A 47,419-nucleotide genomic window follows, 5' to 3' on the forward strand; every position below is an offset into this window, starting at 1 on the left:
TGGTCGCTATAATTATGTAATGGTGGGGCGGTGGCTAAAATATTTATAGGATTTATTATTTGTCCCGTCGAATTATTAAAATTATATAAAATATAATCGGCTCCAGCAATTCCATTAGTTCGATAATTAATTAAAAACTGTCCATTTGGCGATATTTTTATAGGCCCAGATTTATTAATGCCTGGGCCAGTACTTGTTACAGGATTATTTAACTGGACCCCATTTGAATCAACTTTATATGAATAGAAATTCCCATTAGCAGAAGTAATTAACCAAAAGAATGTGCCATTATTACTAACTGCGGATGTTAGGCCTAAAGTAGGATTATTTGAAATCATATTATTTTTTGAGATAACAACACCAACTCCTGAAGACATATCAACTTCTGCATACCTAAGGCCAAAATCCCGATAATTATTTCCATTATATGGACAGTCGGTATACCTTGAATTAACATTGGAAAAAACATAATAGTGACTATTACTATTTGGTTTTGGTAATATCATAACGCCTTGATATGTCATATTTCCCCCACAAATAGCTGCAGAATCATAAAATGCTTGTAAATTTGGATCATTGCTTGGGTCTCCTTGAAGATAATTCCCATTAGGCATTAAATTCCCGTTTTTGTCAAAAATTGAAATACCATTGGAATAGAATAATAATTGTCCAGTGTTTTTATCACTAATGGAGGCAGTTACATATTTGTTATAATATCCGAGTTGAGAATTTGTGAATCCGTTTGTGTTTATTATCCATTTATTTTGACCAAATACCCAAGTCTCATTTTCACGCTGTCCGTAAATTGGCGAAAATAGGAGCGCAAACGCCGTCAAAGCCAATAAGTTTTTATATATAAGAGTTCTCATAACATTATATTTTTAGATTAATGAAGAGGGGTTTATTTTTTAGATTCTAATTTACTCTCCAAAGCCTTAATTCTTTTTTCCTGCTCTATTGTATATAATGTTAGTTCTTCAATTTTTTGCAACAAAATACCCGTCATTTCACTCAACTTTAACCCATCCTTTTGAATTTCAGTTGCAGATGGAACATTTGGCAAATGATGATTCACTTTGGTAAACGCTTCAATTTCCTCTAAACCAAGCATTTTATAATTTGGGTTTAAAGTAGATTCTCCTGTAAAATATTTTTCAAAAACGTAATCTGGCGGCACGCTTAAATCAACAATAACTTCTTCAGAATGAATATTCCCTTTTACGGTTAGCTTTTGATCAGGATTTGCGGTTCCAATTCCAACATTACCATTACTGTTTTTTATTGTCATTCTTAAAGTACTATTTGTTTGCAATTTCAAATCCGAGGAAGTGTACGAAGCCACTATTCCCGAAGCAATGAAAAGTGGTTTATTAAAATAAAACTGGGATCTATCTGTAATTAAATGAGCATAAACTGAGTTTTGCGCACCAACGGTCAAAGAACCAAAATCACTTTTTATTTCTAATGAGCCTCCAACTCCATTTCCCCTAATAGCTCCATTGATATGTAATTTTTCTATTGGATTGCTAGTTCCAATACCTACTTTCTGATTAAAAATAGCATCTCCCGATACATTTAAGTTACCTACACCCAAACTCCCATCTATTAACATATTACCGAAAAACCTAGAACTCCCTTCAACCATAAGTTTATCAGAAGTATAACTCGGATTACCTATTATTACCGAATTACCGTGAAAGGACATAATGTTAGAACTCCCTAAACCATTCAAAAATTGAAAATTTAGAAGCTGTGCATTTCCTTGTAAAGCACCTTCAGATATCCTATATCCAAAATTAGTTCCAGAATTATAAAAACTAATTTGTCCAGAACTTTGAGCCGGGTTGAATAAATGGTCAAAACTTTGGGCTTTAACATTAAAGGCTAAAGCAACAATAAACGTGAGTAAAAAAATATTCTTTTTCATAATTATTAGATTTAGTGTTTATTTAAGCAAAATTAAATAAAATAATTTATTTGTCGTTAAAAGTTATCAAATACTCGATTAAATACACTCTATGCTTTTTTTATCTTAATTTTATAATAAAAAACTTTATTATTTTTAATTTAGAATTTTTAAATGTTTGTTGAACAAAATTTATTAAAAATTCCCTAAATTCCACAAAGGATGTTATATTTACGGTTCTAAATATTCATATAAATTACACTAAAAATGAAAAAAAGTACTTTTAAACCATTTCTGATTGTATGTTTATTGCTTTTAAGCTTTGGAATACAAGCTCAGAATGCGTTGTGGAACAAAGTTTCCAACACAGAAACGCAAAACAGACAGAAAACCTTCCGCAAGACAATACCGCAGGATTTTAATTTATTTTCACTCAACACTTCCGCTTTAAAAAATCAATTGGGACAAGCTCCCGCGAGATTCAGTGGTCTTTCAAACGTTATTATTGAATTGCCAACAAACAATGGCGAGTTGCAACATTTCCGTGTGTATGAGGCTTCCGTTATGGAACCTATTTTACAGGCACAATACCCAAACATCCGTTCATATGCCGCACAGGGAATTGAGGATGGTTCTGCCGTTGCACGCTTTAGTGTTTCAGACGCAGGTGTAAACGTGATGATTTCATCAGTTCACTATTCAACAATATACATTGATCCTTACACTAAGGACAAAAATTATTACATTTCATACAATGTTAATAGCCTACCCGCAGACCCTAATGGTTTTGAATGCTTGGTTGAAGAAGCCATAGGCCCAGAATTGGATATGGAACAAAGAAATGCTGATGATGGTATGTTAAGAACCTATAGATTGGCATTGGCCTGTACTGGTGAATATGCTTTTTATCACTGGTCTGTTCAGGCAGGAATTGACCCAAGTGCTCCCGATGCTGTAAAAAAAGCCGAAGTACTTTCAGCGATGAACACCAGTATGACCCGCGTAAACGGTGTGTATGAAATAGACGTTGCGTTAACTATGGTTCTTGTAGCCAACAATACTGATGTTATTTATCTGAATGCTGGTACTGATCCTTACACCAATAATAATGGATTTACAATGCTTGGCCAAAACCAATCTAATATTGATAGCGTTATTGGCTCCGCAAATTATGACATCGGCCACGTATTCAGTACTGGAGGTGGTGGAGTTGCCGGTCTTCGTGTACCTTGCGTAAATGGTCAAAAAGCCAGAGGCGTAACAGGTTTGGGTGCGCCAATTGGAGACTTTTATGATATTGACTATGTAGCACACGAAATGGGCCATCAATTTGGCGCAAACCATACATTTAATGGAACCGCTGGGGCTTGTGGTGGTGGGAATAGGAATCTTGCTACAGCCTTTGAACCTGGAAGTGGCTCCACAATCATGGCGTATGCCGGTATTTGTGGAGGTCAAAATGTTCAAGCACATAGTGATTCCTATTTTACCGCAATAAGTATTCAGGAAATGTGGAGTTTTATTAGTAATGGTCAAGGGCAATGTTCTGTAAATACACCAACTAATAATTTGCCTCCTACTGCCGACGCAGGAATTGATTATACAATTCCAAAATCTACTCCATTTATCTTACAAGGAGTTGCCACTGATCCAGATGGCGGCAATGTGCTTTCACACTGTTGGGAACAAATGGATAACCAAAATTCTCCACAGCCACCACAAAACACTTCAACCTCAGGGCCAGCATTTAGATCAATAAATCCATTGCCAGATCCAGAGAGATATATGCCAGCATTAGCGACTGTTATAAACAATCAAACACAAACTACTTGGGAGGTTGTTCCTTCAGTTGGAAGACTTTTGCGTTTCCGCTATACTGTTCGCGATAATGCTGCCGGCGGCGGATCAACAGCAAGCGACAATATGAATGTTAACGTTGAGGGAACTGCTGGACCATTCTTGGTAACTTCACAAGCAGTTCCTACTACTTGGACTATCGGAAATACCGAAAACATTACTTGGGATGTTGCCGGAACAAATGTTGCTCCCGTAAATAGCCCAAATGTAGATATATGGTTTTCAACCGATGGCGGGCAAACATATCCCGTTAGCATTGCTTTAAACGTGCCAAACACTGGTAGTGCGTCAATCAATGTACCAAACGTTAACACAACCACTGGTAGGTTAATGGTAATTTCATCAAACAATATTTTCTATGACCTTAACAATGCAGTTATTACTGTTGATGGAATTGTAGGTGTTGAAGACTTTACGTTTGATAATTTTGCGGTTTATCCAAACCCATCAAACGGAACTTTCAACCTTACATTCAAGCCTGCTTCAAATGATAATATTGAAGTTGCACTTTATGATTTAAGAGGAAGAGCCATCAGTCAATCTACTTTTGATGATGTTTCAGCATCAAGTACTTTCAGCAAACAATTGGATTACAATTATGTTCAAAGCGGAATGTACTTCCTTGTTGTGAAAAACGGCAATAAAGTAACTACCAAGAAGGTTGTTAAGAATTAAGTTTCAATAACAATTGCTTATAAAAAAGAGGCGTTCAGATTGAACGCCTCTTTTGTTTTATAGATTTAGAAAACAAGAGTTAAAGGAAACAGGACATAAGGGAAACAAGAGAATTCTCGATATATCAGGAAACCGTCTTAGTTCCAGTAGCGAAGCGGTCTTGGTTCTTGGATCTTTTTACATCTTCACCATTTCCGAAATATGCGTAACTACCTGCGAAGTTTTTTCCACTTTAAATTTAAGGTCGAAAGTAATTCCTTGGCTGCTTTTTTCAACTAAAAGTTTTCCGTTGGTTACAGGATAATAGCCGGCTTCGCCTTTACAGAAGCAGTGCTTTCCATATAGCAAATTTACATCGGTCAAAGAAGCGTCTACCTTTCGCAAGGTAGTTGTGGCAGTAGGAATTTCAAAATGAATGGTTTCAGAATAATCACCATCCACAGTACCTTCCGGCCCTTCTTTGGAATAGGTGTAAACTACAACCATATTTTCTCCAGCTGCCATTTCTGGATAGGTAGCGCCAGTGCCATCTTCCTTTATAACCAAACGCTTGTTTTTGTGGACCATCACGCTGCAAGTTCCTTCTTCGGGGCAGCCCGTAACTTTATTTTCTACTTGTTCCATTTTCGTGTTTTCTGATGAAATTACTGTTCCCGTCTGCGTTTTGCAGGCATTGACAAAAAAGAGTGGAATTAAAAAATATAATGCTTTCATAATTTATTTATTTATTTGTGTTTCACTAATTTGTTACTCATTATCCAGCTTCAAGCTTCAAGCCTCCAACATCCAGCTTCCAACATCCAGCTTCCAACATCCAGCTTCCAACATCCAGCTTCCAACATCCAGCTTCCAACATCCCTAATTTTCCAATTCAACCTCTAAATCAAGTAAATCCGGATTATTGAAATATTCTATAAAAGGTGCCTGAATACTAACCGTTTTTTTGTCTTCTGAAAAAGTAGCTTCCGGATTTGATGTTTTCTTTATTTTCTTCGGAAAGGTATAATTCAAAGTATAATTGGATCCGCCCATAAACGCTTCAGCCTGTTTCATACTGTCCACCTGCTGTTGGTGCATTTTTTTATCTTTTATATAGGCATCGCGTTTAAAAGTACCCTTTTTAAATGAATAATTTACCCCAATAATTTCTGGGGAATCTTCTTCTTTTTTAGTCTCTTGGGAATTGGAATCCATATTTGGCATCAAATTGCTTGCCTGCTCCAGTCCGTTCAAAATATCGTTCGCCTCACTTATGTTTTTGAATTTTGTTGAAATATCATAAACCATTTCGGAAGTTTCCGAGTTCATAATTATGTGAATATTAAAATTTTCAAGCTTCTTCAATTTCTCCTGTTCTATTGCAGAAAGTTTGGAAATACTATCTTTTTTTTCTTCTAAAAACTGCTTCATATAAACAATGGTATCCATTTTTACTTCCATAGAATCAGTAACGGCCGCGCCGCCAAAGGCCATCATTTCGTTCATGTTTACTTCCACAGTCATGGTTCCGCTACCATCTTCATTCATAACCATGGTTTCGGTAAATTGGCAACTTGTGGCAGTAAAAGCCAAGGCAAAAAGGAATAGTAATTTTTGTATCATTTGATTATTTTTTAGGGTTGTTCAAAATAATTAACGCGGCAATCACACCCGGAACCCAACCGCAAACGGTAAGTATAAAAACGATCAAAACGGAACCACAACCCTTACCAATTACGGCAAGTGGCGGGAAAAGAATTGCTAACAGAACTCTCCATATATTCATAGAAAACAAATTTACGATTAATATTTAAGCTATGTGTCAAGCCATTTTTCCTTTTGTTACAAGATTTTATTTTTAACCACAAAGTTTAAAGAGTTTTACACAAATGGCATAAACTTTTTCTCTGTGTGCTTCGTGCCTACTTTGTGTTCTCTGTGGTTTTTTTTACAACTAGTGCTTCATTCTCTCTTATAACTATCATTTTGAAATTTGAAATTGGTTTTTTTTTGGGATTTGGAATTTGAGATTTGGAATTTATGTTTTAGTATATAGAACTTCCTTTCCCTATCTTTGCACGTCATTTTTTAGAAAAAATCTATGCAACTTTCTGAACTGGAAATCATCCGAAGAGAAAAACTACAACAGCTACGCGATCGTGGAATCAATCCCTATCCCGCAGATTTATACCCTGTAAACAACACTTCAAAAAAGATAAAGGATAATTTTGAGGAGGGAAAAAAGGTGGTAATTGCCGGAAGGTTGATGTCCCGAAGAATTCAGGGAAAAGCTTCCTTTGCTGAACTTCAGGATGCTGACGGACGCATACAAGTGTATTTTAATCGCGACGAAATTTGTACAGGCGAAGACAAAACCCTTTACAACGAAGTATATAAAAAACTGTTGGATATTGGCGATTTCATAGGTATTGAAGGCGAATTATTCAACACTCAAGTAGGCGAAAAAACCGTAATGGTAAAAAACTTCACCCTACTCAGCAAAGCCTTAAAACCGTTGCCACAACCGCGTGTTGATGCCGACGGAAAAGTACACGACGCCTTTACAGACCCTGAACAACGTTACCGCCAACGCTATGCAGATTTGGTAGTGAACCCACACGTAAAGGAAATTTTTGTAAAGCGGACCAAGCTTTTCAACGCCATGCGAAGCTTCTTTAACGAGCGTGGCTATTTTGAAGTGGAAACTCCCGTTTTGCAACCCATTCCCGGCGGCGCGGCGGCGCGACCTTTCACAACACATCACAATTCGTTGGACATTCCACTTTATATGCGAATTGCCAATGAGTTGTACCTAAAAAGATTGATTGTCGGTGGTTTCGACGGTGTTTATGAATTCTCCAAAAACTTCCGGAATGAAGGGATGGACCGCACCCACAACCCAGAATTTACCGCTATGGAAATTTACGTTTCCTATAAAGATTACAACTGGATGATGGATTTCTGCGAGCAGTTGCTGGAATTCTGCGCGATGGAAGTAAACGGCACTACAAAAGCTACCTTCGGAAATCACGAAATAGATTTTAAAGCGCCCTATCCAAGAGTAACCATGGCCAAAGCAATCCAAAACTTTACTGGTTTTGACATTACCGGAAAAACCGAGGATGAAATACGCAAAGCTGCTTTAGACATGAAAATTCCTGTGGATGATACTATGGGCAAAGGAAAACTGATTGATGAAATTTTCGGCGAAAAGTGCGAAGGCAATTACATTCAGCCAACCTTCATTACAGATTATCCAAAAGAAATGAGTCCACTCTGCAAAGAGCACCGCGAAAACCCAGAACTAACGGAACGTTTTGAACTTATGGTTTGTGGTAAAGAAATAGCAAACGCCTACAGCGAATTGAACGACCCCATAGACCAACGCGAACGTTTTGAAGCCCAACTAAAACTTGCAGACAGAGGCGATGACGAAGCAACGGCATTTATAGATTACGATTTCCTTAGAGCACTGGAATACGGTATGCCACCAACCAGCGGTATGGGCATCGGGATGGACCGTTTGGTTATGTTTCTTACAAACAATGCCTCCATACAGGAAGTGCTTTTCTTCCCACAAATGCGCCCCGAAAAGAAAAAGGTGGAAATGACTGAGGATGAAAAAGCGGTTTACACAATTTTAAAAGCGAACTCGCCAATTGCTTTGGAAGATCTAAAAGCCCAAAGCGGCCTAAGCAACAAAAAGTGGGACAAGGCCATAAAAGGTTTGACTGCTTCAAAATTGGCAAAGGTTGAAAAGCCGGATGAAGATTTGATGGTTTCGGGTTTATAAAAAAGCAATTACGAATATTTAAAAAAGGAAATTCCCGAAATGGAGTTTCCTTTTTTTAATGGCCGTTATATTTTAAAGTTTTATCTCGATAAGCGTCAAACCAAAAAGTGCCCGATACAATGTGAATGTAAAAGTCCAATTTGTTTATTGTTTGCCTCCCCCAATATATTTCTGAAGCAAACCCAGATTCACCAATTGCAAAATGCAATTATCATGTTGAGCGTTTTAAAAGTAAAACAGAAAAATGTAAACCAACAAAAGAAAATTCAAAACAGACTACCGCCTTCCATCAACCATCAACCATCAACCATCAACCCCTTTGTCTACCGAAGCTATTTCAGCGTAGGTGGAATCAACTAAAAACTTTTTACTACTTTTAGCAACTCAATTTTACTAAAATGAAGAAATTACTTTTTCTGGTCCTTATAGGCTTAATGATTACCGCTTGCGGAAAAGATGATAGTTATGATCCTGTAGAAACAGACACCCAAGCTCCTTCAAAACCCCTAAGCTTTACCGCCTCTGAACAAACTGAGACTTCTCTCAAACTCAGCTGGGCCGCCTCAACAGACAATGTGGGCGTTACTGGCTATCGTATTTATCAGGACGGTACAGCACTTGCAAACGTAATTACAAAAACAAATACAACCATAACAGGGTTAACAGAAGGCACGGCCTATAGTTTCTATGTCACCGCGATTGACGCTAAAAACAATGAGTCGGCTCCCAGCAATATTGTAGATGCTTTTACCGTAACCCAGCCTCTATCATTTTTGCCATTACTTTCAGAAATGGGAGTGTTTACTGGCACCCTTTCAAATTTAACACCCACGCAAGGAGTGCAGCTGTACGAAATAAACAGTACGCTCTTTTCAGATTATACTTATAAGCAACGGTTAATTCGCCTTCCCGAGGGACAAAGCATGCGCTATAATAATACCGATCTGTTACCTACCTTTCCAGATAATACCCTGATTTCCAAAACATTTTATTACAACATAGATGAACGCGACCCTTCATTGGGTAAAAAAATAATTGAAACACGTATTCTTCTTAAAGTAGACGGACAATGGCTTGTTGGAGATTATATTTGGAACGCCGCCCAAACCGAAGCCACCTACCGCGAAACTGGCAGTACCGAAGCTATAAGTTATATTGATAAAAATGGCGACACCCAAAATGTAAACTATCAAATTCCGTCAAAACAGGATTGTTTTACTTGCCATAACAACAACGCAACCACCTTTCCTATCGGACCAAAATTGCGCAACTTAAATTTTGTTCCCTCCTATACAACCCAAAACCAATTGGATTATTTGGCCTCCGTTGGGCTCTTACAGGGCGTTAACCCAAGTAATGTAAGTGCTTTGCCCAATTGGGAAGATCAAACCTTATTGATTAAAGACCGCGCCCGGGCTTATGTGGATGTAAACTGCGCCCACTGCCACCAGCCCGGTGGTAGCGTTCCGTCAGGGTTCAATTTAGACCTTAGACTGGAAACCGATTTTAACAACACCGGTATCTATACAAACCGCGGCGAAATAATAGCAAGGTTTCAAAGTACGCTACCAACTTACCGTATGCCACAGTTAGGAAGAACTGTTGTCCACGGGGAAGCCTTACAAATGCTGAATGAATATATAGATTCTCTATAAAAGATTATTCTCCAAATATTTATCAAGAATTCTATTCAACCTGTCACACTGAGCGCAGTCGAAGTGTCACACTGAGCGCAGTCGAAGTGTCACACTGAGCGCAGTCGAAGTGCTGATCGAGCCTTGTCACACTGAGCGCAGTCGAAGTGCTGATCAAGCCTTGTCACACTGAGCGCAGTCGAAGTGCAGTCGTGACCTCGTTTAAAATCAGAAACCTAGAGTTGTGGACTGCGCTCGAACGGACATCAGAATTTTCTTTTTAGACAGCCTCCGTTATTTCAAAAAAGAGGTGCGATTAAACCTATTTAAAATTTCAACGTCATAGCTATGTTGAACAATAAAAATATACACTATGAAAAAAGCAATAATAATTTTTATGGCGCTTATCACTTTCGCCCTAACAGCACAGAACAAAAATTCTGACAGAAGGGAGCAGCGTAAAGAGATGAAAGAAAATTTTACCCCAGAGCAAAAGGCTGAACTCAAAACGAAAAAAATGACACTTGCGTTAAATTTGGATGAATCGCAACAGCTAAAGGTGAAACAACTGATTCTGGAAAAGCAAAGAACAAAACCAGAGCGTCGCGAAAATAGAAGCGAAATGACCGGTACCGAAAAGTTTGAAGCAAAAAGCGCAATGCTGGACCGCCGAATAGCGATGAAGAAAGAATTGAAAAAAATTCTCACCGAAGAGCAAATCACAAAATGGGAAAATAGCCACAAACGCAAAAATCCCCGTGATAAAAGAAATTTTGAAAAAAAGTAGCTATTTAAATAATTCTTAAAATTTCTTCTTTTGGCGCAGTTATTGTTTTCAATGTATTTAAATTGGTTACTTTAGTAATCCCTAAATTTTTAAAACAACTAAAATGAAAAACATAATAGCAGTATTTGCATTTGCAGTAACAATGCTTTTTGGCGTTCAAAATGTCTCTGCCCAACAATTATCGCAAGATAAAAGCAGACCAGAAGTAATTGCCAAAGCTGAATCTGCCGAACTTACAGAAGCTTTAAATTTGAGTGGCGACCAAGGTCGTGCGGTTTTTAGAGCACTTGTAGCGAAAGAAGTAGGCTACCAAAAAAATGTGGAAGGCAAAGATGCCAAAAGCACATCAGTGGTTTCTGAAAAGAAAAAATTGGACGATCAGTTAAAGGAAGTAATGAAAAAAACTTTAAATGCTGAACAATATGCCCAGTGGCTCAAAATGAATTAATTAGTAATTAGATTAATATTAAAAGTAAGACCCTTTCTGAATTCAGAAAGGGTCTTTTTTATGGATAATAGCGCGATTTACTCTGTGTTCTCTGTGGTAAACCTTTCTACTTTAAAGTCTTTGCAACTTTTCTACAAGCTGCAATAGTGGTATCAAGGTCTTCATAGCTCAAAGCATCGCAGATAAACCAAGTTTCAAAAGCACTGGGAGCAATATATATTCCCTCATTTAGCATTCCGTGAAAAAACTTCTTGAAATTTTCATTATTCGCATTGGCAGCTGAAGTAAAATCAGTTACAGGCGTTTCAGAAAAATGCACAGAAATCATTGAGCCAATCCTGTTTATAGTAAACCTAACCCCTCCTGCATTGAACGTTTCATCCATACCTTTATGCAAGTATTCCGTCTTTTTGTTTATTGAATTAAAAACATCCTTATTCGCATTCAACTCCTTCAACATAGCCAATCCAGCCGCCATTGCCAATGGATTTCCGCTCAAAGTTCCAGCTTGGTAAACAGGGCCGATAGGTGCTAAATAATCCATTATCTCAGTTCGAGCAGCAAAGGCACCCACAGGCAATCCGCCACCAATAACTTTTCCGAAGGTTACAATATCTGCTTTTACACCTAACAATTCTTGTACACCACCAGCGGCAAGCCTAAAACCGGTCATAACCTCATCAAAAATTAAAAGGATATTATTTTCATCACAAAGCTTTCGTAAGCCTTGTAGAAAACCTTCTGCAGGTGCAATACAGCCCATATTTCCTGCTACGGGCTCTAAAATGATACAGGCTATTTCGTCCTTATTTGCGGTGATAACTTCTGCAACATTATCCAAATCATTATAGATGGCAAGCAGTGTATCTTTTGCGGTTCCTTCAGTAACACCAGGACTATTCGGCGTTCCGAAGGTAACTGCACCACTCCCCGCCTGAATGAGAAAAGAATCACTATGCCCGTGATAACAACCTGCAAACTTTATAATCTTATCTTTCCCAGCAAAGCCTCGTGCCAAACGCACTGCGCTCATACAAGCCTCGGTACCACTATTTACAAAACGGATTTTATCAACATTTGGTACCATTGATACTGCAAGTGCTGCAATTTCGGTTTCAATTGCCGTAGGCATCCCAAAAGATGTCCCTTTTTTGGCCTTTTCAATAACCGCATTTACTACAGGCTCATATGCGTGACCAAGAATCATTGGCCCCCAAGAATTTATATAGTCAATTAGTTTGTTGCCATCAACATCATATAGGTAAGCGCCTTTTGCCTTTTCAACAAAAATTGGATCACCGCCAACGGCTTTAAATGCACGAACGGGTGAATTTACACCACCCGGAATAACTTTTTGCGCCTCTACAAAAAGGGCGCTACTTCTTTGGTAATTCATATTAATATATCAGGGATTTTATTATTATTCTGAAGAAATAAACAAATTTTCATCGTTAAAATATTTTCTCCTAATTCTCTTTATTCTCTCCTCTTTCCTCTTTATTCTTTTCTCCTTCATCCGTCATCCGTCGCTCGTCGTTCATAGCTCATAACTCGTCGCTCTCCAAACTTATTGATTCTTCACAGGATGCAAATACAACACCTGCCCAATAGACAAATTATTACCTCTCAAACCATTGTACTCTTTTAATGTTTCCACAGTAAGATTAAATTTTCTGGAAATACTGTAAAGTGTATCACCTGCCCGTACAGCATAGGTTCCAATCTTCGAATCATCGGGATCAATACTACTCACTTTTCTACCCAAAACGTCATCATCATAAGCGGTAAGATTATACCTTTCAATAATACCGATAAGTTTGTCAGGATATTTAGGGTCTGTGGCGTAACCTGCCTTTCGCAAACCTTTGGCCCAGCCTTTATAATCGTCTTTTCGTAATTTAAACAAATCCTGATAACGGCTTCGCTGCGTTAGAAATAAAGAGTGATCTCTATAGGAATATTTAGGATCTTTATACTTTCTGAAACATTCCCCGCGTTCATCATCATCGTGATAAACACTATCGCCTTCCCATCCAGTGTGGCACTTTATTCCGAAATGGTTATTGGCCTTCATTGTAAGTTCTCCCGCACCAGCACCGCTTTCCAGAATACCCTGGGCAAGGGTAATGCTGGCGGGAATTCCATATTGCAACATTTCTTCTTTTGCTATTTCAGCATAGGTATTTATATAATTGGCAACGCGCTCACTGTAGGAAACATTAACAGGAACCTCCACAACTGCTGGTTCTTCTGCCTTGGTATCTTTCTCCTTTACAGTTTGGTTTACGCGAACTACCCGTTCGGTAGTATGCTTCTTTTTATACTTTGAAGCTGTTTTTTTGGATTTACAACTGCCAAAACAAATAATACATACAAGAAGAAGGAAAGTTAATCTGCCAATCATTTTATTCAATTATAGGAAGTTTTTTCTTTTTCAATTTTTGGTTCATTCCGGCTATGCCCTGCAAGCCACCCGTATGAATGGCAAAAATACGGCTATTTTCTTTGAAATACCCATTTTTTAGAAGATCCATAATGCCATACATCATTTTTCCGGTATAGATAGGATCTAATGGAATATCCGTTTTTTCTTTAAACTCATTTATAAAACGCACCAAATCTCTATCTATTTTGCCGTAACCTCCAAAACAGTAAGAATCGGTAATCTCAAAATTGGTTTTGGAAGTATATTTGGCGATTTCTGAAGTTTGAAATGTTCCTTTTAATGCTGAAAAACCCAGAACATTTTGGTTTTCATTTGAACCCTTCACCAATCCCGCCATAGTACCACCAGTACCCACGGGAACGCATATATAGTTTGCTGAAAATCCATTTTCATCCAAAATTTCTTCACATCCTTTTACTGCTAATGCATTGGTGCCTCCTTCCGGCAACAAATAAAAATCGCCAAATTGGTTTTTCAGATTAGTTATGAATTCGGCTTTGTCCTTACCTCTATAATCTTCCCGTGAAATAAAATAAAGCTGCATACCACAGCTTTTGGCAAAAGAAAGGGTTGCATTTTCTGAAATCTCTTCTTTCAGTTCCGCGCCCCGAATCACTCCTATGGTTTCAAAACCCAATTCTTTACCCGCAGCGGCCACCGCTGCAATATGATTAGAGAAAGCTCCACCAAATGTAAGTAGCACTTTGTATCGCTGTTCTTTGGCGGCTATCAGATTGTATTTGAGTTTTCTGAATTTATTCCCGGAAACAAAAGGATGTAATAAATCTTCTCTTTTTATAAATAATTTATAGCCTTCAATACCGAAAAGCGAAAGATCTATTTCCGCAATAGGTACCGCATTGGCCATCAATAGGTCTTCCATAATGGCAAAGATAAGTATTGAACCTAGAAATGGAAATCCATAATCTGATGCTCCTACAAAAAATCTTACAAATTCATAATTAAAAGTTAATTAATGTAGGAAATGACTGATAATTAATGACTTATTTTTTAATTCCTTTAACTTTTATCCCAAAAAGCTTGCACTTTATCGAATTTATATCATATTATTGTACCATATTTTCAACATAACCCCAAATTATGAAAATAAAATTACCTACGCTGTGGTCAGCTTTTGCGACCGCTCTTTTCTTATCTGCAAATATATCCTATGCTCAAGTAGGGATAAATACAACTACCCCTAACGGAATTTTAGAAATAAGCAGCCCCAACCAAGGCGTTGTGCTCCCTAGATTGGCACTTACCGCCACTAACGTTATGGCGCCTGCTACCAATCCGCAAACTGGTACAATCCCAACTGGAACTGTTGTTTATAATACAAATACAAATAATGTAATCACTGGCGGCATCAATTATTCTGTTACCCCTGGAATGTATGTTTGGATTACTAATAGATGGATACCGCAATTTGATCGTAAACAAAGTATGCTGTATAAATCTAATTTGGATTTAAGACCAGTATCATCTGGCGGGTATGTTAACATATCTGGACTAGCAAACAAAAGTTTTAACCCAACTTATACTGGTACATACCGCTTAAGTATTTCTGTTAACTATGGAGGAGGTAATGCGAAGGCTCCAAACCCAGGTCCGAATCCTGATCAATCAGATGGTAATCTCAATATAGCGAAAGCTTCTGGAAAATTTCGTCTCAACTTTGGAGGAACTAATTATGATATTCCAGTTCATGCCTACTCAACTTCCTATACTGCAGGCACAGGAACAAATTATTTTGCAATCTGGCAAGAATATTACACTACTAATTACATAACACTCACCGCTAATAGCCCAGTAAATTTCTCATTAACCTTCGATCAGGATGATTTAACTGAATTTTATGACAATGGAAATACCACTGTATACAGTGACCAGTTCGATGGTCGAGGCCGAATTTCGTTTGATTTACCGTGCACTGTTGAACTAACCTTCGTTGGAGATTAAAATTAAAAAACATGAAAAATAATTACTATATATCAAGATTTTTCAAAATAGGATTTCTTTTGATATTCCTTTTATTTAGTGCAACATCGTGGTGTCAAGTAGGAATTCAATCTACTTCTCCCAAGGGCGCATTAGATATTGGTTCATTGAATACTGGACTAGTTTACCCTACAGTATCTTTATCAGATATTAACACTCAAACAGTAAGCAATCCCAACGCTCCCAATTTAATTGCAGGAACAATTGTATATAATACTAACACTTCAGGCTCGGGCGACGGCAGCGTATACCCAGGCCTTTATTTTTGGGATGGAGCAAAATGGGTACCTCAATTCAGTAAAAGGGATAATAAGCTTTATTTCCAAAGTACAAGTCTCCGAACCCGATCTGATGCTGGTAGCGGTGGTAATCAAACCGTAGTTTTCAACAGCAATTCATTTACTCCAAAATTTAATGGCAAATATAGAGTGCTCGTAACAGTTCATTATGGTGGTGGTGAAGTTGATTCTCCTATCACCCCTCAATTTGCAAATTTTGTTTCAGAGGAAGGTGTATTTCGCTTTACATTCAGAGGAACTACAACACCATTTACATTAAAATCCTTTTCTGGAAAAAATAATGACAGACTATTTAAAGGCGGAACGGGAGGTGCTCAAAAGGTTTACAGCAATCAGTACAATCAAGGCTCCTATATTATTGAAGAAACTTTGGTTGCAAATACAGCTTATACTTTTGGCTTAACATTTAATCAAGAAACTGCTCCAGGTTTTGTAAACGACGGTAACGGAACCTCACCTTCAAATGGTCGTGGCTATATCAATCTCAATGACAACTTAAAATGTACTGTTGAGCTAAACTATATAGGCGAATAAAACAGCTATCTAAAACAAAGACCATGAAAATAGTAGATATAAAATATATTGGAAGCGCCTTCTTTGTATGTTTCGTTTTTATACAAACAACACTAGCCCAAGTAGGTGTGGGGACAACAAAACCTGAAGGAGCTTTACATTTAAAATCAACTTCCCAAGGGTTGGTAATTCCGCGCATTGCCCTTACTGCTAAAAATTCTGAAAACCCTGTAATAAATCCAAATGGCAGTAATTTGGTGGAAGGCACGGTAGTTTATAATACAAGTAAAACAAAGCTAGGAGCTAACGATGTTTATCCAGGTATCTATGCGTGGAGTGGTAGTGAGTGGAATCCTCAATTTATAATGGAAGAATACAAAAAATATACCCAAACTGGAAGTTATCAGCTCACTACTATTAGAGATGGTTATAGAACTCCTAGACCAGATGACGCAGATAATGTGGCTGGTCTAACAAATCAAGTGTTTAAACCTAAATATTCAGGCACCTATAGAATAGAAGTAAAAACAAACTTTTCTGCAGGTAAAATTAATGATTTCACAAGTTTGGACAAAATATCACTTGCAACCATGGAAGGAGCATTTTTCTTTAAAATTAATGGAGCCGGAGTTAACATTGATCCTTCCTCAGGGACTTATGATTATGAATTAGGATGGATGTACACACATTCCTACTCGGCGCAGAGTGAAATTGAATCTCCTACAATCCATGAAAGTTATTTAGTGCCACATTTTGAATCTGTAGTTCACTATGTATATTTTTTAGCAGACGAAAATTATACATTCAACCTTTCTAATTGTATGATAACTGGACATGAATATTTTGTAGGCAATGGAGACACTGGCGATGGTCAAGGCCGTATAGGTAACGATGTTCCCTGTACAGTTGAATTCACATTTATTGGAGATTAAATAATTATTCACTTAACAAATAACAAAAAAGAGAAAAGTACATTTAGTTATGAAGAAAAACCTACTCCTAATTTTTGCATTCTGCACATTTATTGCAACTGCCCAAACACCTTGTGTCAATGGTTTTGCTACGGTGGGTGGCAAAAGCTACCCCTGTAACGGTCTTACATTACAGAGCTATATTTCATCCGCCACAATGGGAGCGGCAGAAGCGCAAGATTCTTGGGGGTGGACAGATCCACAAAGTGGAAAGGAATATGCCATAGTAGCTTTGGACAATGGTACAGCTTTCGTTGATATCACAGATCCAATAGACCCAAAATATCTTGCAAGATTAGATAGTCAAGTGACCTCTAGCTTATGGCGTGATGTAAAAGTCTATAAAAATTTTGCTTTTATTGTAAGTGACGCTAATGGAAGACACGGAATGCAGGTTTTTGATCTTAAAAGGTTGAGAACCCTTACAGGGAACCCAGCAGTAACTTATACAAAAACACAGACTAACGGGAATTTATATTGGCATTCAAGCGCAGGCAGTGCACACAACATTGTTATTAACGAAGTCTCTGGCTATGCCTACATTTTAGGTTCGCAAGGATTCAATAGTGGAGGCCCAATTGTAATTAAACTTGATAATAACAATAACGGAATCCCCAATGATCCTGTTATAGTAAAACTATATTCAACACTTGGATATTGCCACGATGCCGAAGTAGTAACCTATGACGGCCCAGACCCAGATTATCAGGGAAGGGAAATAATGTTAGGGGCGTTTAGTGGCAACAATAAAGTAAATATTATAGATTTTACTAACAAGGCAAATCCAACAGTTATTTCATCAGTAACATATGGAGACAAATATTATACACATCAAGGCTGGTTTACGGAAGACAAAAAATTTTTTATAGCTGGTGATGAAGTTGACGAAGAAAACAAAGGATTCAATACCCGTACGCTGGTTTTTAATGTTGAAGATTTAGATAATCCTTCTCTAGTATATACACATTATGGAGCAACTCCGGCTATCGACCACAATGGATATGTAAGAGGAAATAGATATTATTTAGCCAACTACGCCGCAGGTGTTCGTATAATGAAAGTTGACGGTCTTAACAATCCATCACCAAGTATGACAGAAGTTAACTATTTCGATTGTTTTCCTCAAAACAACAATGCTGCGTTTAACGGTACCTGGAATGTTTACCCATACTTCGCAAGTGGTAATTTAATAGCCACTGGATTCGGTGATGGAAGTATTAATGGAGACGGAGGTCTATTTGTAATTAAAGATCCGCTTTATGATAACACCCCACCAAATGCCATCTGCCAAAACTACACCGCAACCCTAGACAAAAACACAGGCAGCATAACAATTACGGCAGCCGATCTAGACAACGGCTCAACAGACAATTTCGGCATAACCAAAAGAACACTTACCGGGCAAACCACATTTACTTGTAATGATATTGGGCAATCATTTAATGTAACCCTTACCGTGGAAGATGACTACGCGAACAAATCAACCTGCACGGCCACTGTTACCGTAGCAGCCGCCACAACAACCTACACAGGAAGTACATGGAACAACGGCGCTCCAGGTCCAGGCTCTAATGCTAAAATCAGCAATGATTACAATACTGCCTCAAAAGGAAGCATCGATGCTTGTACTTGTGAGATAGATGCAAGCAGAACGCTCACAATTGCAGCGGAAGATTACCTAAACGTTACTAAAGATATTACTGTAAATGGAAACCTTATAGTTGAGCATCAAGCTAGCGTTGTACAGCTTGATGACAATGCCATAGTTACAAATAATGGCACTGTAAACGTAAAGTACACAACCCCGTTTATGGTTCCAAAGGTATTTGTGGTAATGGGAAGCCCCATGACACTAGAAACCCGCGACGGAGCTTTTGCCGATTCGTATCAGTTTCTAAACCACTTAACCGAAAACTTTGTACCCAACCCAGAGGTAACCGCGCAATTTCCCGATGCTGAAAACTTTGCGGATGATAACGCAAACAACTGGGTAAATTATACTGGCGCAATAAACCCGGGTGAAGGCTATATATCACGCCCCCAGCTAGACGGCAACGACGGAAACAAAACCTATAACATGACGTTTGAGCAGGGCACACTCAACACAGGCCATATAGACTTCACCGTAAAATATAATGGCAATAAAAATAGTAGTCCAAATGTGCTTGCCAATCCATATCCATCGGCTATAAGCGCTGTAGATTTCATCAATACCAATTCCATGGTTAATGAAGTATATTTCTGGAATCCAAATACTCCCCCAAGTGCTGTATTGCCTGGGGCATATTCTATTAATTTTAGCATGCAGGACATCTCTATGTATAACTTAGCTGGCGGAACTTCTGCTCCTTCAGACCCTACCCAAACACCACCCAGCGGATACATCTCCACAGGGCAAGGTTTTGGCATAAAAGCTACCTCGGCCGGTATTGCTTCTTTCAGCAATTCTATGCGTGTAACCGGCAACAATAATACGGCGCCAAGGCCATCACAGGATGGCATAAACCGTATTTGGGTAAAGGTAAATAACGACCTATACCAAATGGGCAATAACACCCTTATAGCATTTTCTCCATTTGCTACTAGCGGAATAGATCAAGGCTATGACAGTAGAAGGCTCGCCACAATAGTTTCACTCTATACGCATCTTGAAAGTGGATCGAAAGAGTTCGGTATCCAAAGCAGGGAACCCTTTGAAGATGGGGTAAAAGTACTTATGGGCTTTTCTACCCTTTTGGATGAAAGTTTGGATTACACAATTTCAATTAAAGACATTGAAGGCATGGGCTTAGAAAATGCCACAGTGTTTCTTATAGATAATGAATTAAATATACTGACCAATTTATCTCAGGAATCCTATACTTTCAAGGCTGAAAAAGGAACTTACAACAGTCGTTTCACACTACAATTTAGAAGTAACGAGGTTCTAAGTGATACTCGTACAGGTCTTGAAAAAGTATCGGTATATCCCAATCCCACTTCCAGTATGTTAAACATTGTATCTCCAGAGGCAAAGGTTACCACCGTAGAAATATTCGACATAAGCGGAAGAAGGCTTCAAAGCATAGATTTTACTAACAACACCCGCTACGAACTTGATCTTAGCACCCTACAAAGCGCTGTGTATTTCGTAAAAATTAATACAGATCTGGGATCAGCTACAAAACAAATTATCAAACAATAAATCCCCACAATTAATTATTTGCTTAACCTGAAAAAAGGCTGTTTTAAAACAGTCTTTTTTTTATTTATAGTGATAACGTCCAATAAAAATCTTCCACTTTGTAAGTGTTAAAAGTAATTTTAACTATTTTAAAAAAGATACCATTTTACGGTATCCCGTAAAATAAGTTCATCCATCCTCCATAATTTAGTCCGGCTTTAACCCTAACATTATTCTGGGGAGAATACAAGGGTTAAACGCCATCCCTTACGAGATTCCGTAAGGGATGATTTTTTACCACTTTAAAGATCAATTATGAAATATAAAGTAATTCCTTTCAGCACCTATATAGACCATAGGGCAGGTTTTTCCAAACTTGTGGCGCTACAATTAGAACAGCTAATAAACAAATATTCAGAACAAGGCTGGACCTATTTAAGGATGGAAACCGTGAGCAATCATGTAAGCGGAAATAAAGGTTTTTTTCGCTTTCAGGTAAAACCAGACACTGTTATGGTCAGCAATATGTTAGTATTTATAAAGAAGTAGGAAGCTATAGTTCTCCGTAAAAAGAAATTGGATATAGAAGTCTTGTTTTAAAACGTAAAACCAAAAACTCCAGTAACCCCAAACTTACGAGCACCGGGATTGTCGAGATAATTTCCGCGGAAGTTGAAGTCTAATCTGAAAACACGGAAGATATTGCCCACCCCAACACTCCATTCCCAATAGATATCTTCAGGGGCTTGATAAACTATATTAGAAGCATTTACATCTTTGTTCTCTTGCGAAATTGTACCATATACAGCTCTAAAACCAACAACTTCACGCAGATCAAGCTTTCTGAGAAGCGGTATTCTAGAGAAAATTCTACCCCCAAAATTATGCTGCAAATGAAGCGAACCATAAGTATCGCTCACAAATTCATAATAATCCAATTGGGTAAAAGTATTGTATAGGCTAAAATAAGTCTGGTTTCCCGGTATCGGATTCAGTAAACTGAGCGGGACAGCGCCAATGGTAGTACCAACCTCAACGGTTGATAACAAGCGACCAATGCCTCCTATATTCCAAGGTTGCGTGTAAAGTGCCTGTATCTTTTTATACTCAAAATCACCACCCATTACGTCTTTCAACCCATAACTATAGCCAGCATAGAAAGACGGAAAGTCACCATCATTTATAATCGTTCGTTCCACGCCATAGCCTGAAGTTTTTCGGCCTGGAGCATATAAAAAACCTAATTGTATCTCAGCTTGCTTTAATTCGCTCTTTACTTCACCCGTAAATACGCCATCTTCCATTACCTTATAATCAATGCTGAAAGTTTCAGTCGCAGATTTCAATGTTCGGTAGGATCCTGTAAGGCGTAATACTAAATTCTTCCACGGTTCAATGTCAAATCCTAAGGTACTTAAGTTTATTCTTGAAAGCCTGTCATTGGCTCCAACTGATAATAATGATGAAGATGCAAGACTTCGCCCCAAAACGTCATTACTATTGGTCAAGCTTGCACCAGTTTGTTCTACATCGCGGCGATTACCACCAAAAATAGTAAGTCTGGATTTTCTGTCTAAAAGCAACTTGCCCGAAATACCATATTTGAAACGGTCATCTTTAAAACCATAGGCTCCAAAACCTTCCAATCTCCAAGGATCATTCTGACCAAAATAGGTTCTTCCTCCCAAACGGATGCGCAATCCTTCAGCTTCATTGAAGCCGAAAATTGAAAAAACTGGACCAACATCAAAATTGTTTACTTCGTAATAGCCGCTCGCTAAAGTTGCGCCTACGTTGTAAAGCGCCTTAAAACGTCGTACCGTTTTAAGTGTGTCCAGCATTTTATAAACGCCCGTTTCGTCCTTACTTAATTTTTCCATTCGGTTAGTATCCCAAAACTCATCGGGACGGTTATAAACCTCATAATTATATGGATCTACTTGCTGGGCATAAAACTGTTTGTCTTTTGGAATATCAAAAACATAATTATCATATAAGGTGGTACGCTTACCATAAACACCCCTAGCTTCTTCTTTCTTTTTAAAACTGAAATCGCTCATAAAATAATCCCGAGTAATTAGAAAGGTAGAATCGTTCAACACTTCAAACTCCTGTTCAATATAAACATCGCGAACCCAGTTTAGGTTTGCGCTTTTGGAAGCTTGCAGATTAATCTCTTTTATGGCCCAAGTAGTATCGTTCACCCAAAAATCGCCTTTAAAAGTCAATTCGTTTTTTCGGCGGGGGTAATACACAATATTATAACACCATTTGTTGTCGCGGTAAGCACTGTCGCGCAATACATAATTATATACATCTACTCCTGTTCGGGATAATGGACTTGTAAAAGCTTTATCGAAAAACTTCAGATAGTTGTCATAAACGTCATACTCACTGTAAAGATCTTTTACGAAAGCGATGAGCGTTTGGTTATTTTGAAAACCTGAATTCTTATTTCCCTGCAGGACTTCCTTTTCTTCAGAAAATGAATTATCGCCATATACTTTGGAAGCAGCCTCGTTTATGAAAATAGGCAAATACGTATTCCCAGTTACGTTTGAAGTATCGGTCTGGTCGAAAATGAATTCCATCCCCTTGAAAACTCTACTTTTAATAAGCGAACTGTCAATAGTGTTTAAGTCAAATTCAAGCTTTTCGTATTTATCGTACTGATACTGATTGAATTTTTTAACACCGTTCTCTCTCCTATTTTCCCATATCTTCCGAAGAATATCTAAGGCAGGATTGTTCTTTTTTGAAGTTTTTCCGCTGTAAACAACCACCTCATCCAAGGCTGAAGCGCTTTCTTCCACAACAACTTCCATGTTATAGGTGGTCCGAGAAGTGAGTTCCACCTCTGTTGTAGTATAGCCTATAAAAGAAAAAATAACGGTTTCGTACGTTTTATCGCTTTCTAAGTAAAAACGGCCATTCTCATCAGAGATAGTTCCCTCCTGCGAATCCTTAAAAATTACATTGGCAAAGGCTACTGGATAATCTGTAGCATCTTTTATAACACCGCTGACTTTGGTTTGAGAATATACCGAAGCACTTAAAGTCAAGAATAAAAAAAAGAATAGGTACTTCATATGGGGTACTTCGTAAGGGGTAAAAATTAAGGGCAAAGTTGAGATAACAAAAAATAAATTTCAAATAAACAACAAACTTTAAAAGTAAAATAACAAATCTCAAAAAAACAAATTTCAAATAAAGAGACAAAAATTAAAAAACAAAACCCAAATAAATTAGAAACTTCAAAAAACGAAAAAATTTTTATGCTTTTTCTATAATTGCTGAAAGAATTTTTTTGAGTTCTGTTGCTTCCTGAATCAAATTTTTTGCTTCCTTTTCATTTGGCAAATCATTAGTTTCTGTAATTAATCTAAGCCAATAAATGCTTTCTTTTGCTTCCTTTCTACTAATCTTAATACGAAACGCAAAATCTTTTTTACTCAATGCCTCATTTGCTTCAATATAATTTGCGCCAATAGAGCCGGAAGATCTTACCAATTGTTTGGTGTCCTCAACATTAGCAATTGACATTTTTAAAGTCTTAATGAAAATGCGGACATCTTTTGCAAATAAAAATGTGCGCTCTTCTAAATCATATGGTTTATTCTTCGAAGAGTGAGACATTATTATTTTTTAAAATTTGGATAATTGTCTTTTGAGTTTTATTTGGAAGTTGGAAGTTGTAAATTGGGATTTATTTGATATTTGGAATTCTATTTATAAAGCACCTTCCTAACCGCTTTAACAACATCTTCACTATTTGGCAACCACTCTTTAAATAGTTCAGGCGAATAAGGCGCAGGAGTATCGGCAGTATTTATTTTTACGATTGGCGCATCCAAGTAATCAAAAACTTCATTTTGTACTTGATAGGTTATTTCGGTAGCAACATTTCCAAAAGGCCAAGCTTCTTCAAGAATAACCAAACGATTTGTTTTCTTTACAGATTCATAAATCATCTCATAATCCATTGGGCGTACGGTTCTCAAATCGATAATTTCACATTCAATGCCTTCCTCAGCAAGAGTTTCAGCAGCTTTATAGGCTTCCTTTATAATTTTTCCGAAGGAAACGATTGTTACGTCCTTCCCTTTTCTTTTAATATCAGCAACCCCAATTGGGATTAAATATTCGCCTTCCGGCACTTCGCCTTTATCGCCATACATCTGCTCACTTTCCATAAAAATTACAGGATCGTTATCGCGAATAGCGCTTTTCAAAAGACCTTTTGCATCGGCAGGATTGCTAGGCACTACTACTTTTAACCCCGGACAGTTGGCAAACCAGCTTTCAAAAGCCTGACTGTGGGTTGCAGCAAGTTGTCCTGCTGAAGCCGTTGGCCCACGAAAAACAATAGGAATGTTAAATTGCCCACCGCTCATCTGGCGCATTTTGGCAGCGTTGTTAATAATCTGATCTATCGCAACTAGCGAAAAATTAAAAGTCATAAACTCAATAATAGGTCGGTTGCCGTTCATTGCAGAACCCACACCTATACCCGAAAAACCCATTTCCGAAATTGGGGTATCAATAATTCGTTTTGCCCCAAACTCGTCGAGCATTCCCTTACTGGCTTTGTAAGCACCGTTGTATTCGGCCACTTCCTCGCCCATTAAATATATAGTATCGTCGCGACGCATTTCTTCGCTCATCGCTTCCTGTATGGCTTCTCTGAATTGTAATGTTTTCATATTTCTTATGTAGTTTATCCTGAGCCTTACAAAGGACTCGATAACCAAAGCGGTATATTTTAATTAAACCTTTTATTTTTTATAAAGTGTTCTTATTCTGAAACCTCTTTTTCTAATTCCTAATCCCCATTCGCTAATCTCTGTTTTCAAGGACAGCAAAAATACTATAAATCCTATCTGTTTAGTTATTATTTCCACACTTTTAACCAAATTTTATTATGCGTGCATAACAAAAAAAGGAAATATATTCTTAACTTCGCACCTACGTAGTCCGAAGCCTATGGCGAAGGATCACCAAGGTTGTCTGAAGCTCGCAGAGCAAAAGATTATCTTAATAATCCGAAGCCATTAGCGAAGGGTTACAGTACAAATTTAGAATCCAAAAACACTTTTAAAGATGAAAATATTAGTCTGTATAAGTCACGTACCGGACACAACTTCAAAAATCAATTTCACCGACGGTGATACCAAATTTGACACCAACGGAGTTCAATTTGTAATCAATCCAAACGACGAATTTGGCCTTACCCGCGCTATGTGGTTTAAGGAAAAACAAGGCGCAACCGTACACGTTGTGAACGTTGGCGGGCCCGAAACAGAGCCTACATTGCGTAAAGCTTTAGCCATTGGCGCCGATGAGGCAATCCGCGTAAACACTCCAGCAACAGATGGCTTTTCAGTTGCAAAACAGCTTGCAAATATTGTAAAAGAAGGCGGTTATGATCTGATAATCGGCGGAAGGGAATCCATCGATTATAATGGCGGAATGGTTCCCGGAATGCTTGCTAAGCTTACAGGGGCAAATTTCGTAAACACTTGCATAGGTCTTGAAATAGAAGGCGATAAAGCCACTGCAATCCGTGAAATAGACGGGGGAAAAGAAACGCTTAAAACTTCACTTCCGTTAGTAATTGGCGGACAAAAAGGTCTAGTTGAAGAAAGTGATCTTCGCATCCCTAACATGCGCGGCATTATGCAAGCACGCTCAAAACCTTTAAATGTAAAAGAACCTATTGACGTAAATTCAGAAACTAATACGCTGGCTTTTGAAAAACCAGATCCAAAAGGGGCTGTTAAATTGGTTGACAGCGTAGACGAATTGATCAATTTGCTTCACAATGAAGCGAAGGTTATTTAAGAAGATAAGCCCCAAATAACAAATACCAAATTCCAAATAAAAAACAAATAACAAAAAGACAAATCACAAATAAATCTCAAAAATCAAAACACAATATTGAACTACCCATTTTAGTTTTTGAAATTTAAAAGTTTGGAATTTATTTGGAATCTGGTGCTTGAGTTTTGGAATTTTAATAATCTAATTGAAAATCCAAATCTTGATAATTAATTAAAAAACATTCTTAAAATGATATTAGTATATACAGAATCAGAAGAAGGAAAAATTAAGAAGATAGCTTTGGAAGCAGTTGCTTACGCAAAAGGAATTGCCGACCAAATGGGAACTTCCGTTACTGCAGTTAGCATTAACGCCAATGACACTTCAGAATTAGGAAAATACGGCGCTTCAAAAGTCTTACAGGTTTCCAATGACAAATTGAACAAATTCAACGGTGAAGCATATGCAGACGTAATTGGCCAAGCCGCAAAAAATGAAGATGCAAAAGTTATCGTGCTAACATCGAGTGCAAACAGCAAGTTTTTGGCGCCAACCTTGGCAGTTAATCTTGAGGCTGGCTTTGTGCCAAACGTTGTTGCGCTACCTGAAAGCACTTCTCCATTTAAATTGAAGCACAGCGTTTTTACAAACAAGGCGTTCGCTACCACAGAAATCAAAACAGATATTAAAATAATTGGTTTGGGTAAAAATTCTTACGGATTAAAGGAGAACGAAACTTCAGCCACAAACGAAGATTTCTCACCAAACCTAGATACCCATGATTTTGATATGGAAATTGTTTCCGTAGATAAAGCAACCGATAAAGTAACAATCGCCGATGCTGAAATAGTTGTTTCCGCTGGTCGTGGAATGAAAGGGCCTGAAAACTGGGGGATGATTGAAGATCTTGCAAAAGTTTTGGGCGCAGCCACCGCTTGCTCAAAACCTGTGAGCGATATGGGATGGAGGCCGCACGGTGAGCACGTAGGGCAAACTGGAAAACCAGTAGCCTCAAACCTTTACATTGCAATCGGTATTTCTGGTGCTATCCAGCATTTGGCGGGTATCAATGCTTCCAAAGTGAAAGTGGTTATAAACAATGATCCCGAAGCACCTTTTTTCAAAGCTGCAGACTACGGTATCGTTGGTGATGCTTTTGAAATTGTACCAAAACTTACAGAAAAATTAAAAGAATTTAAAGCACAGAATAATTAATCAATAACGCCCAAGTGTGGCTGAGTGATTTGTTTTTTGAAAAAAAACAAAACGTACCGAAGCCAAGGCATAATTTTTTATTAATTTGCGCCTCGAAAAAGGCTGTTTAGATAAGGAAACATCCAAATTTAAACAGCCTTTTTTTATTGTTTTTTTATTCGTTATTTTTATAATCCATTGTTGAACTGAACACTGAGAACCGAATACTGACCACTGACCACTGACCACTGAAGAATGAGTTTAGTAAAACTTACCATAAAAGGAATATCATACAGCCAAACACAAAATGGCGCCTATGCCCTTATATTAAATGAAGTTGACGGCGAACGAAAACTTCCAATAGTTATCGGCGCTTTTGAGGCTCAATCCATCGCAATTGCTTTGGAAAAAGACATCACCCCGCCGCGACCTCTTACCCACGACCTTTTCAAAAACTTCGCAGATCGTTTTGGGATTGTGGTAAAACAAGTTATTATCCACAAATTGGTAGATGGTGTATTTTACTCAAGCATTATTTGCGAAAGAGATAAGATTGAGGAAATAATTGATGCCAGAACCAGCGATGCCATCGCATTGGCACTTCGCTTTAAAGCACCTATTTTTACCTATAAAAATATTTTGGATAAAGCCGGCATCTTCCTTAAAACATCTACTTCCAAAAAATCACTTTCAAAAAAGGAGGACGCTGTAATAGAAAATTTAATTCTTGGGGAAGACAAAGAATCTGTTAAACCATCAAGTGAAGATTACACCAAGATTAGCCTAAGCGAGTTGAACAAAATGCTCGAAGAGGCTGTTAATAAAGAAAATTACGAAAAAGCTGCAAGTATTCGCGATGAGATTTCCAAAAGGGAATAGTCTCGTTTATCGGTTTGTAAAAAAATAAAAAGTATTGTCTCCCTTAGCTAGCCTGCTCTGAGCGCAGTCGAAGTGTCGAAGGGTTAGAGTTTATAAAGAATATGCAAAAATTCACACTCGTAGCCTTCGCACTGTTTTTCTTCGGAAACACTTTTGCGCAAAGCATAGAAAAAACCTGGCAATTTTCAGAAGTAAAAGATGAAAACGGTCTTTCCATCATAAATATAAATCCAGAAAAGGATTACCTTAAATTAGAAGACGGCGCGTTTGAATACCAAGTTGCAAACGACAGCGTAATGTCCAGCGGCGACTATATATTTCAGAATAATTTGTTGGTGCTTTTTTTCAACCAACCTGCGGACAGTATTAGAAGATTTCGCGTTGAACAAGTAACCGACAGCACCCTTTCCCTTTCTGAAAACAACTACAAATATCGATTAAAAACGCCAAGCGTATTAAATGCCTCGGCTCTTGAAACCACTGTAAAAACTGCAGAAATAATACCGAGTCAAGGTTTTTCTATGCAAAGCCTTTGGCGCGGCGTCTTAGGAATGGTTTCGCTTTTGGTGATCGCTTTTCTTTTCAGTTCGAACAGAAGAGCTATCAGTTGGAAAACCGTGGGCATCGGGCTGGCTTTCCAACTTATAATTGCCATTGGTGTATTAAAAGTGAATTTCATAAAAAACGCTTTTGAAGGCGTGGGACAACTGTTCGTAAACGTTTTAGATTATACCAAAGCGGGAAGCGAATTCCTTTTTGGCGGAATGCTCGATATAAATTCATATGGGTTTATTTTTGCATTTCAGGTATTGCCTACAATCATATTCTTCTCCGCACTCACCTCAGTTCTTTTTTACTTAGGCATAATTCAAGTAATAGTAAAAGGAATGGGCTGGCTGCTTACGAAGCTTTTAAATATTTCGGGTGCAGAAAGCTTGAGCGTTGCCGGAAATATCTTTTTGGGCCAAACTGAAGCACCACTTCTTATAAAAGCTTATTTAGAAAAAATGAACAAATCTGAAATGCTACTCGTCATGATAGGCGGGATGGCTACCGTTGCCGGCGCTGTGCTAGCAGCTTACATCGGGTTTTTAGGAGGTGACGATCCGGAACTGCGCTTAACCTTTGCGAAACACCTTTTGGCAGCCTCAGTAATGGCCGCACCTGGCGCAATCGTAATTTCAAAAATACTATATCCACAAACGGAACCTATAAATACAGATGTAACCGTTTCCTCAGAAAAGATTGGTTCCAACTTTTTGGATGCCATAGCAAATGGAACTACAGAAGGCCTAAAACTTGCTGTAAATGTAGGCGCAATGCTTCTGGTCTTTGTAGCCTTCATCGCAATGCTCAACGGAATTTTGGGATGGCTTGGCGAAGCAACCTCCATAAACGGTTGGGTAGCGGCAAACTCAGTCTATGACAGTCTTTCTTTGGAAGCAATTCTAGGAACCGTTTTCGCTCCGCTAATGTGGCTCATAGGAATCGCGAAGGAAGATATGACAATGATGGGCCAGCTATTGGGTATAAAACTCGCTGCAAGCGAATTTGTGGGATACATCCAGTTGGCAGAACTTAAAAATGTATCTAATGAGCTTCACCTTAATTACGAAAAGAGCATCATTATGGCAACTTACATGCTTTGCGGGTTTGCGAATTTTGCCTCTATAGGTATTCAAATTGGCGGAATTGGCTCTTTGGCACCGGGGCAACGTAAAACCCTTTCAAAATTTGGAATGAAGGCTTTGATTGGTGGTACAATTGCTTCGCTTATTTCAGCAACAATCGCGGGAATGATTATTGGCTAATAGTCGCTAATCACCGTTTTTGCCCAATCTTCTGCTTCTTCAATGGTTCCGAAATAACTAAAGGCCCCTTCAAATAAACCTTGCTCATTGTATGCCTCTTTTTTTACTATTTCGCTGTTTGAAACTATCGCTATTCCAATTACGCACTTGGATTTTACGCTATTGTAAACTTCTGGGTTTACATTTTTTGCCATTTCTCTATTTGAGATCACCACACACTTTCTATTTTTATAATGTGTATCGATCGTTTGAACAAACTCTTTTGCTTCGTCACGATCATAAAACGGAGCATTAAAATGAAAGATGGCGTATAGTGGATAACATTCCAATATTCCTGTTGAGAGCTCGTATTTTCTTTCCATTGTTCAAAAATTTCGTCCGAAAGTTAAGCAAAATTTTATATCGTTAATAACTTATGCAAAAGCAAACTTAAAATAATTTGAGCATCAACTGCGCTATTAGTATTTTAGACCAATAATTAATTTGCTTCCACAATGAAACAATACCACGACCTTTTAAAACACGTAATTGAAAATGGCTCCGTAAAGCAAGACCGCACGGGCACTGGTACTAAAAGCGTTTTTGGCTATCAGATGCGTTTTGATCTAAGCGAAGGTTTCCCAATGATCACTACCAAAAAACTTCATCTCAAATCGATTATCTATGAACTTTTATGGTTTTTGAACGGCGACACAAACATTAAATACCTTCAGGAAAATGGCGTGCGCATTTGGAACGAATGGGCAGATGAAAATGGCGACCTAGGTCCAGTTTACGGACACCAATGGCGAAACTGGAATAGCGAGGAAATTGATCAGATTTCAGAAATAATAAAAACACTTAAAACAAACCCAGACAGCCGCCGCATGCTGGTAAGCGCTTGGAATCCAAGTGTATTGCCAGACACTTCCAAACCTTTTGCGGAAAACGTGGCAAACGGCAAGGCTGCACTCCCGCCCTGCCATGCGTTTTTTCAGTTTTATGTAAGTCCCCCAACGCCCGGAGGGGGAGACAATACCAGAAAATTGTCGTGTCAGCTCTACCAACGCAGTGCAGATATTTTCTTGGGGGTTCCTTTTAATATTGCGTCCTATGCATTATTAACAATGATGATGGCACAAGTATGTGGTTACCAACCTGGAGATTTTATCCACACCTTTGGCGATGCCCATATTTATAGCAACCATTACGATCAAGTTGAACTACAGTTATCACGTGAGACGCGACCTTTACCAAAAATGTTGCTAAATCCAGATGTAAAGGATATATTTGGCTTCACTTTTGATGACTTTACATTGGCAGATTATAATCCACATCCACACATTAAAGGTGCCGTTGCCATTTAACCCAAACTTAAATCCCCAAAATGAAGAATTTACTTATCGCGGTTTGCTTACTATTCTCAACAACCATTTTTGCACAACAAGAATGGGGAGACGTTCAAAAAAATATTGTAACCCTAAAAGAAATAGGTCCTATTTGGCCGGGCTGTGAAAATGGAAATGCTTCCGATCGCGACAATTGCTTCAATAATAAACTGGCTACACACATTGCGAAAAATTTCAAATATCCAGCAGAGTCTTACAAAAAAAACGATCAAGGAAAAGTTATTGTAGTTTTTATAATAAATGAAAAAGGTTTAGTTGAAGTAAAAAGTGTTTCTGGAGGCACTAAAGAATTACAGGAAGAAGCCAGACGAAATATAATGGCCATCCCTAAAATGGCTAAACCCGGAATGATGGGCGGCAAACCACGTATCATTAATTTCACTGTACCTTTCACCTTTAAAACAGGAAAATAAAAAAGCTTAAAAAAACATTCTTACTTTTAGTCTCAACTATAGCTTTCACGTCATTCGCCCAAGTAAAAACGATCGCAGAAGTTTCAGTATATCCAATCAAAAGGCCATGAACCTTGCATTATCACTGCAAATGTTGTCGTTACAAAAAATTAGTCAAAACTAGTTTAACAACTGTTTAACGTAAGTGAAATAGCGTTAAACAATTTTAATAATTATATTTAAAGTGTCGTTAAAAAAATAGCGGCACTTTTTTTATGATAATTATAGATACACCGGTTTCCCTCTTTTTAGAAACCCGCCAACATACCGAAACTATTTGCAAACCGCTGGAGATTGAAGATTACGTTGTCCAGCCAATTATAGATGTTTCTCCACCAAAATGGCACCTCGGCCACACAACTTGGTTTTTTGAGGAATTTATTTTGAAACCACACAAACCAAATTACCAGCTTTTTCACGAAGACTTCGCCTTTGTATTCAATAGTTATTATGAAAATGTTGGGAAGCGGGTAGTTCGAAATGATCGCGGAAACTTGTCGAGACCGGGAGTGGCAAAAGTCTATGATTATCGCCATTATGTTACCAATGAATTGAAAGATTTTCTTTCGGATGAAATTTCAGAAGAAATTGAAGAAATTCTCTTAATAGGTATCCATCACGAAAAACAGCACCAAGAACTTCTTACAACAGATATAAAATATATTCTCGGCAACAACCCATTATTGCCAAAATACAACGATTCCTTTTCAGAAAACCCAATCCAAAACCTTCAACAGCAGTGGATAGAAATGGAAGAGGGTATTTATGAAATAGGCCATAACAATGCTGAAGAATTTTGTTATGATAATGAACTGGGGCGACACAAAGTATATCTTCACGATTATAAAATTTCAAATAAACTTGTTACCAATTCAGAATATCTTGAATTTATAAATGCTGATGGATACAAAGATTTCAACCTATGGCACGCTGAAGGTTGGGATTGGGTAAACCAAAACCAGATTGCAGCGCCAATGTATTGGCATAATATTGACGGCCATTGGCATCAATATACTATGCAGGGTTTACAAAAATTGAACACCGAAGCATCCGTTTCGCACATCTCCTATTTTGAGGCCTTTGCATACGCCCAATGGAAAGAGTGCCGTCTTCCCACAGAATTTGAATGGGAAGCCGCCCAACAGAATTATAATTGGGGAAGCCGTTGGGAATGGACTGAAAGCGCTTACCTACCCTATCCCAGCTACACAAAGGCTCCCGGCGCAATTGGCGAGTACAATGGTAAATTTATGGTAAACCAAAAAGTGCTGCGGGGAGGTTCCGTTGCAACTTCAGAAAAGCATACACGACATACGTATCGCAACTTTTTTCAAACAGATCTGCGGTGGCAGTTTACAGGTTTAAGGTTGGCTAAATAATTACGACAATATACAAATGGATACAAAGATAAAACCCCAGCTAAATACCTTTAAGACCGAAATTTTTGAAGGGCTTTCCAGCTTTCCGAAGCATCTTTCCTCTAAATATTTTTACGACAAAAAAGGTGATCGTCTTTTTCAGGAAATCATGGCGATGCCAGATTATTATTTAACTGGCTGCGAGTTTGAAATTCTCTCTACCTACACTGAAACCATTGGCGAATATTTTCGCGATCGCGAAAATGGTTTGGACTTAATCGAGTTGGGCGCGGGCGATGGTAAAAAAACAAAAGTGCTTTTGAAATATATGGCTGAAAATAATTTCAATTTTGTTTATAAACCTATTGATATAAGTGAAAATGCAGTTGAATTGCTTTCAAATAATCTAGCACACGAAATGCCTACGCTAAATGTAGATGCCGAAGTGGGCGAGTATTTTGAGGTTTTGGAACGGTTAAAGGGCTTCAACAAACGCAAAAAAGTAATTATGGTTTTGGGAAGTAATATTGGCAATTTAAAACACCCAAGAGCCATTGAGTTTCTCTCAAAGCTGAAAGACACCATGCTTCCCGAGGACTTGCTATTTATGGGTTTCGACCAAAAGAAAAATCCGCTGACTGTTCTGAACGCTTATAATGATGAAGCTGGAATAACTGAAGCTTTCAATAAAAATGTTCTAGCCCGAATTAACAGAGAATTAGGCGGTGATTTTGACTTGGAAAAATTTAAACATTGGGAAGTTTACGATCCGGAAACTGGAACCGCCAAAAGCTTTTTGGTTGCTACGGAAGCTATGAAAATAACTATTGAAAAATTACGGCTAACAGTAAATTTTGAGCAATGGGAGACCATTCACACAGAAATTTCACAGAAATACGACGACAAAATAGTAAATTGGCTAGCGGAAGAATCCGGATTAATAATAGAGAAATCCTTTACCGACAGTCAAGAATATTATAAAAATTATCTTTTCAGAAAGGCTTGATGACCCAATAAACTTATAAACGAATAAACTTTTAAACATTTAAACTCATAAACTCATAAACTCAAATTATGAAAGCTATTTGGAACAACAAAATAATTGCAGAAACCGCAGAAACTTTGATTATTGAAAACAATCACTATTTTCCTGAAAATGCTATTAAAAAAGAATATTTTAAAAAAAGTACAACACATACGCAATGCCCTTGGAAAGGCGAAGCTTCTTATTACACTGTTGAAGTGGACGGTCTGCAAAACAAAGATGCGGCTTGGTATTATCCCGAGCCAAAAGATGCTGCAAAAGCCATAAAAAATCACGTGGCATTTTGGAAAGGCGTTGAAGTGAAAGAGTAACTATTTCAGACTATTTCAGAAAATGTAGAAGTTTATCTAATTCTTCTTCAGTGTTGTAATAATGAAAGCTTACACGAATTCCCCCGCCCCGCGGTGAGCAAATAATATTGTTTTTCTTTAGTTTTTGAAAGAGTTCTTTATCTCCTTTAAGGTTAAATATAGAAGAGTGTTTTTCACGAAGTAGAGAGTCATTTTTCAGCAAATTCATTTCGGTGAAATGTGCTTTTGCTTTTTCAGAAAGAGAAGAAATTTTACTGTATAAATTTTCCGTACCAAAACTTTTTTGAAACAAAATAGCCTGCTCCAAACTGCCGTAATTCAAAGTATCTTGATGCCCGGGCTCAAAATGTTTCATAAAGGCAGTTTCCGAGGCCAGACTTTCAAATCGTTCCGCAGAATTGAATCCTATTGTTTTCGGAAAAATACGTTCGCGGGCAGCTTCCTTCACCATTATAAATCCGTTTCCGTAACCCGCCGTTAACCATTTATAGGCGCTTGCTCCCACCACGTCTATTGCATTATCTGAAAAGCTAAAATTTTCTGTTCCCAAATATTGCGTACCATCTGCAATAAGCAGTAAATTGGGGTGATAGCTCTTCAGCTGTTTTAAAAAATCAAAATCTATTTTAATCCCACTAAGCCATTGCACCATGCTAAACATAAATATATCTGGCTTGTGCCTTGCAACGGCAGCTTCAATATTTTGTTCTAAATTTTCATCAATTTCAGCATAACAAACATCAAAATCGCGAGTTTCTACGGGCCAGTTTATAGAGGGATAATCATTTTTTAAAAGCAATATTTTCTGCCCTTTGGGAAGTCCTTCCAAAACGGTATTCATTCCAAAAGATAAATTTGGAATCAAAGCTGTTTCAGCTGAAGTAGTCTCAAAAAACCCAGACACAGTTTCTTTTATTTGTTCAATATGAAGTTTATGATTGTCGCGAAAAACACTTGCTTGGTTCATTAAACCTAGATCGTGTTGTCGCCGCCATTCAATAATAGGCTTCGGAATTCCACCATTTGAAGCGGTGTTTAGGTAAGTACAAGATTCTAAAGCCGGAAAGTGTTTTCTTAAATCTTCCATAGGTGATTGGCCAAAAATGGCGAATTTTAGGTATTTTTACAGCACTGGAATTATCAGTAATTATTGAATTTCCCTGAACTTCAACGAAAGTAACCAACTATGTTTTCAAAAACTAAAAAAACCGAAAGAATTGATTCCGAGCAGCGCGAGCAGTACGAGTATGCACGCCACCGCATCAAACAGAAAAAAAACTTGATGCGCCATTTTATTGTATTCTTGGTGGGTTCGGTATTATTGATAATCATTAATCCAGTGCTGGGTTATGGCAATGATTTACTATTTAACAATTGGTTCGTTTGGGCCATTTTAATTTGGACATTCATCTTTTTGATCCATCTTTTCAACGTATTTGTTATAAATAAATTTATGGGGAAAGAATGGGAAGACCGGCAGCTTGAAAAACTGAAAGCCCAACAGGCAGAACGTATGGGAGAACTTCAAACAAAAGTTGACACAGAGTTGCAATTGCCCACAGCACCACCAGAAACTTCAAATAAAAGCGAGTTGAACAACCCTTTACCGCCAGACGTACAATGATTACAATGATTGCCGCCGCAGGCGAAAATAACGAACTTGGGAAGGATAGCTATTTGCTTTGGCATTTGCCCGATGATTTTAAGCGTTTTAAACAATTAACCACGAGCCACCATATAATTATGGGGCGCAAAACTTTTGAAACTTTCCCAAAACCGCTTCCCAATAGAACTCACATTATTATTACCCGAAACAAAGATTACAATAAGAAAGGTGCCGTAGTAGTTCACAGCCTGGAAGAAGCGCTTCAAATTTCAAAAGATGATTTGCAGCCTTTTATAATTGGCGGAGGCGAAATTTACAAAATGGGACTTTCCGTTGCCGACAAAATAGAACTCACCCGTGTTCATGGAACATTCAATGATGCTGATACTTTTTTCCCAGAGTTTTCAAAAGAGGACTGGCAGGTTATTACTGAAGTTGAACACGAAAAAGATGAAAAACATAAATATGCTTTTACTTATGAAACTTGGGTACGCAAATAATACACAGACCTAACAAGTTTCAAAAGCCTGTTAGGTTTAATGCTGCCAGTGAAACAATTACTACAAAACATAGCGTTCCAAAACAACTTACAATTAATTGATGTAAAACCACTTTCGGGCGGCGACATCAACGAGGTTTTTCTGCTGAAATCTGCCGAAGGAGATTTCGTTCTCAAACTGAATGACGCTTCAAAATTTCCTGGAATGTTTGCGGCAGAGGCCAAGGGATTGCAATTGTTGAGAAATACAAAAAGTTTTAAGATTCCCAATGTAATTGCTGAAGGCGTATTTCAAAACGCTTCGTATTTAATTTTAGAATATATTATCCCAAGAAATAAATCGAATACCTTTTGGGAGACATTTGCAGAAAATTTGGCGACACTCCATAAAACTACCCAGAAAAACTTCGGGCTGGACCACGACAACTATATTGGAAGCCTTCCGCAAAAGAACAGTTATTGTGAAAAAAATTCAGAATTTTATATAACACGACGATTGGAGCCTCAATTTAAATTGGCTTTGGCAAATGGTTTTCACTTCAAAAATCTGGACAGATTTTACAGGAATATTTCTGAAGAAATCCCCACTGAAACACCTTCACTTATTCACGGCGATCTTTGGAACGGTAATTTTATGATTTCTGAAATGAACGAAGTTGTTTTGATAGATCCCGCTGTTTCATTTGCTCCCCGTGAAATGGACCTTGCAATGATGAAATTGTTTGGTGGCTTTTCAGAAGAAATTTTTACCACCTATAATTCCATTTTTCCGATGAAATCCGGTTGGGAAAACAGAACATCGCTTTGGCAGCTTTATTATCTCCTCGTACATCTCAACCTCTTTGGAAGCAGCTATTTGCCGCAAGTTAATTCTGCTTTAAAAAAGTATTCATAGAATTACCATACTTTTGTAGTTCAAATTATAAGAGACCAAATAGATGAAAGCATATATATTCCCTGGACAAGGAGCCCAATTCACAGGAATGGGCAAAGACCTTTACGAAAATTCCGCGAAAGCGAAAGAATTGTTTCATCAAGCTAATGAAATATTGGACTTTGACATTACAAAAATAATGTTTGAAGGCACTGCTGACGAATTAAAAGAAACCCGGGTCACCCAACCAGCAATTTTTCTGCATTCTACAATTTTGGCTGAAGTAATGGGAAGCAAGTTTCAGCCAGATATGGTTGCGGGACATTCCTTAGGCGAAATTTCTGCGCTGGTTGCAAATAGGACCCTCGCTTTTAGCGATGGATTAAAGTTAGTTTACAAACGTGCGCTAGCAATGCAGCATGCTTGCGAATTGACGCCATCAACAATGGCAGCAGTTTTAGGACTGGAAGACCATTTGGTTGAAGAAATCTGCGCAAACACCCCCGGAATTGTAGTTGCTGCAAATTATAATTGCCCGGGCCAATTGGTAATTTCGGGAGATGTGGAAGCCGTAGGTAGAGCTTGCGAAAGTTTAAAAGAAGCTGGTGCACGGAGAGCTTTAATATTACCCGTTGGCGGTGCATTTCACAGCCCATTGATGGAACCGGCCAGAGAAGAACTTGCAGCTGCCATTGATGCAACAACCTTTACCGCTCCCGCCTGCCCTATCTATCAAAACGTTTCAACTTTTGCGGTAACTGCTCCATCAGAAATTAAGGAAAACCTCATCTTCCAACTTACCGCACCAGTTAAATGGAGGCAGAGTGTTCAAAATATGATAAAAGACGGCGCCACTAAATTTATAGAGGTTGGGCCAGGCAATGTGTTGCAGGGCTTGGTTAAAAAAATTGATGCTTCTGCGGAAACTGAAAAGGCTGAATTGTGAAGTTGTTAATTCGTTAATTCGAAAAGTAAAAACGCCGGAGGATATCATATCCTTGGCGTTTTTATTTTTGATAATAGAACTCAAAATTCAGTCCATCTTTGCTTTTTGTATTATGAATTATTAGCAACGTCTTCCACCCTTTTCGCAGAATCCGCCTTATTAAGACTTAACCTTACCGTACTTGTTTCCAGTGCTTTTAGATCGTGAGGGATTCCGCCTTCAAGCGCAACCAAATCACCTTTTTTCAAATTGTGTATTTCTCCGTTTACCCCAAAATCAATGGCGCCTTCAAAAATTTCGACTACAATTGGAAATGGCGTTTTGTGTTCCTTCATAACCTGCCCTTCCTTAAATGTAATTCTGATTTCCTTTCCGGCTTCAGTATCGATTAAAACCTGAATGGTTGGCTTTGTTTCGTTGTATTGTAGATTTTTTACTAGTGATGCTGTTTTCATAACTGCTATTTTTAATTTCGTTTCTTAAGATTTATCAAAATTAATCATTGCCAAAGTTTTAAATTATGACCGAGCGCATACTTCAGCTAAAAGAATTTTATAATTTGCTTCCTTAAATATATTTCCCATGGGATAAAAAAACACCGAATGAAATTTTATCATTCGGTGTTTAATATATTTAAGGTTCTTTAATTTATATTCAACCCTGAGGTTTAAATCAATTAAGCGCCTATCTCGCAATCTGTGCAATCTTTCACTTTGCCATAATAGGTTTCGCGGTATTTGTGGATTGTTTTATAAGGCACTTTCAAAAAAGTTCTTTTGATGTAGATCACACTTGTCGTGAACATTCCCATCTTTTGTGTAAATCGTTTTTCTGTTTTTGTATGTCGTTTCACTGAAACTAACTTCATAACTTCTGTTTATGTATTGAGTTACAAAGAAACGAATGCTGGCCGCCAATTGCAAGAAATATCCGTTAAACCTAGGTTAAACCACTATCAATCCTTGTAAATCGTACCATTTTTCATTACAAAAACTACATTTTCCAACGTTTTCACATTATTGCTGGGATCCTCATTTACGGCAATTATATCTGCAAAGAAACCGGGAGCAAGCTGGCCAATTTCATTTTCAGCCTTTAAAATTTTTGCAGAGACCACGGTTGCAGATTGGATTGCTTCCATCGCTGGCATCCCCGCTTCCACCATATAACCAAACTCTTTCGCGTTTTGACCGTGAGGAAAAACGCCTGCATCTGTACCAAAAACAATAGGCACTCCCTTTTTATATGCACGGCCAAACATATCTTGGATTTTTGGACCTATTTCCAGTGCCTTAGGAACGATAATAGCCGGATAGTAATTTTCAATCTTGGCTTGATCGCTTACAAACTTGCCAGCAGTGATAGTGGGTACTAAATAAGCATTGTTATTTTTCATCAATTCCATAGTTTCATCGCTCATAAGCGTACCGTGTTCTATGGTTTTTACACCTGCTCTTATTGCTCGCTGCATACCCTCATCTCCGTGGGCGTGTGCTGCAACTTGCATATCGTAATCTTTTGCGGTTTCAACAATGGCTTTTATTTCTTCCTCGGTAAACTGTGGGTTTTTACTGCTTTTGGCAACACTCAATACACCTCCCGTTGCAGTAATCTTTATCCAATCGGCGCCGTTTTTGTAACGTTGGCGAACCGCCTTTGATGCATCTTCCACACCATTTACCACTCCTTCAGCAGGACCAGGGTCTCCCATTAAAATTTTCTTTCGGCCGTTGGTTGGATCTGCATGGCCGCCAGTTGTAGCCAAAGCTTTTTCAGCCGTGTAAATTCTTGGACCGTCTGTCTTTCCTGCATTAATTGCATTGCGCAATGCAACGTTTACGCCACTTCCGCCAAGATCGCGTACCGTTGTAAAACCAGCCATCAATGTTCGTTTTGCGATTTCAGCGGCATTAAAAGCCACATCGGCATCGTTTAAAATAAAAGGATTTAAGTAGCTGTCACGACTGCTTTCTCCTTCAATGTGAACGTGCATATCCGTCAAGCCCGGAAGCACGGTTTTATTTTTTAAATCAATTACTCGATCTTCGGAATTGTTTGAGTTTACATAACCATTTTCAATTCGCAATATTTTATTTCCTGAAACAACAATCGTTTTTTCGGAAAGAACCTTTCCATTTTTGGTGTCAATCAATTTTCCGCAGTGCAGAAAAGTGTCTTGGGCATTGCTCGCGAAGAAAACCAAAAGTAATATGAGCGTAAGTATTTTTTTCATAGTTATAAATTTTACTTATTTTAAAAATTAAAACTGAATACTGATCACTGAATACTGCGTACTTTTTTCTCCCATTTCCAAGCAGATGCCAAGGCTTCTTCCATTGTCTTTTCTGCTTTCCAGCCTAAAACCTCGTTCGCTTTTTTAGTATCTGCATAAACGGAAACTACATCGCCAGGGCGGCGAGCTACTATTTTATAGTTCAATTTTTCACCCGTTGTTTTTTCGAATGAATTCACCACTTCTAAAACCGAACTACCTCTACCCGTTCCCAAATTGAAAACCTCAAATTGTGTTTCATTATGTTTGGAAAGTAAACGCTGCAGGGCAATAAAGTGTGCCTTTGCCAAATCTACCACATGAATATAATCGCGGATACAACTGCCATCTTCCGTTGGATAATCATCGCCAAAAACAGATAATTCTTTTCTTAATCCGGCGGCAGTTTGGGTAATAAATGGAACCAAATTTTGTGGCACCCCGGCGGGAAGCTCTCCTATTTCAACTGTTTCATGAGCGCCGATTGGGTTGAAATAACGCAACGCAATTGCTTTTAATGGTGAAATTGAGCACGTATCTTTTAAAATTTCCTCACTTATCTGTTTTGTATTTCCGTAGGGTGAAGTTGCGGTTTTTACAGGTGCATCTTCAGTAATTGGCAACGAATCCGGCTCGCCGTAAACAGTGCAGGAGGAACTGAAAATAAAGTTTTCAATTCCGTAAGCGTTACACTCCTGAAGCAGAAAAATTAAGGTATTCAGATTGTTTTCATAATAAAGTAAAGGATTTACAACACTTTCGCCTACTGCTTTACTTGCTGCAAAATGAATGATTCCTTCGATGTCTTGATTTCTTTTAAAAAAATCTGCGACATCTGCTTTAAATCGAAGATCAAGCCTTTCAAAAGCTGGCGGAGTTTTCGAAATATTGGTTATTCCTTCCAATACATCCAAAGACGAATTTGAAAGATTATCAATAATGATAACTTGATAACCTGAGTTCTGAAGTTCAACAACAGTGTGGGAACCAATGTAGCCCAAACCGCCTGTGACGAGTATTTTTTTCATTATTTGGTAACGAAATTTATAACAGTTTTCGTAATAAAATCAATCTGCTCCTCATCCAACTCTGTATGCATTGGCAGTGAAATTACTTCTTTTATCAACTGATTTGTAACCACAAAATCTTCCTCTTTATAACGCGCATCTCTGTAAGCTTTTTGTAAGTGAAGCGGGATTGGGTAGTAAACGCCACATGGAATTCCTTTTTCATTTAAATGGTTAACTAATGCATCGCGATCTACATTTACAATTTTCAAAGTATATTGGTGAAAAACGTGGCAATCGCAAACATCACAAATAGTCTGAATGTTGTTACAAAAACCTGTTGGTGTAATTATATTTTCAATACCTGAAAAAGCCTCACTGTATTTTCGGGCAGCATTTCTACGAGCTGCATTATATTCATCTAAATGAGGAAGTTTCGCACGAAGCACCGCAGCCTGAATAGAATCCAGCCTACTGTTTACGCCCACTACATCGTGATGGTAGCGCACGTACATGCCGTGATTTACAATGCCGCGAATAATGTGTGCCAAATCATCATCATTTGTAAAAATGGCTCCACCGTCTCCGTAACATCCCAAATTTTTTGAAGGAAAGAATGACGTGGAAGCTACGTGACCGATAGTTCCAGCTTTTTTCTTTGAGCCATCTTTCGAAGTGTAATTAGCGCCAATACCTTGGGCATTGTCTTCAATTACATAAAGGTCGTGCTCCTTTGCAATTTCCATAATTTCATCCATATTCGCCACAAGACCAAAAAGATGAACTGGAACTATTGCCCTGGTTTTTGGAGTAATCGCTCTTTTTATGGCTTCAATATCTATGTTGAAATTGATTGGATCAACATCCACTAAAACCGGCGTTAATTGCAAAAGCGCGATAACTTCTACGGTTGCGGCAAAAGTGAAATCTGCTGTAATTACTTCATCTCCGGGCTTGAGGCCAAGCCCCATCATCGCAATCTGCAGCGCATCAGTCCCGTTGGCGCAGGGTATTACGTGTTTCACGTCCAAATAATCTTCAAGTTCCTTTTGAAATTGATGAACCTCGGGGCCGTTAATAAATGCCGTGGTTTCAATCACGTTCATTATGGAACTGTCCACGCGCTCTTTTATATTTTCATACTGACCTTTTAGGTCAACCATTTGTATTTTTCTCATCTTATGGAAATAATATTGAATTCGGTAAAATTACGAAAATGATATTTGATATGTCGGGATTAGGGATTCGTTAATTTGGTATTTGGACGCTTAGCTTTTTATTTGTGTATATAGGTTTGGAATTTGGTGCTTGGAATTTGGTACTTTTATAGCCGATGCACACAATCTATAATTTAGCAATTCATTTAGCTTCCTTTCATTTGAGGATTGTGGCGCTGTTCAGCAAAAAAATAAAACTTTTCGTCAACGGCAGAAAAGACGTTTTTGAAATACTGCAACAGAAAATTTCCACAACAGATCAAACCATTTGGTTTCACTGCGCTTCCTTGGGCGAGTTTGAACAAGGTGTTCCAATTATGGAAGCACTGAAAAAAGTAAAACCAGACCATAAAATAGTAATCAGCTTTTTCTCGCCTTCGGGATTTGAAATAAAGAAAAACACACCTTTGGCAGACGCGGTTGTTTATTTGCCGATGGATACCCCGGCGCACGCAAAAAAGTTTATCGAAGCTATTCACCCTTCGCTTGCCATTTTTGTGAAATATGAATTTTGGCCAAACTATTTATTTCAACTGAAAAATAAAAATATCGCAACCCTTTTGGTATCCGGTGTTTTCCGAGATAACCAAATATTTTTTAAAACTTACGGAGGTTTTATGCGAAAAGCCCTCGGCAGTTTTAATCACTTTTTTTTACAAGAGGATAATTCTGAAAAACTTTTAAAAAGCATCGGCTTTGAGAATACAACGGTTAGTGGCGATACGCGTTTTGATAGAGTCTCACACCAAATTGAGATAGACAACACTTTAAAATTTGCTGAAGATTTTAAAGGAAATTCACTTTGCATTGTCTGCGGAAGTACTTGGCCCGAAGATGAAGCTGTACTGCTGGATTACATTAATTCGGCACCGGAAAATGTAAAATTCATAATCGCCCCTCACAAAATTGAAACTGATAAAATAGCAGAGTTCACAAATAACATTGTGAAAAAAACAGTGCTTCACTCCCATAAAGACGATGTAAATATTTCCGAATACGAAGTTTTAATTATTGATTGTATCGGTTTATTAACCAAATTATACAACTATGCAGATATTGCTTATGTGGGTGGTGCAATGGGCAAAACAGGACTTCACAATATTCTGGAACCTGCTACATTTGGAGTGCCTATAATTATCGGAAAAAATTATGACGACTTTCCCGAAGCTATACGTTTGCGGGACTTAGCAGGGTTATTCTCAATAAAAAATGCTTCAGAATGTAGTACAATCTTTAAAAAATTAATTAACAACGAAGACTTTCGGAACAAGACGGGAATGATTTCTGGTCACTTCATAAACAAAAATACCGGCGCTACCATTGAAATAATGAATTGGATAAACGCTAAATTAAAATAGTTACCTTTTTTCCTAAAATATGAGATGATAATATTCAAAACAGATTCGCATAAATATTTTCTTGAAAATTTTTAGTATATAATTGTATTGTTAGCATTTTTAATAAGGTAGCTTTGTCCAAACAATTAAAACAATCTAATTATGAAAAAACTTTTTATAGCAATAGCGTTAGTTTCATTGGCGTTCGGATCTTGCCGCGACCAAAAGACCGAAACTAAAGAAGTAGAAGTAATCCGTGAAGTGAGGGTGGAAACGGAAGCTCCCGATGATAGAGAAGGAATTTTGGAAAGAACCGCCAAAGAAGTTGATAAAGAAGTAAATCAAGAAATCGATAAAAAGATCGAGGATATAGGAAATGATTAAATATTAAATAACCCTAACTTAAAATTAAAAACATGAAAAAATTAACAATGGTTGCTCTTTTTATTGGAGCATTGACAATCTCTCTTTCCTCCTGCAGAGATCAAAAAACGGAAAAAGAAGAACTTATTGAAGAAATGCAGGACAAAGGTGCCGATATTAAAATTAAAGATGACGGCGATAAAATAAAAATGGAAACGGAAGACGAAAAGATTAAAATAAAAACTGACGACGACGGAAATGTAAAAATAAAAGAGAAAGATAAGGATTAGTTCCAATCTCAAAATTTAAAAGGGAAGTTCTCAAAAGAACTTCCCTTTTTCTATTTCATACTTTGTATCTGTCCTTTCAATTCGTCCATTGATTGTTGTAACTGCCGCAGCAAACTACTTTCTGAAGGCTCATCTATGCCAAAAGTTAACTTGCTATTTACCATCCACAATTCTTGAATATCCTTCACTTTTACATCTATGGGCAAATATTCATCATTTAAGGAGATAAGCCGAAGGCTTTGTGGATTGTTCGGGATTTTCTGAAGTTTCTTCACTAAAACAGAATCTCTCAAAACTACAATATAAATTTTACTGTCCGTTGCCTCATTTATGCTCGGTACGGCACGACCCAACACCCACTCATTAGGTTTAATATTTGGCAACATACTGTCACCCTCAACCTGAAATCCACGATAGGAAGCATTTCTATATTCAGGTAATGGAATGTTAAAGGCAGGCAATGTCTGATACCAGCCAGTATCATGAATATTATTTGGATAACCCGCAGCTGCTTTCTGGTTTACGAGTAGTATGCTATCATTGCCCGTTGTATCTACGGTTAACACTTTAGGACTTACATCACCACGTGAAGTATCAATATGCTTCTCAAAACTTTTCCCATAAAGCCACAAAGGATTTATATTGAATTGGGACATCAGCTCCATTACAATTTTTCCGGTTATTTTGGTTTTACCCCTCTCAATATCAGCTGTAGTTGCCCCAATATCAAGCAGTTCAGCAAAAGATTGTTGGGTATGTCTTAGCTCTTCGCGAAGTTTTTTAAAACGCTGTGCTTCAATAGTTAGTTGTGTTTCCATACACAAATATAAAATATTTTGGAAAATATCCAAATTATTTTTGGATTATATCCAACTATTTTGGATTATTTCCTTAATTTTGGCAATACTCCAAACTCTCCTATGGAAGATGGCTTATATTTCGCCACAATAGAACCAGATTTCAATGTTCTGCCTTTAAATGCAGAACACTTCAAAAAAAGATATGCAGACCAAAAATGGATTATATACGCTATGAAAAGAAAATATGGCATTTATTATGATTTGGAAAATGTACAGACCATCCAATTAGAAATTGCGCCATCCGCTAATAAACAATCTGAAGCGCTCACGTATTTTACGGTAGAAGAGATTCAGTTTCAAAAACTCTGGGGCAATTACTTTAAGAACAGTAATATAGTCTCTAGAAAAAACATAAAATTGCACATAAAAATGTTCCAAAAAGGTATTGGAAATATTTAACCGAAAAAAACTTTTGAATTAGATTTTTAATTACTTTTGCGCACTATTAATCACTAATCTATTTCAACAATGAAAAAATTATTTTTATCACTTGCCGCTCTTGCATTAGTTGCTTCTATTTACTCTTGCAGAGAAACTACAGAAGTTAAAATTGACGACACTGCAGAAACTTCAACCAACGATATGGAAGAAGCTATGGACAACACAGGAGATGCTATCGAAGATGCTGCTGAGGATACTGGCGATGCTATTGAGAACGCTGCTGAAAACACTGAAGAAGCTGTAGAAGACGCTACTGACGGTCAATAAGCACTTTTTTTGCTAAAAAACAGAAAGCCTTTTCATTTTTGAAAGGGCTTTTTTTATTCCTTTTTTCTAAATTTGAACAGAAAGCTAGCATTTATGAAATTCTTAATAAATAGGTTTCAAGAAACGTCACTGAAAAAACTGTTGGTATATATATTAGTTTATGCCATTGCAGGAACTGTAATGAATGAGTTTGGAAAGTACGCTGAAATCGCTAGGTTCGAAAACTGGTGGCAAATAATAACGTGCTACGTGCTCTATATGGTTCCTATCTCCATTTTAATAAGCAAACATTCCTTCTTCAATCAATATTGTTATGGTCTTTTAGCGATGGGCTTGCTTGAATTCAGTGGTTATACCTTGCAAACATCCTACGTATATCCCGATAATATTATTTTACAATGGTTTGGCCCGTATAACTTAGCTCTGGGAATGACGTTGTTTTTCGCTCTTTATTTTCCTTTGGGAAATATTTTGGTAGATTATATATTTCAAAATATTTTTAAAGAAAAAAAGCTCCTTCAATAAAGAAGAAGCTTTTCGTACTGATGGCGGGTCCCGATAGCTATCGGGATGAACCCGCAGTGTATTTTTCTATAAGCCCAGCTGCCATTTCAGGATATTTTTTCAGATTCTCAATATACTTTCTGCTTTTCATCATTTTGATGTGAATTTCTATCTTTCTAGCTTGTTGATAGCCCAAGTTGGCAATA

The 47,419-nt window shown here is 37.8% G+C and carries 48 protein-coding genes and 1 pseudogene (1 of these 49 cut by a window edge); 30 read left to right on the top strand and 19 right to left on the bottom strand.

All coding sequences use genetic code 11. From position 1 onward, the window contains the following. Positions 1-869: the start of a 3-coathanger stack domain-containing protein gene (locus ESV24_RS05950; RefSeq protein WP_111814463.1), read on the bottom strand. It extends 952 nt beyond the left edge of the window; 869 of the gene's 1,821 nt are visible here — the first part of the coding sequence; it begins with the start codon at positions 867-869; its stop codon lies off the left edge, out of view. A 32-nt stretch (positions 870-901) separates the two neighbouring features. Then, positions 902-1,927: a hypothetical protein gene (locus ESV24_RS05955; protein ID WP_111814461.1), complete on the bottom strand. Its 1,026-nt coding sequence runs from the start codon at positions 1,925-1,927 to the stop codon at positions 902-904. A 246-nt stretch (positions 1,928-2,173) separates the two neighbouring features. On the opposite strand from ESV24_RS05955, the gene ESV24_RS05960 reads away from it, so the two are divergent. Next, on the top strand, positions 2,174-4,438 hold the full coding sequence (locus ESV24_RS05960) for a zinc-dependent metalloprotease (RefSeq protein WP_111814459.1): 2,265 nt from the start codon (positions 2,174-2,176) through the stop codon (positions 4,436-4,438). A 177-nt stretch (positions 4,439-4,615) separates the two neighbouring features. On the opposite strand, the gene ESV24_RS05965 is transcribed toward ESV24_RS05960, so the two are convergent. The 3 genes from ESV24_RS05965 to ESV24_RS05975 all read right to left on the bottom strand — a co-directional run bounded on the left by ESV24_RS05965 (position 4,616) and on the right by ESV24_RS05975 (position 6,203). Further along, a complete protein-coding gene (locus ESV24_RS05965) occupies positions 4,616-5,152 on the bottom strand; it encodes a hypothetical protein (RefSeq protein WP_111814457.1) in 537 nt (178 codons plus the stop codon). 144 nt (positions 5,153-5,296) lie between these two features. Then, the gene (locus ESV24_RS05970) at positions 5,297-6,040 is read right to left on the bottom strand and encodes a hypothetical protein (protein WP_111814455.1); all 744 of its coding nucleotides are present in this window, start codon (positions 6,038-6,040) and stop codon (positions 5,297-5,299) included. 4 nt (positions 6,041-6,044) lie between these two features. Then, on the bottom strand, positions 6,045-6,203 hold the full coding sequence (locus tag ESV24_RS05975) for a YqaE/Pmp3 family membrane protein (protein ID WP_111814453.1): 159 nt from the start codon (positions 6,201-6,203) through the stop codon (positions 6,045-6,047). Positions 6,204-6,518: 315 nt separating this feature from the next. Here ESV24_RS05975 and lysS point away from each other — a divergent pair, with 315 nt between their 5' ends. From lysS to ESV24_RS05995, 5 genes are all read left to right on the top strand, one after another. After that, positions 6,519-8,210, top strand: a complete 1,692-nt coding sequence (gene lysS / locus ESV24_RS05980) for a lysine--tRNA ligase (RefSeq protein WP_111814451.1) — start codon at positions 6,519-6,521, stop codon at positions 8,208-8,210. Between the two features lie 213 nt (positions 8,211-8,423). Next, positions 8,424-8,570 carry a hypothetical protein gene (locus tag ESV24_RS15265; RefSeq protein WP_160110584.1) on the top strand — a complete coding sequence of 49 codons (147 nt, stop codon included), beginning with the start codon at positions 8,424-8,426 and terminating at the stop codon, positions 8,568-8,570. A gap of 38 nt (positions 8,571-8,608) precedes the next feature. After that, positions 8,609-9,865 carry a fibronectin type III domain-containing protein gene (locus tag ESV24_RS05985; RefSeq protein ID WP_111814447.1) on the top strand — a complete coding sequence of 419 codons (1,257 nt, stop codon included), beginning with the start codon at positions 8,609-8,611 and terminating at the stop codon, positions 9,863-9,865. A gap of 352 nt (positions 9,866-10,217) precedes the next feature. After that, on the top strand, positions 10,218-10,631 hold the full coding sequence (locus ESV24_RS05990) for a hypothetical protein (protein WP_111814445.1): 414 nt from the start codon (positions 10,218-10,220) through the stop codon (positions 10,629-10,631). Positions 10,632-10,734: 103 nt separating this feature from the next. Continuing rightward, complete coding sequence (locus ESV24_RS05995) at positions 10,735-11,079, top strand: hypothetical protein (RefSeq protein WP_111814443.1); 345 nt, start codon at positions 10,735-10,737, stop codon at positions 11,077-11,079. 106 nt (positions 11,080-11,185) lie between these two features. Here ESV24_RS05995 and hemL read toward each other — a convergent pair whose 3' ends face one another. From hemL to ESV24_RS06010, 3 genes are all read right to left on the bottom strand, one after another. Next, complete coding sequence (gene hemL, locus ESV24_RS06000) at positions 11,186-12,475, bottom strand: glutamate-1-semialdehyde 2,1-aminomutase (protein ID WP_111814441.1); 1,290 nt, start codon at positions 12,473-12,475, stop codon at positions 11,186-11,188. A gap of 171 nt (positions 12,476-12,646) precedes the next feature. After that, positions 12,647-13,483: a glucosaminidase domain-containing protein gene (locus tag ESV24_RS06005; RefSeq protein ID WP_111814439.1), complete on the bottom strand. Its 837-nt coding sequence runs from the start codon at positions 13,481-13,483 to the stop codon at positions 12,647-12,649. Position 13,484: 1 nt separating this feature from the next. Beyond that, positions 13,485-14,408 carry a 1-aminocyclopropane-1-carboxylate deaminase/D-cysteine desulfhydrase gene (locus ESV24_RS06010; protein ID WP_394364087.1) on the bottom strand — a complete coding sequence of 308 codons (924 nt, stop codon included), beginning with the start codon at positions 14,406-14,408 and terminating at the stop codon, positions 13,485-13,487. A 359-nt stretch (positions 14,409-14,767) separates the two neighbouring features. Between ESV24_RS06010 and ESV24_RS06015 the strand changes: the two genes are divergently transcribed. The 5 genes from ESV24_RS06015 (at position 14,768) to ESV24_RS06035 (ending at position 21,021) form a co-directional block, all read left to right on the top strand. After that, positions 14,768-15,487: a hypothetical protein gene (locus tag ESV24_RS06015; RefSeq protein WP_170227868.1), complete on the top strand. Its 720-nt coding sequence runs from the start codon at positions 14,768-14,770 to the stop codon at positions 15,485-15,487. A gap of 11 nt (positions 15,488-15,498) precedes the next feature. Continuing rightward, on the top strand, positions 15,499-16,359 hold the full coding sequence (locus ESV24_RS06020; protein ID WP_111814435.1) for a hypothetical protein: 861 nt from the start codon (positions 15,499-15,501) through the stop codon (positions 16,357-16,359). Positions 16,360-16,382: 23 nt separating this feature from the next. After that, positions 16,383-17,270, top strand: a complete 888-nt coding sequence (locus tag ESV24_RS06025; RefSeq protein ID WP_111814433.1) for a hypothetical protein — start codon at positions 16,383-16,385, stop codon at positions 17,268-17,270. Between the two features lie 49 nt (positions 17,271-17,319). Further along, positions 17,320-20,493: a choice-of-anchor B family protein gene (locus tag ESV24_RS06030; protein ID WP_111814431.1), complete on the top strand. Its 3,174-nt coding sequence runs from the start codon at positions 17,320-17,322 to the stop codon at positions 20,491-20,493. Between the two features lie 294 nt (positions 20,494-20,787). After that, positions 20,788-21,021, top strand: a complete 234-nt coding sequence (locus tag ESV24_RS06035; protein WP_111814429.1) for a hypothetical protein — start codon at positions 20,788-20,790, stop codon at positions 21,019-21,021. Positions 21,022-21,068: 47 nt separating this feature from the next. Here the strand turns inward: ESV24_RS06035 and ESV24_RS06040 are convergent, their stop codons facing one another. The 3 genes from ESV24_RS06040 to ESV24_RS06050 form a co-directional block, all read right to left on the bottom strand. Continuing rightward, entirely contained in the window at positions 21,069-23,561 is a 2,493-nt protein-coding gene (locus ESV24_RS06040; RefSeq protein WP_111814427.1) for a DUF5686 and carboxypeptidase-like regulatory domain-containing protein, read from the bottom strand. A 184-nt stretch (positions 23,562-23,745) separates the two neighbouring features. After that, positions 23,746-24,108 (bottom strand): four helix bundle protein, encoded by a 363-nt coding sequence (locus ESV24_RS06045; protein WP_111814425.1) that lies wholly within the window; start codon positions 24,106-24,108, stop codon positions 23,746-23,748. An 89-nt stretch (positions 24,109-24,197) separates the two neighbouring features. Further along, positions 24,198-25,175 (bottom strand): pyruvate dehydrogenase complex E1 component subunit beta, encoded by a 978-nt coding sequence (locus tag ESV24_RS06050; protein WP_111814423.1) that lies wholly within the window; start codon positions 25,173-25,175, stop codon positions 24,198-24,200. A 397-nt stretch (positions 25,176-25,572) separates the two neighbouring features. Between ESV24_RS06050 and ESV24_RS06055 the strand changes: the two genes are divergently transcribed. The 4 genes from ESV24_RS06055 (at position 25,573) to ESV24_RS06070 (ending at position 30,176) form a co-directional block, all read left to right on the top strand. Beyond that, entirely contained in the window at positions 25,573-26,313 is a 741-nt protein-coding gene (locus ESV24_RS06055) for an electron transfer flavoprotein subunit beta/FixA family protein (RefSeq protein ID WP_111814421.1), read from the top strand. 228 nt (positions 26,314-26,541) lie between these two features. Continuing rightward, positions 26,542-27,507 carry an electron transfer flavoprotein subunit alpha/FixB family protein gene (locus ESV24_RS06060; RefSeq protein ID WP_111814419.1) on the top strand — a complete coding sequence of 322 codons (966 nt, stop codon included), beginning with the start codon at positions 26,542-26,544 and terminating at the stop codon, positions 27,505-27,507. A gap of 234 nt (positions 27,508-27,741) precedes the next feature. After that, the gene (locus ESV24_RS06065) at positions 27,742-28,365 is read left to right on the top strand and encodes a bifunctional nuclease family protein (protein ID WP_111814415.1); all 624 of its coding nucleotides are present in this window, start codon (positions 27,742-27,744) and stop codon (positions 28,363-28,365) included. A gap of 101 nt (positions 28,366-28,466) precedes the next feature. Beyond that, positions 28,467-30,176, top strand: a complete 1,710-nt coding sequence (locus tag ESV24_RS06070; RefSeq protein ID WP_111814413.1) for a NupC/NupG family nucleoside CNT transporter — start codon at positions 28,467-28,469, stop codon at positions 30,174-30,176. On the opposite strand, the gene ESV24_RS06075 is transcribed toward ESV24_RS06070, so the two are convergent. Next, on the bottom strand, positions 30,173-30,538 hold the full coding sequence (locus ESV24_RS06075) for a hypothetical protein (protein ID WP_111814411.1): 366 nt from the start codon (positions 30,536-30,538) through the stop codon (positions 30,173-30,175). The genes ESV24_RS06070 and ESV24_RS06075 overlap by 4 nt on opposite strands. A 132-nt stretch (positions 30,539-30,670) precedes the next feature. Here ESV24_RS06075 and ESV24_RS06080 point away from each other — a divergent pair, with 132 nt between their 5' ends. From ESV24_RS06080 to ESV24_RS06100, 5 genes are all read left to right on the top strand, one after another. Further along, positions 30,671-31,522: a thymidylate synthase gene (locus ESV24_RS06080; RefSeq protein WP_111814409.1), complete on the top strand. Its 852-nt coding sequence runs from the start codon at positions 30,671-30,673 to the stop codon at positions 31,520-31,522. Between the two features lie 20 nt (positions 31,523-31,542). Beyond that, positions 31,543-31,977, top strand: coding sequence for a TonB family protein (locus ESV24_RS06085; RefSeq protein WP_111814407.1), 435 nt, complete (start codon positions 31,543-31,545; stop codon positions 31,975-31,977). Between the two features lie 254 nt (positions 31,978-32,231). Then, on the top strand, positions 32,232-33,395 hold the full coding sequence (gene egtB, locus ESV24_RS06090) for an ergothioneine biosynthesis protein EgtB (protein ID WP_111814400.1): 1,164 nt from the start codon (positions 32,232-32,234) through the stop codon (positions 33,393-33,395). 16 nt (positions 33,396-33,411) lie between these two features. Further along, positions 33,412-34,380, top strand: coding sequence for an L-histidine N(alpha)-methyltransferase (locus ESV24_RS06095; RefSeq protein WP_111814398.1), 969 nt, complete (start codon positions 33,412-33,414; stop codon positions 34,378-34,380). Positions 34,381-34,448: 68 nt separating this feature from the next. Next, the gene (locus tag ESV24_RS06100; protein ID WP_200829508.1) at positions 34,449-34,730 is read left to right on the top strand and encodes a DUF427 domain-containing protein; all 282 of its coding nucleotides are present in this window, start codon (positions 34,449-34,451) and stop codon (positions 34,728-34,730) included. A gap of 10 nt (positions 34,731-34,740) precedes the next feature. Here the strand turns inward: ESV24_RS06100 and ESV24_RS06105 are convergent, their stop codons facing one another. Then, complete coding sequence (locus ESV24_RS06105; protein WP_111814394.1) at positions 34,741-35,817, bottom strand: aminotransferase class V-fold PLP-dependent enzyme; 1,077 nt, start codon at positions 35,815-35,817, stop codon at positions 34,741-34,743. 99 nt (positions 35,818-35,916) lie between these two features. Between ESV24_RS06105 and ESV24_RS06110 the strand changes: the two genes are divergently transcribed. Genes ESV24_RS06110 through fabD form a run of 4 tightly spaced genes read left to right on the top strand, consistent with a single transcriptional unit; the run spans position 35,917 to position 38,655 of the window. After that, positions 35,917-36,354 (top strand): 2TM domain-containing protein, encoded by a 438-nt coding sequence (locus ESV24_RS06110; RefSeq protein WP_111814392.1) that lies wholly within the window; start codon positions 35,917-35,919, stop codon positions 36,352-36,354. Next, entirely contained in the window at positions 36,351-36,836 is a 486-nt protein-coding gene (locus ESV24_RS06115) for a dihydrofolate reductase (RefSeq protein ID WP_111814390.1), read from the top strand. Before ESV24_RS06110 ends, ESV24_RS06115 begins: the two co-directional genes overlap by 4 nt. A 39-nt stretch (positions 36,837-36,875) precedes the next feature. Continuing rightward, entirely contained in the window at positions 36,876-37,730 is an 855-nt protein-coding gene (locus ESV24_RS06120; RefSeq protein ID WP_111814388.1) for a fructosamine kinase family protein, read from the top strand. Positions 37,731-37,773: 43 nt separating this feature from the next. Beyond that, the gene (gene fabD / locus ESV24_RS06125; protein ID WP_111814386.1) at positions 37,774-38,655 is read left to right on the top strand and encodes an ACP S-malonyltransferase; all 882 of its coding nucleotides are present in this window, start codon (positions 37,774-37,776) and stop codon (positions 38,653-38,655) included. Between the two features lie 110 nt (positions 38,656-38,765). Here the strand turns inward: fabD and ESV24_RS06130 are convergent, their stop codons facing one another. The 5 genes from ESV24_RS06130 to ESV24_RS06150 all read right to left on the bottom strand — a co-directional run bounded on the left by ESV24_RS06130 (position 38,766) and on the right by ESV24_RS06150 (position 43,112). Further along, a complete protein-coding gene (locus ESV24_RS06130; protein ID WP_111814384.1) occupies positions 38,766-39,110 on the bottom strand; it encodes a cupin domain-containing protein in 345 nt (114 codons plus the stop codon). Between the two features lie 221 nt (positions 39,111-39,331). Next, positions 39,332-39,523 carry a hypothetical protein gene (locus ESV24_RS06135; RefSeq protein WP_111814382.1) on the bottom strand — a complete coding sequence of 64 codons (192 nt, stop codon included), beginning with the start codon at positions 39,521-39,523 and terminating at the stop codon, positions 39,332-39,334. 87 nt (positions 39,524-39,610) lie between these two features. Beyond that, positions 39,611-40,888 carry a metal-dependent hydrolase family protein gene (locus ESV24_RS06140; protein ID WP_111814380.1) on the bottom strand — a complete coding sequence of 426 codons (1,278 nt, stop codon included), beginning with the start codon at positions 40,886-40,888 and terminating at the stop codon, positions 39,611-39,613. 44 nt (positions 40,889-40,932) lie between these two features. Beyond that, positions 40,933-41,955 (bottom strand): UDP-glucose 4-epimerase GalE, encoded by a 1,023-nt coding sequence (gene galE / locus ESV24_RS06145; RefSeq protein ID WP_111814378.1) that lies wholly within the window; start codon positions 41,953-41,955, stop codon positions 40,933-40,935. Continuing rightward, positions 41,955-43,112, bottom strand: a complete 1,158-nt coding sequence (locus tag ESV24_RS06150; protein WP_111814376.1) for a DegT/DnrJ/EryC1/StrS family aminotransferase — start codon at positions 43,110-43,112, stop codon at positions 41,955-41,957. Before ESV24_RS06150 ends, galE begins: the two co-directional genes overlap by 1 nt. 155 nt (positions 43,113-43,267) lie before the next feature. Between ESV24_RS06150 and ESV24_RS06155 the strand changes: the two genes are divergently transcribed. The 3 genes from ESV24_RS06155 to ESV24_RS06165 all read left to right on the top strand — a co-directional run bounded on the left by ESV24_RS06155 (position 43,268) and on the right by ESV24_RS06165 (position 45,141). Continuing rightward, complete coding sequence (locus tag ESV24_RS06155; RefSeq protein ID WP_111814374.1) at positions 43,268-44,509, top strand: 3-deoxy-D-manno-octulosonic acid transferase; 1,242 nt, start codon at positions 43,268-43,270, stop codon at positions 44,507-44,509. A 141-nt stretch (positions 44,510-44,650) separates the two neighbouring features. Beyond that, positions 44,651-44,872, top strand: coding sequence for a hypothetical protein (locus tag ESV24_RS06160; RefSeq protein ID WP_111814372.1), 222 nt, complete (start codon positions 44,651-44,653; stop codon positions 44,870-44,872). A gap of 32 nt (positions 44,873-44,904) precedes the next feature. After that, complete coding sequence (locus ESV24_RS06165) at positions 44,905-45,141, top strand: hypothetical protein (protein WP_111814370.1); 237 nt, start codon at positions 44,905-44,907, stop codon at positions 45,139-45,141. Positions 45,142-45,191: 50 nt separating this feature from the next. Here the strand turns inward: ESV24_RS06165 and ESV24_RS06170 are convergent, their stop codons facing one another. Then, positions 45,192-45,959: a LexA family transcriptional regulator gene (locus ESV24_RS06170; RefSeq protein ID WP_111814368.1), complete on the bottom strand. Its 768-nt coding sequence runs from the start codon at positions 45,957-45,959 to the stop codon at positions 45,192-45,194. Between the two features lie 105 nt (positions 45,960-46,064). On the opposite strand from ESV24_RS06170, the pseudogene ESV24_RS06175 reads away from it, so the two are divergent. The 3 genes and pseudogenes from ESV24_RS06175 to ESV24_RS06185 form a co-directional block, all read left to right on the top strand. Next, positions 46,065-46,417, top strand: a pseudogene (locus ESV24_RS06175) (TIGR03915 family putative DNA repair protein); the annotation flags it as partial. 52 nt (positions 46,418-46,469) lie between these two features. Beyond that, on the top strand, positions 46,470-46,709 hold the full coding sequence (locus ESV24_RS06180; protein WP_111814366.1) for a hypothetical protein: 240 nt from the start codon (positions 46,470-46,472) through the stop codon (positions 46,707-46,709). A gap of 93 nt (positions 46,710-46,802) precedes the next feature. Further along, positions 46,803-47,234, top strand: coding sequence for a hypothetical protein (locus ESV24_RS06185; RefSeq protein WP_111814364.1), 432 nt, complete (start codon positions 46,803-46,805; stop codon positions 47,232-47,234). Positions 47,235-47,419 lie beyond the last annotated feature (185 nt).

This window comes from Aequorivita lipolytica (genome assembly GCF_007997135.1).
Classification (GTDB): Bacteria; Bacteroidota; Bacteroidia; order Flavobacteriales; family Flavobacteriaceae; genus Aequorivita; species Aequorivita lipolytica.

Excerpts from the sequence above, each read along its gene's own strand:
- ESV24_RS06005 (WP_111814439.1), bottom strand. The coding sequence starts at position 13,483 with ATGATTGGCAGATTAACTTTCCTTCTTCTTGTATGTATTATTTGTTTT.
- ESV24_RS06155 (WP_111814374.1), top strand. The coding sequence starts at position 43,268 with ATGCACACAATCTATAATTTAGCAATTCATTTAGCTTCCTTTCATTTG.
- ESV24_RS06055 (WP_111814421.1), top strand. The coding sequence starts at position 25,573 with ATGAAAATATTAGTCTGTATAAGTCACGTACCGGACACAACTTCAAAA.
- ESV24_RS05975 (WP_111814453.1), bottom strand. The coding sequence starts at position 6,203 with ATGAATATATGGAGAGTTCTGTTAGCAATTCTTTTCCCGCCACTTGCC.
- ESV24_RS06045 (WP_111814425.1), bottom strand. The coding sequence starts at position 24,108 with ATGTCTCACTCTTCGAAGAATAAACCATATGATTTAGAAGAGCGCACA.
- ESV24_RS05970 (WP_111814455.1), bottom strand. The coding sequence starts at position 6,040 with ATGATACAAAAATTACTATTCCTTTTTGCCTTGGCTTTTACTGCCACA.
- ESV24_RS06035 (WP_111814429.1), top strand. The coding sequence starts at position 20,788 with ATGAAATATAAAGTAATTCCTTTCAGCACCTATATAGACCATAGGGCA.
- egtB (WP_111814400.1), top strand. The coding sequence starts at position 32,232 with ATGATAATTATAGATACACCGGTTTCCCTCTTTTTAGAAACCCGCCAA.
- ESV24_RS06120 (WP_111814388.1), top strand. The coding sequence starts at position 36,876 with ATGCTGCCAGTGAAACAATTACTACAAAACATAGCGTTCCAAAACAAC.
- ESV24_RS06070 (WP_111814413.1), top strand. The coding sequence starts at position 28,467 with ATGCAAAAATTCACACTCGTAGCCTTCGCACTGTTTTTCTTCGGAAAC.
- ESV24_RS06060 (WP_111814419.1), top strand. The coding sequence starts at position 26,542 with ATGATATTAGTATATACAGAATCAGAAGAAGGAAAAATTAAGAAGATA.
- ESV24_RS05990 (WP_111814445.1), top strand. The coding sequence starts at position 10,218 with ATGAAAAAAGCAATAATAATTTTTATGGCGCTTATCACTTTCGCCCTA.
- ESV24_RS06010 (WP_394364087.1), bottom strand. The coding sequence starts at position 14,408 with ATGGAAGACCTATTGATGGCCAATGCGGTACCTATTGCGGAAATAGAT.
- ESV24_RS06040 (WP_111814427.1), bottom strand. The coding sequence starts at position 23,561 with ATGAAGTACCTATTCTTTTTTTTATTCTTGACTTTAAGTGCTTCGGTA.
- ESV24_RS06165 (WP_111814370.1), top strand. The coding sequence starts at position 44,905 with ATGAAAAAATTAACAATGGTTGCTCTTTTTATTGGAGCATTGACAATC.
- ESV24_RS06050 (WP_111814423.1), bottom strand. The coding sequence starts at position 25,175 with ATGAAAACATTACAATTCAGAGAAGCCATACAGGAAGCGATGAGCGAA.
- ESV24_RS06080 (WP_111814409.1), top strand. The coding sequence starts at position 30,671 with ATGAAACAATACCACGACCTTTTAAAACACGTAATTGAAAATGGCTCC.
- ESV24_RS06095 (WP_111814398.1), top strand. The coding sequence starts at position 33,412 with ATGGATACAAAGATAAAACCCCAGCTAAATACCTTTAAGACCGAAATT.
- ESV24_RS05955 (WP_111814461.1), bottom strand. The coding sequence starts at position 1,927 with ATGAAAAAGAATATTTTTTTACTCACGTTTATTGTTGCTTTAGCCTTT.
- ESV24_RS06085 (WP_111814407.1), top strand. The coding sequence starts at position 31,543 with ATGAAGAATTTACTTATCGCGGTTTGCTTACTATTCTCAACAACCATT.
- ESV24_RS06130 (WP_111814384.1), bottom strand. The coding sequence starts at position 39,110 with ATGAAAACAGCATCACTAGTAAAAAATCTACAATACAACGAAACAAAG.
- ESV24_RS06110 (WP_111814392.1), top strand. The coding sequence starts at position 35,917 with ATGTTTTCAAAAACTAAAAAAACCGAAAGAATTGATTCCGAGCAGCGC.
- ESV24_RS06020 (WP_111814435.1), top strand. The coding sequence starts at position 15,499 with ATGAAAAATAATTACTATATATCAAGATTTTTCAAAATAGGATTTCTT.
- ESV24_RS06105 (WP_111814394.1), bottom strand. The coding sequence starts at position 35,817 with ATGGAAGATTTAAGAAAACACTTTCCGGCTTTAGAATCTTGTACTTAC.
- ESV24_RS06185 (WP_111814364.1), top strand. The coding sequence starts at position 46,803 with ATGAAATTCTTAATAAATAGGTTTCAAGAAACGTCACTGAAAAAACTG.
- ESV24_RS06160 (WP_111814372.1), top strand. The coding sequence starts at position 44,651 with ATGAAAAAACTTTTTATAGCAATAGCGTTAGTTTCATTGGCGTTCGGA.
- galE (WP_111814378.1), bottom strand. The coding sequence starts at position 41,955 with ATGAAAAAAATACTCGTCACAGGCGGTTTGGGCTACATTGGTTCCCAC.
- lysS (WP_111814451.1), top strand. The coding sequence starts at position 6,519 with ATGCAACTTTCTGAACTGGAAATCATCCGAAGAGAAAAACTACAACAG.
- ESV24_RS06115 (WP_111814390.1), top strand. The coding sequence starts at position 36,351 with ATGATTACAATGATTGCCGCCGCAGGCGAAAATAACGAACTTGGGAAG.
- fabD (WP_111814386.1), top strand. The coding sequence starts at position 37,774 with ATGAAAGCATATATATTCCCTGGACAAGGAGCCCAATTCACAGGAATG.
- ESV24_RS06150 (WP_111814376.1), bottom strand. The coding sequence starts at position 43,112 with ATGAGAAAAATACAAATGGTTGACCTAAAAGGTCAGTATGAAAATATA.
- ESV24_RS05995 (WP_111814443.1), top strand. The coding sequence starts at position 10,735 with ATGAAAAACATAATAGCAGTATTTGCATTTGCAGTAACAATGCTTTTT.
- ESV24_RS06065 (WP_111814415.1), top strand. The coding sequence starts at position 27,742 with ATGAGTTTAGTAAAACTTACCATAAAAGGAATATCATACAGCCAAACA.
- ESV24_RS06025 (WP_111814433.1), top strand. The coding sequence starts at position 16,383 with ATGAAAATAGTAGATATAAAATATATTGGAAGCGCCTTCTTTGTATGT.
- ESV24_RS15265 (WP_160110584.1), top strand. The coding sequence starts at position 8,424 with ATGTTGAGCGTTTTAAAAGTAAAACAGAAAAATGTAAACCAACAAAAG.
- ESV24_RS06180 (WP_111814366.1), top strand. The coding sequence starts at position 46,470 with ATGAAAAAATTATTTTTATCACTTGCCGCTCTTGCATTAGTTGCTTCT.
- ESV24_RS05965 (WP_111814457.1), bottom strand. The coding sequence starts at position 5,152 with ATGAAAGCATTATATTTTTTAATTCCACTCTTTTTTGTCAATGCCTGC.
- ESV24_RS06030 (WP_111814431.1), top strand. The coding sequence starts at position 17,320 with ATGAAGAAAAACCTACTCCTAATTTTTGCATTCTGCACATTTATTGCA.
- ESV24_RS06140 (WP_111814380.1), bottom strand. The coding sequence starts at position 40,888 with ATGAAAAAAATACTTACGCTCATATTACTTTTGGTTTTCTTCGCGAGC.
- hemL (WP_111814441.1), bottom strand. The coding sequence starts at position 12,475 with ATGAATTACCAAAGAAGTAGCGCCCTTTTTGTAGAGGCGCAAAAAGTT.
- ESV24_RS06100 (WP_200829508.1), top strand. The coding sequence starts at position 34,449 with ATGAAAGCTATTTGGAACAACAAAATAATTGCAGAAACCGCAGAAACT.
- ESV24_RS05960 (WP_111814459.1), top strand. The coding sequence starts at position 2,174 with ATGAAAAAAAGTACTTTTAAACCATTTCTGATTGTATGTTTATTGCTT.
- ESV24_RS06170 (WP_111814368.1), bottom strand. The coding sequence starts at position 45,959 with ATGGAAACACAACTAACTATTGAAGCACAGCGTTTTAAAAAACTTCGC.
- ESV24_RS06075 (WP_111814411.1), bottom strand. The coding sequence starts at position 30,538 with ATGGAAAGAAAATACGAGCTCTCAACAGGAATATTGGAATGTTATCCA.
- ESV24_RS05985 (WP_111814447.1), top strand. The coding sequence starts at position 8,609 with ATGAAGAAATTACTTTTTCTGGTCCTTATAGGCTTAATGATTACCGCT.
- ESV24_RS06135 (WP_111814382.1), bottom strand. The coding sequence starts at position 39,523 with ATGAAGTTAGTTTCAGTGAAACGACATACAAAAACAGAAAAACGATTT.